Origin of the sequence: Paenibacillus germinis (assembly GCF_013141785.1) — a bacterium.
GTDB lineage: Bacteria > Bacillota > Bacilli > Paenibacillales > NBRC-103111 > Paenibacillus_E > Paenibacillus_E phytorum.
Genome location: NZ_WHOC01000007.1, coordinates 1 through 57671, shown reverse-complemented (window position 1 = coordinate 57671; position 57671 = coordinate 1). Strand labels below are relative to the sequence as shown.

The 57671-nt window shown below is 45.7% G+C and carries 53 protein-coding genes (1 of these 53 running past the window's edge); 35 read left to right on the top strand and 18 right to left on the bottom strand.

The window, feature by feature from the left end; genetic code table 11:
* On the top strand, positions 1 to 1056 hold the 3' portion of the coding sequence (locus GC102_RS00885; RefSeq protein WP_171687820.1) for a putative glycoside hydrolase. It extends 936 nt beyond the left edge of the window; 1056 of the gene's 1992 nt are visible here — the last part of the coding sequence; its start codon lies beyond the left edge, outside the window; the stop codon is at positions 1054 to 1056.
* Here GC102_RS00885 and GC102_RS40855 read toward each other — a convergent pair.
* The gene (locus GC102_RS40855; protein ID WP_446686375.1) at positions 1053 to 1703 is read right to left on the bottom strand and encodes a transmembrane-type terpene cyclase; all 651 of its coding nucleotides are present in this window, start codon (positions 1701 to 1703) and stop codon (positions 1053 to 1055) included. The two genes, GC102_RS00885 and GC102_RS40855, sit on opposite strands and share 4 nt — an antisense overlap.
* A gap of 301 nt (positions 1704 to 2004) precedes the next feature.
* Between GC102_RS40855 and GC102_RS00880 the strand changes: the two genes are divergently transcribed.
* From GC102_RS00880 to GC102_RS00870, 3 genes are all read left to right on the top strand, one after another.
* On the top strand, positions 2005 to 2184 hold the full coding sequence (locus GC102_RS00880) for a hypothetical protein (protein ID WP_171639967.1): 180 nt from the start codon (positions 2005 to 2007) through the stop codon (positions 2182 to 2184).
* Positions 2185 to 2322: 138 nt separating this feature from the next.
* Positions 2323 to 3258 (top strand): DMT family transporter, encoded by a 936-nt coding sequence (locus GC102_RS00875; protein ID WP_171687819.1) that lies wholly within the window; start codon positions 2323 to 2325, stop codon positions 3256 to 3258.
* Between the two features lie 119 nt (positions 3259 to 3377).
* Positions 3378 to 3914: a DUF3231 family protein gene (locus GC102_RS00870; RefSeq protein ID WP_171687818.1), complete on the top strand. Its 537-nt coding sequence runs from the start codon at positions 3378 to 3380 to the stop codon at positions 3912 to 3914.
* 111 nt (positions 3915 to 4025) lie between these two features.
* Here the strand turns inward: GC102_RS00870 and GC102_RS00865 are convergent, their stop codons facing one another.
* Positions 4026 to 4784 (bottom strand): hypothetical protein, encoded by a 759-nt coding sequence (locus GC102_RS00865; RefSeq protein WP_171687817.1) that lies wholly within the window; start codon positions 4782 to 4784, stop codon positions 4026 to 4028.
* Between the two features lie 141 nt (positions 4785 to 4925).
* Between GC102_RS00865 and GC102_RS00860 the strand changes: the two genes are divergently transcribed.
* On the top strand, positions 4926 to 5600 hold the full coding sequence (locus tag GC102_RS00860) for a response regulator transcription factor (protein WP_171687816.1): 675 nt from the start codon (positions 4926 to 4928) through the stop codon (positions 5598 to 5600).
* Complete coding sequence (locus GC102_RS00855) at positions 5590 to 6978, top strand: sensor histidine kinase (protein ID WP_171687815.1); 1389 nt, start codon at positions 5590 to 5592, stop codon at positions 6976 to 6978. Before GC102_RS00860 ends, GC102_RS00855 begins: the two co-directional genes overlap by 11 nt.
* 571 nt (positions 6979 to 7549) lie before the next feature.
* Here GC102_RS00855 and GC102_RS00850 read toward each other — a convergent pair.
* Positions 7550 to 8356 carry a hypothetical protein gene (locus tag GC102_RS00850; protein WP_171687814.1) on the bottom strand — a complete coding sequence of 269 codons (807 nt, stop codon included), beginning with the start codon at positions 8354 to 8356 and terminating at the stop codon, positions 7550 to 7552.
* 247 nt (positions 8357 to 8603) lie between these two features.
* Between GC102_RS00850 and GC102_RS00845 the strand changes: the two genes are divergently transcribed.
* The 3 genes from GC102_RS00845 to GC102_RS00835 all read left to right on the top strand — a co-directional run bounded on the left by GC102_RS00845 (position 8604) and on the right by GC102_RS00835 (position 10100).
* A complete protein-coding gene (locus tag GC102_RS00845; RefSeq protein ID WP_057302645.1) occupies positions 8604 to 9359 on the top strand; it encodes a GTP pyrophosphokinase in 756 nt (251 codons plus the stop codon).
* 76 nt (positions 9360 to 9435) lie between these two features.
* Positions 9436 to 9663 carry a hypothetical protein gene (locus GC102_RS00840; protein ID WP_060646304.1) on the top strand — a complete coding sequence of 76 codons (228 nt, stop codon included), beginning with the start codon at positions 9436 to 9438 and terminating at the stop codon, positions 9661 to 9663.
* Positions 9660 to 10100, top strand: a complete 441-nt coding sequence (locus GC102_RS00835) for a DUF6526 family protein (RefSeq protein ID WP_171687813.1) — start codon at positions 9660 to 9662, stop codon at positions 10098 to 10100. The genes GC102_RS00840 and GC102_RS00835 overlap by 4 nt, the downstream gene beginning before the upstream one ends.
* A 129-nt stretch (positions 10101 to 10229) precedes the next feature.
* Here the strand turns inward: GC102_RS00835 and GC102_RS00830 are convergent, their stop codons facing one another.
* Both GC102_RS00830 and GC102_RS00825 read right to left on the bottom strand, forming a co-directional pair.
* On the bottom strand, positions 10230 to 11159 hold the full coding sequence (locus tag GC102_RS00830; RefSeq protein WP_171687812.1) for a DNA-binding domain-containing protein: 930 nt from the start codon (positions 11157 to 11159) through the stop codon (positions 10230 to 10232).
* 4 nt (positions 11160 to 11163) lie between these two features.
* The gene (locus tag GC102_RS00825) at positions 11164 to 12435 is read right to left on the bottom strand and encodes a sensor histidine kinase (RefSeq protein WP_281367610.1); all 1272 of its coding nucleotides are present in this window, start codon (positions 12433 to 12435) and stop codon (positions 11164 to 11166) included.
* A 233-nt stretch (positions 12436 to 12668) separates the two neighbouring features.
* On the opposite strand from GC102_RS00825, the gene GC102_RS00820 reads away from it, so the two are divergent.
* The 9 genes from GC102_RS00820 (at position 12669) to GC102_RS00780 (ending at position 27856) form a co-directional block, all read left to right on the top strand.
* Positions 12669 to 13934, top strand: coding sequence for a cation:dicarboxylate symporter family transporter (locus tag GC102_RS00820; RefSeq protein ID WP_171687811.1), 1266 nt, complete (start codon positions 12669 to 12671; stop codon positions 13932 to 13934).
* 25 nt (positions 13935 to 13959) lie between these two features.
* A complete protein-coding gene (gene aspA, locus GC102_RS00815) occupies positions 13960 to 15387 on the top strand; it encodes an aspartate ammonia-lyase (RefSeq protein WP_171687810.1) in 1428 nt (475 codons plus the stop codon).
* A gap of 54 nt (positions 15388 to 15441) precedes the next feature.
* Positions 15442 to 16869 carry an NAD-dependent malic enzyme gene (locus tag GC102_RS00810; RefSeq protein ID WP_171687809.1) on the top strand — a complete coding sequence of 476 codons (1428 nt, stop codon included), beginning with the start codon at positions 15442 to 15444 and terminating at the stop codon, positions 16867 to 16869.
* A 240-nt stretch (positions 16870 to 17109) separates the two neighbouring features.
* Positions 17110 to 20667: an Npt1/Npt2 family nucleotide transporter gene (locus GC102_RS00805; protein WP_171687808.1), complete on the top strand. Its 3558-nt coding sequence runs from the start codon at positions 17110 to 17112 to the stop codon at positions 20665 to 20667.
* Between the two features lie 249 nt (positions 20668 to 20916).
* Complete coding sequence (locus GC102_RS00800; protein ID WP_171687807.1) at positions 20917 to 21951, top strand: alpha/beta hydrolase family protein; 1035 nt, start codon at positions 20917 to 20919, stop codon at positions 21949 to 21951.
* A gap of 18 nt (positions 21952 to 21969) precedes the next feature.
* Complete coding sequence (locus GC102_RS00795; protein WP_216627901.1) at positions 21970 to 22944, top strand: ABC transporter permease; 975 nt, start codon at positions 21970 to 21972, stop codon at positions 22942 to 22944.
* Between the two features lie 18 nt (positions 22945 to 22962).
* Positions 22963 to 23838 (top strand): carbohydrate ABC transporter permease, encoded by an 876-nt coding sequence (locus GC102_RS00790; RefSeq protein ID WP_171687806.1) that lies wholly within the window; start codon positions 22963 to 22965, stop codon positions 23836 to 23838.
* Between the two features lie 102 nt (positions 23839 to 23940).
* Positions 23941 to 25476 (top strand): extracellular solute-binding protein, encoded by a 1536-nt coding sequence (locus tag GC102_RS00785; protein WP_171687805.1) that lies wholly within the window; start codon positions 23941 to 23943, stop codon positions 25474 to 25476.
* A 115-nt stretch (positions 25477 to 25591) separates the two neighbouring features.
* Positions 25592 to 27856, top strand: a complete 2265-nt coding sequence (locus GC102_RS00780; RefSeq protein WP_171687804.1) for a helix-turn-helix domain-containing protein — start codon at positions 25592 to 25594, stop codon at positions 27854 to 27856.
* A gap of 408 nt (positions 27857 to 28264) precedes the next feature.
* Here GC102_RS00780 and GC102_RS00775 read toward each other — a convergent pair whose 3' ends face one another.
* The 7 genes from GC102_RS00775 to GC102_RS00745 form a co-directional block, all read right to left on the bottom strand.
* A complete protein-coding gene (locus GC102_RS00775) occupies positions 28265 to 29224 on the bottom strand; it encodes a FecCD family ABC transporter permease (protein WP_376769340.1) in 960 nt (319 codons plus the stop codon).
* A 41-nt stretch (positions 29225 to 29265) separates the two neighbouring features.
* Positions 29266 to 30285, bottom strand: coding sequence for a FecCD family ABC transporter permease (locus GC102_RS00770; RefSeq protein WP_171687803.1), 1020 nt, complete (start codon positions 30283 to 30285; stop codon positions 29266 to 29268).
* Between the two features lie 4 nt (positions 30286 to 30289).
* Positions 30290 to 31261: an ABC transporter substrate-binding protein gene (locus tag GC102_RS00765; protein ID WP_171687802.1), complete on the bottom strand. Its 972-nt coding sequence runs from the start codon at positions 31259 to 31261 to the stop codon at positions 30290 to 30292.
* Between the two features lie 103 nt (positions 31262 to 31364).
* Complete coding sequence (locus GC102_RS00760; protein WP_171687801.1) at positions 31365 to 32168, bottom strand: helix-turn-helix domain-containing protein; 804 nt, start codon at positions 32166 to 32168, stop codon at positions 31365 to 31367.
* Between the two features lie 154 nt (positions 32169 to 32322).
* Positions 32323 to 32700, bottom strand: a complete 378-nt coding sequence (locus GC102_RS00755) for a hypothetical protein (RefSeq protein WP_171639949.1) — start codon at positions 32698 to 32700, stop codon at positions 32323 to 32325.
* 41 nt (positions 32701 to 32741) lie between these two features.
* The gene (locus GC102_RS00750) at positions 32742 to 33101 is read right to left on the bottom strand and encodes a hypothetical protein (RefSeq protein ID WP_171639947.1); all 360 of its coding nucleotides are present in this window, start codon (positions 33099 to 33101) and stop codon (positions 32742 to 32744) included.
* 166 nt (positions 33102 to 33267) lie between these two features.
* The gene (locus GC102_RS00745) at positions 33268 to 33474 is read right to left on the bottom strand and encodes a DUF1761 domain-containing protein (protein ID WP_281367612.1); all 207 of its coding nucleotides are present in this window, start codon (positions 33472 to 33474) and stop codon (positions 33268 to 33270) included.
* A 232-nt stretch (positions 33475 to 33706) separates the two neighbouring features.
* On the opposite strand from GC102_RS00745, the gene GC102_RS00740 reads away from it, so the two are divergent.
* From GC102_RS00740 to lepB, 4 genes are all read left to right on the top strand, one after another.
* Entirely contained in the window at positions 33707 to 34165 is a 459-nt protein-coding gene (locus GC102_RS00740) for a hypothetical protein (protein WP_171687799.1), read from the top strand.
* A 75-nt stretch (positions 34166 to 34240) separates the two neighbouring features.
* The gene (locus GC102_RS00735; RefSeq protein WP_171687798.1) at positions 34241 to 35014 is read left to right on the top strand and encodes a hypothetical protein; all 774 of its coding nucleotides are present in this window, start codon (positions 34241 to 34243) and stop codon (positions 35012 to 35014) included.
* A gap of 76 nt (positions 35015 to 35090) precedes the next feature.
* Positions 35091 to 35768, top strand: coding sequence for a hypothetical protein (locus tag GC102_RS00730; protein WP_171687797.1), 678 nt, complete (start codon positions 35091 to 35093; stop codon positions 35766 to 35768).
* A gap of 35 nt (positions 35769 to 35803) precedes the next feature.
* Positions 35804 to 36361 carry a signal peptidase I gene (lepB, locus tag GC102_RS00725; protein WP_171687796.1) on the top strand — a complete coding sequence of 186 codons (558 nt, stop codon included), beginning with the start codon at positions 35804 to 35806 and terminating at the stop codon, positions 36359 to 36361.
* Between the two features lie 44 nt (positions 36362 to 36405).
* On the opposite strand, the gene GC102_RS00720 is transcribed toward lepB, so the two are convergent.
* A complete protein-coding gene (locus GC102_RS00720) occupies positions 36406 to 37041 on the bottom strand; it encodes a response regulator (protein WP_216627907.1) in 636 nt (211 codons plus the stop codon).
* Between the two features lie 163 nt (positions 37042 to 37204).
* Here GC102_RS00720 and GC102_RS00715 point away from each other — a divergent pair, with 163 nt between their 5' ends.
* The 4 genes from GC102_RS00715 (at position 37205) to pdaA (ending at position 41161) form a co-directional block, all read left to right on the top strand.
* Positions 37205 to 38755, top strand: coding sequence for a sensor histidine kinase (locus tag GC102_RS00715; RefSeq protein ID WP_171687795.1), 1551 nt, complete (start codon positions 37205 to 37207; stop codon positions 38753 to 38755).
* Complete coding sequence (locus GC102_RS00710; protein ID WP_171687794.1) at positions 38748 to 39176, top strand: response regulator; 429 nt, start codon at positions 38748 to 38750, stop codon at positions 39174 to 39176. The genes GC102_RS00715 and GC102_RS00710 overlap by 8 nt, the downstream gene beginning before the upstream one ends.
* Positions 39173 to 40294, top strand: coding sequence for an HD-GYP domain-containing protein (locus GC102_RS00705; protein WP_171687793.1), 1122 nt, complete (start codon positions 39173 to 39175; stop codon positions 40292 to 40294). Before GC102_RS00710 ends, GC102_RS00705 begins: the two co-directional genes overlap by 4 nt.
* 132 nt (positions 40295 to 40426) lie before the next feature.
* Positions 40427 to 41161 carry a delta-lactam-biosynthetic de-N-acetylase gene (gene pdaA / locus GC102_RS00700; protein ID WP_376769339.1) on the top strand — a complete coding sequence of 245 codons (735 nt, stop codon included), beginning with the start codon at positions 40427 to 40429 and terminating at the stop codon, positions 41159 to 41161.
* Positions 41162 to 41209: 48 nt separating this feature from the next.
* Here pdaA and GC102_RS00695 read toward each other — a convergent pair whose 3' ends face one another.
* The gene (locus GC102_RS00695) at positions 41210 to 42127 is read right to left on the bottom strand and encodes a peptidyl-prolyl cis-trans isomerase (protein WP_171687792.1); all 918 of its coding nucleotides are present in this window, start codon (positions 42125 to 42127) and stop codon (positions 41210 to 41212) included.
* 288 nt (positions 42128 to 42415) lie between these two features.
* Between GC102_RS00695 and trxB the strand changes: the two genes are divergently transcribed.
* The 3 genes from trxB (at position 42416) to tpx (ending at position 44282) form a co-directional block, all read left to right on the top strand.
* Positions 42416 to 43345 (top strand): thioredoxin-disulfide reductase, encoded by a 930-nt coding sequence (gene trxB / locus GC102_RS00690; protein ID WP_171687791.1) that lies wholly within the window; start codon positions 42416 to 42418, stop codon positions 43343 to 43345.
* Between the two features lie 38 nt (positions 43346 to 43383).
* Positions 43384 to 43695, top strand: a complete 312-nt coding sequence (gene trxA, locus GC102_RS00685) for a thioredoxin (RefSeq protein WP_171687790.1) — start codon at positions 43384 to 43386, stop codon at positions 43693 to 43695.
* A 62-nt stretch (positions 43696 to 43757) separates the two neighbouring features.
* On the top strand, positions 43758 to 44282 hold the full coding sequence (tpx, locus tag GC102_RS00680) for a thiol peroxidase (RefSeq protein ID WP_171687789.1): 525 nt from the start codon (positions 43758 to 43760) through the stop codon (positions 44280 to 44282).
* Between the two features lie 562 nt (positions 44283 to 44844).
* Here tpx and GC102_RS00675 read toward each other — a convergent pair.
* On the bottom strand, positions 44845 to 47163 hold the full coding sequence (locus tag GC102_RS00675) for a UvrD-helicase domain-containing protein (RefSeq protein WP_246320675.1): 2319 nt from the start codon (positions 47161 to 47163) through the stop codon (positions 44845 to 44847).
* Between the two features lie 78 nt (positions 47164 to 47241).
* Between GC102_RS00675 and GC102_RS00670 the strand changes: the two genes are divergently transcribed.
* Positions 47242 to 48105, top strand: coding sequence for a YihY/virulence factor BrkB family protein (locus tag GC102_RS00670; protein ID WP_171687787.1), 864 nt, complete (start codon positions 47242 to 47244; stop codon positions 48103 to 48105).
* Between the two features lie 26 nt (positions 48106 to 48131).
* Here the strand turns inward: GC102_RS00670 and uvsE are convergent, their stop codons facing one another.
* Both uvsE and pyk read right to left on the bottom strand, forming a co-directional pair.
* On the bottom strand, positions 48132 to 49079 hold the full coding sequence (uvsE, locus tag GC102_RS00665; protein WP_171687786.1) for a UV DNA damage repair endonuclease UvsE: 948 nt from the start codon (positions 49077 to 49079) through the stop codon (positions 48132 to 48134).
* 517 nt (positions 49080 to 49596) lie between these two features.
* A complete protein-coding gene (gene pyk, locus GC102_RS00660) occupies positions 49597 to 51009 on the bottom strand; it encodes a pyruvate kinase (protein ID WP_171687785.1) in 1413 nt (470 codons plus the stop codon).
* Between the two features lie 123 nt (positions 51010 to 51132).
* Between pyk and GC102_RS00655 the strand changes: the two genes are divergently transcribed.
* On the top strand, positions 51133 to 51915 hold the full coding sequence (locus GC102_RS00655; protein WP_171687784.1) for an AraC family transcriptional regulator: 783 nt from the start codon (positions 51133 to 51135) through the stop codon (positions 51913 to 51915).
* Positions 51916 to 51922: 7 nt separating this feature from the next.
* Here GC102_RS00655 and GC102_RS00650 read toward each other — a convergent pair whose 3' ends face one another.
* Entirely contained in the window at positions 51923 to 52654 is a 732-nt protein-coding gene (locus GC102_RS00650; RefSeq protein ID WP_171687783.1) for a DUF3105 domain-containing protein, read from the bottom strand.
* 188 nt (positions 52655 to 52842) lie between these two features.
* Between GC102_RS00650 and GC102_RS40245 the strand changes: the two genes are divergently transcribed.
* The 4 genes from GC102_RS40245 (at position 52843) to GC102_RS00630 (ending at position 57414) form a co-directional block, all read left to right on the top strand.
* Positions 52843 to 54288: a methyl-accepting chemotaxis protein gene (locus GC102_RS40245; RefSeq protein ID WP_171687782.1), complete on the top strand. Its 1446-nt coding sequence runs from the start codon at positions 52843 to 52845 to the stop codon at positions 54286 to 54288.
* A 264-nt stretch (positions 54289 to 54552) separates the two neighbouring features.
* Positions 54553 to 55149 carry an ECF transporter S component gene (locus tag GC102_RS00640; RefSeq protein ID WP_171687781.1) on the top strand — a complete coding sequence of 199 codons (597 nt, stop codon included), beginning with the start codon at positions 54553 to 54555 and terminating at the stop codon, positions 55147 to 55149.
* 4 nt (positions 55150 to 55153) lie between these two features.
* The gene (locus GC102_RS00635) at positions 55154 to 56629 is read left to right on the top strand and encodes an ABC transporter ATP-binding protein (RefSeq protein WP_171687780.1); all 1476 of its coding nucleotides are present in this window, start codon (positions 55154 to 55156) and stop codon (positions 56627 to 56629) included.
* Complete coding sequence (locus GC102_RS00630; protein WP_171687779.1) at positions 56620 to 57414, top strand: energy-coupling factor transporter transmembrane component T family protein; 795 nt, start codon at positions 56620 to 56622, stop codon at positions 57412 to 57414. Before GC102_RS00635 ends, GC102_RS00630 begins: the two co-directional genes overlap by 10 nt.
* Positions 57415 to 57671 lie beyond the last annotated feature (257 nt).

Here is a 57671-nt window from a genome sequence, read left to right as displayed (position 1 = left end):
TGGTTTAAAGCGTTACTCGACATGAAACTTCAAACGGATAAGGTATCGGGAATTAAAGAGCTTTTGACCCGCGATTCCAGTCAAGGTTATGGTTGTGACGGGTTGTTTTTGGACACCTTGGATACTGCGGCACCAAATTCTTTTACCGATGCATCCAGTTCCAATCAAGGTCAATTTGAGTGGGTTCAGCCTGGGATGAAGCAATTAATTGCGAACATTCGACAAGCGTATCCGGATCGGTTTCTGCTCGCGAACCGTGGGCTTTTTTTCTACAATCCTGACTTGACAGCCTATGCGTTCACTTTACGAGGATTAGTTGATTTTGCTTTATTTGAAAGTTATCGGCTGGATAGCAGCTCGGCTCAGTGGTTTAACGAAGCTACATTCAATGATAATAAGTATAATTATGTACAAAAGCTTTTAGCTGAATCGGATCGTGGTAACGGATTTCGTGTTCTCAGCCTTGGTTATGCGGAAGGGCCGAACGGTGATTTGATGAAGAAAGCGCTAAATGGGGAACAGAATGAAGCATCAAAAATGTTACTTGCTGATGTACAAGAAGCTAATGACTTAGGAATGGTTCACTATATATCCAATGCTCAGGTTGCAGCTATAGATACTTATGTCATTGATCATCGGGATGCTGCGTCTAAACCGCCAATTTGGGGAAATACGATGACGCCTCCTTTCGGTAAACCTTACACGGAGCCGAGAGTAGGGATTCAGAATATAGATATCCGAGGAAAAAATGTCTTTGTTCAGTGGGATGTGGCACATTCTCAGGCTCGTCCCATTTCGTACACGCTTTATGTGAAAGAGGGTCAAGACTTTGATTTTAAACAGGACATGAAGAATCAAGAGGCACAGGCCATTCCACTGAATTTGGGCATTCCTTTAGACTATGCGGGACGAGGAGATCGGACCAAACGCTACCCCTACGAGGATAAGGTGGAAGGGCTGGCATCCGGGAAAACCTATTATTTTCTCATTAGGGCTCGCAATGCAGCTGATCAATTTGACAACAACGAAAAATCAATGAAGATTATAGCCCCTTAATAGAAAGAACGGTGAGTTATTGTGGATCTATGAATGATCTTTACTGACTTGCTATAAACTAACAAGATGTAAACGACGTCTAGAATAAATATAAGAATGTACATCATAGTTAACAAGATTGAATGCGGGTTTAGGGAATAGCACCAAATAGATGCACACAGGGTACCCACCATTTTAGAGTAGGCGATGTAGATGGATTGGCCGTGCAAATCTTGTTTCAGCAGCATTTTTATAAAAAGTAAGGACATCATTAGATTGATTCCAAATGCGGAGTACTTGCCCTCAGGATCATGAAATTCGACAGCCATTCCGTAGTGAAGCAGCAGCGCAATGACTAGTAAGGAGAGAATTATAGGTTTTGTAGGCCATTTTGGAGATAGGCTTTTAGAAAAATAGAAAAATTGAAACAAGATGATACAGTCTAATAAAAACCATAGTAGAGTTACGATTTGCTGGAGTGGGTGGAAAGGCATGACGAGGGAAAACAGAAATTCCCAAGTAATATTGGCACATAGGGCGACTATTGGCATTCCGCAGGTTCGATCACGGAACCCTTTATAAATGATCCATATATAAGCGATTGTCCAAAAAAAGACGATGCCAAACTGTAGAATAAGTTCTATTTGTGGTGGTAAAAGGTGCTCCATACGTAGTAAATCGCATCCTTCCAGGGAATTCTCTTTGATAAATATGATTCATTTAGCTGGTCTATGCACAGATATGTAAATCTAAAAAGCAGCTCGGCCACCAAGTGGTTGGAGCTGTTTTTTGCATAATTGGGAGGATAGGGCAGGATGTTTTCGAATACATAGATTTGGTTAGGTCTAATCCATTCTTAGGGCGGAATACTTGGCTTTAGGTATCCATAGACGGTTTTTCACCCAAATTGCTATTTGTTATACTTAATAGGACCGATGCGAAATGAAAATAAGCAAGGAGTTGGCGGGAGTGAATCATACAGAGATGTTAGGACGCAGGAGCGAAATTTTGAAACGTATCATTGGAAATCTGATTATTAAAGATAATCAGTTCGGTTTGAGTGAACAAGAAAATAATTGTTATAAAGATATGGTTAAAAAGTTTCATAGAAGCAACTATGAGTTGCACGCTAGCAGGAAACAAGTATAGTTACTATAGGATCTATTAGAATGGAAGCAAAGAGTGTAGTAAGATGATAAGTACTAGAAGACACCGTCTTAGGTGTCTTTTTGTGGTGTAATAAGATTATATTAGTTAATAATCGATAGAGAGTAGGCGTGCATCAACTTGGTAAAGTCAGAGAAAACCATTTATTTCATCCTAGCTTTGGTGGTCATCTCATGGGGTCTAAATATTGTAATGGTTAAATACCTTACACAGTTTATCTCGCCCATGCTTGTAGCCGCAATTAGGATACCGCTCGCTGGAATTGTGTTGCTTCCGTTTGCATTTAAAAAGTATGGATTCTATAAACCCAATGCAAAGCAGTGGGGGCTTCTTTTTCTCATAGGGCTAACATCTATCTTCTTTCATCAGCTGTTTTTAGCATACGGGGTTGTTACAACTACAGCTACAAATGCATCGCTGATATTAGGATTAAATCCGTTATCTACCGCTCTGCTCGCATCCATTTTCATTGGGGAAAAATTCAGTATGAGATTAGGCGTCGGTATTCTGTTTGGATTCTCGGGGGTCGTTTTGGTCGTAACTTCCAAATCGGCAGATAGTTCGGTTGGTTTATCTGGATGGGGAGATGTCATCATGCTTCTATCCATGTTGGCTTATGTTGTTGGTGCATTGTTCATCAAGAAGTTGTCGGCAACGTCCATGCCAACTTTAGTTGTCACTACTTATTCCACGCTAATTGGGGGAGTCATGTTAAATCTGGGTACAGTGACTTTCTTTGGGCCTTCGTCGTATGCTCAGATTCATTTGCCAGCCATGGCTTGGGCAGTTATGTTCATGTCAGCTTGGGTAGCATCTTCACTGGGTACATTAGGGTGGAATCATGGTATTAAATTTCTAGGTGCCAACAAAACAGCTATGTTTCTAAACGGGCTGCCTTTTGCCAGTATGGTTGGGGGAATTATTTTTTTGGATGAAAAAATTGGTTGGATTCACGTTGTGGCCTTTATTCTTACCACGGTTGGTATTGTGATAGGGACTTTAAAGAAAAGAGACAGCAGGCTTTCCTCTGTAGGTGGAAAATCTGTTGAAATCTAGACCCAAGCGAAAGCGGGGGGGATTATATCTTCCTAATAAGACACTATCCATTCCTATGAATTGGATAGTGTTTTTTTATCAAAGATGGGAACGCTAACTAGCAAAAAGGAGCTGGGAACATGAATATCATGGAAGTACTCAATGATGCGATTAAGCCGTTTCTCGATGGTGAAAAGCCGCCTTTAAACGTCGGAGAAGTCATGAATCTATGGTTTTATTTGACTGCAACGGAACAAACCATGCGCGGCGAACAGGTATCTTATAATATTGTAGAGGACCTGGAACTTAAGGAGAAGCTGAAAGAAGTCATTAACGATGTTCATGGTCCCATATTTGCAGAGTTAATTGAGTTTTTAAAAGCAGAAGGCGTCCCGCTGCCCGAGGCATCGCCGGATAAACCGATTGGCGATTTTCGGAATATTCCGGAGGGATCCAAACTGTCTGATGAGGAAATAGCGAGTCTTCTCAGCTTCAATATTGTACTGGGTATAAATTATGCTTGCCGGGGCATGACAGAGGCAGTACGGCCGGATGTAGCGGCAATGTTCGCCAAATTTCAGATGAAGAAGTTTACATACGCGATAACGTTAAAAGATTTATTAATGAGAAAAGGGTGGTTAAAAGCACCCCCGTATTTCAAGCCAGAAGTCTTGTAAAATAGTTTAGGAAGCGTTAAACAGTACTTTGCTAGTATAAGCATAAAAAGCACCTGAGAGGGTGCTTTTTTGATTTGTACCGGTGTTAAAGCAAGGAAAGTTTATGCATAGTTAGTTGATAGTGATAGCAGAAATACTTCCATTTGTTTTAAAGTCGTTCGTGTAGGCTAACGTAGCTGTCGCAGTGAATGTACCGTTTGGCCCCGTTACGGTTATCGTTGGATTGGAAGAGTACCCTGCTCCTGGATTTGTAATGGTTACACCAGTCACAATACCATTCGTAACTATTGCGGTTGCTGTAGCTTGCGTTTTTTGCCATGTATCACTTTTTCTCCCGTTATAACGGTAATAGTTGGACACCTCATCTAAGCGTTCATTCGTGATTCCATAGGGAGCTAGAACTTTAAGGAGAGCAGCTTTGTTTTTCTGTGCTTGTTCGGAGCTTGGGCCACTATCCAGTCCTGCAGGAGTTACGCCGCGAAATGCTTCTCTAAAAACCTCAGTGGGTACCCCAAGGGCTGCGGCAATAAGTACGACAGGTCTGCCATGGTCTTGCGGATCTGTGATAAAACCACCCGATATCACGACTGAATTAGCTGCTTGACCAGGATTGCTGCCATTCGTTGTGCCCGCAGATGGAGTTGGGCTTGTTGTTGGAGCTAGAACGGGATCGGGCTTACAATTCTGTCCTCCTTTGTTGCCTGCTTCTCTTGCCGGTGCATCCTTAACCGCTTTATTATTTGCTGCTGTCCCATTGGTCGCAGGAGGTGCTGCTAACACTGTGTTATTATTGCTCAATGCTATACCTCCACTTACTACAACTACAGCCACTAGCGTACTGGTGGTGATCATTTTCATTTTTAAGTTCATCGTCATTCTTCCCTTCTTTTTATTAGATTGTGTGTTTCTTGAAACCTATGTTACTTGGACTTGGTGAAAGTATGGTGAAAGCACGAAAGCTTTCGGTTATACTTTTATGAAGATGGTAAAGTCGGGAAATGGGGCAAGAAAATGAAGATTCTATTGGCGGAAGATGATATCCGTCTGGGTGAACTGACCGCGCATATGTTGAGAAAGAAGTCGGGTTGCACCGTCGATTGGGTAAAGACGGGCAACGACGCGTTCGACTATGCGACGGCTTCTAGCTACGATGTTGTCGTGCTCGATTGGATGATGCCGGATGGGGATGGCCTCGAAACGTGTGCCAAACTTCGTAAAAGGGGCTATCTCGGTGCGATTCTGATGCTGACTGCGAAAGATGCTTTGCGGGATCGTGTGGAAGGTCTCGATGCGGGAGCCGACGATTATTTGGTCAAGCCGTTCGAGATGGATGAACTGCTGGCACGTTTGCGAGCATTGATGCGCAGAAACTTCGTTCCCATTCAGGAGGATGTCATCCGTATTCGTGATCTAGAGCTTCAGCGGATGAGTCAAATCGTCATTCAAGGCGACCAAGAAATCCAATTATCCCCGCGCGAATTTCAAATTCTAGACCTGCTGCTGCAGAACAAAGGACGTACACTGACCCGCGAGGTCATCCTGGACAAAGTATGGGGCCTTGATGCCGAAGTGAATCTGAAGACGATCGACGCTACTGTGAAATTAATTCGAAAGAAGCTCGAGCCCTCCTACTCACGGGAGCTCATTCAGAGCGTGAGAGGCGTGGGTTATAAAATTGAAGCATAAATGGGACTCTTTAAAAAATCGGCTATCCGAAGGTGATCTGTTCGATCGAACGCGCAATAAGTTGACGCTGCAATACAGTGGTGTACTTATTGCTTTTCTAAGTTTGTTCGTCATCATTGTTTATGTCCTACTCTATCTATTCATTTGGAACGATCAACGAACGGGTCTGAACGAGCTTGCTGACAGTGAAATTCGCACCTTGCAAAAATGGGCCGACCAAGACAGCGATCCGAATAGGCGTCCTCCGCGCTCTATAGAAGATGCTTTCTCAATCAGTACGGACCAATCGTTCTACTATTTGATTGCTGAAAATGGGAACATACAGTTAGGGGACGAGATTCAGCCGGAACTGCGTAATCAGGTGATTGAGGCCATCGCGAAGGGACATTTCAAAGGGAAAGGAATCGAGAAAGTTACCTTGCAAACATTCGATAAGCCACCTACAGACGACTTAGGACGCCCCAAACAAGGAGAGAATGCTAAGTTTCTTGTTTCGGATCGTCAACTGCTATGGAATGGGACGCGGATAGGAACCTTATATGTAGGGAAGGAAGTCACGTTCCAGAACGATTTGTTCCGCTTGCTACTCATTCTGCTGATCGGGATGGCGCTGCTTTTCTTTGTTCTAGCCTTATTGTTCAGCCATCTGATGGCACGCAAAGCGATTATACCGATTGCCAAAGCGTATGCGAAACAACGTGAGTTCGTAGCGGATGCTTCCCATGAGCTGCGTACACCGCTGAGTGTCATGCTAACATCGATCGAAGCGCTTCAGCTTGAAGAAAGCATCGATAGCGACCCCTTCTCGAAGAACGTGCTTAAAGGTTTGAAAGAGGAGGTTAACTCCATAACGAAGCTGGCCGGCGAACTGCTGCACCTAGCCCGCTCTGATTCTGGCGAATTCGAACTGGATCGATCCATTTTTAATCTGAGTGAAGCAGCCGCTAGAGCGATAAGTAAGCTTCAGCCATTAGCACAAGCCAAGGACATTGACATTGAGCTGCAAGCTCCTCATGAGCTGACGGTGAATTGGGACACTGAGAAATTAACACAGCTGCTCATCCTGCTAATCGATAATGCAATTAAATATACGCCGGGCAAGGGTACCGTACATGTAACGCTTGCGGAAGGCAAGGAAAAAGCAGCTCGCAGTTTCACCATCGAAGTGAAGGATAATGGGATCGGCATTGCGGCCGAAGCACTTCCTCGCATCTTCGACCGTTTCTACCGCCAGGATAAGTCGCGAACGCGTCAAATCGGCGGACATGGTCTAGGGCTTGCGATCGCCAAGAACATCGTGGACGCCGGTCGGGGTACTATTCATGTGGAAAGCACGGTTGGAGAGGGCTGTACGTTCAAGGTTCGTATTCCTTTGTAGGTAACCAGAATCGTTCAAAATGATCAAATAGCGCACTCACGTTCCTCTCATTCGGTTTCTAGCGCAGATTTCCCAAAATAGCGAATCGACGTTCCGCAAGCTAGAGGTCGGGTGACTTTCCTTAGCAATCGACAGAAAACAAAAAAATGAGAGGGCAAGTATTACCTAGCCACCTCATTTTTATTGTTTTCTTTGCCACTAAGTGCATGTATTTACTTTTGGGACAAGCTTCATTAGTCAAAGGGTACTGAATGTCTTCTAATTATCTCAGCTACATTACCGAGAGAACTTCTTGGGTGGTCAATAGCGATTGTGTTCATTATCTATCTTTTAAACCTTTCAATGTTTCGTCGTACTCCTCCATGACTTGAGAGAGTATGTCAAGAAAATCGGGACTAATCCCTGTGGAGAGAGCAACTTTATTTACTTTCTTGATGACGATTCCTCCATTCTCTTGGTCTTCATACTAAGTATCGAATGTTATATTTATTATATACTACGGTCTTTCGAATCTCTATATACTGCAAGGCGCACTACAATGTTTTTATTGGCTTAATGTTGACCTCAGACCCTACGGGATTTGAGCCTTAATCGCTACCAGTGCCTCACTTATCTTCGTTTCAAGCTTAAAGATGCTTTCTTTTTCTGTATTCATTTGCCGGGATAGAGAAATCATGGAGGTGAGTGAGCTTTGAACAGCATTCGTATCTTCTTTTTTTGCTCCTTGTTTAAATGCGGTCCATATCGGGGAGAGGCTGTTTTGGATCGTTTTGATAGCACCTTGCTTAGCTTTGATTTGTACGTTTATGGGGTCAATTTCATTTAGGCTGCTGCGGATTTTTTTCGTCGCTTTGGATGCTTTATCTTTAGCAGCTTGGGAAGCTTTTACCTTGGCGCTGATGTCGAGGCGAGCTAGTTGTACGGGGATTTTCATAGCAGCAGCTTGGAATCTTAGCAGGGCGCTCAAGCTTTTGCTTTTCAGTGATCGAGCGGCTTCGATTTGTTTGTTTAGCGCGGCGTATTGAGATAATAAAGGTTGATGCCGAGCTCTCGTTCGCGTGATCTCCTCCTCCAATTTCGCCAATTTGGCGGAATCGATATCTTTGGCCTGTTTGCCCAGCTCAGCTGATGTATCCTTATTTCTGCTATGCAGCGTACTGATTTTGGCTTCCCAGTCCTGTTCTTGCTTCTGAAGGTTGAGGAATTCAGTGTATAACGAACTGATTCTATTAGCTTGGGTTTGAGTCGCGCCGGCAATCGTTTTGTCGAGAGAGGATTGAATCGTGGTTGTGATTTCGAATGAAGCGGCTGAAGCCAATTCTGCTGGAATGGCCGAGGCGAGGGCTAAAGCGGTGAGCAAAGCAGTGAAATTTTTCAATAGACAACCTCCTTCAAATGTGAAAATGGGATGTGAATACAACAAAAAAGCACCTGCAAGAAAGGCCATAGGCCTTATCTTACGGGTGCTTCCGTCGTAAGTATTCACTCGAATATGATAGGAGTACTATACCAAGACGTTACGGAAGATGTCAATAAGAACACCAAATTTGCGCCGAGTGATACATGTGAATTAAACTAGCTAGGACTGGTAAAATAACCACGACCAAAGGATGGAAACAACCATGATGAATCAACTTTCGATCAATGATTTAAAAAGATTCAAGAACGAACTGACACGATTTATGATGACGTATAAGTTCGCACTGGATGAGATAGAGACCAGAATTGAAATTCTTGTGCAGGAATTCGAAATGCTGCATGAATATAATCCGATTGAACATACTAAATCGCGTTTGAAGTCTCCGGAAAGTATCTTTCACAAGCTCAATAGAAAGGGAGGAGATCTCTCATTCTCAGGGATTAAGGAGAGTATTAAGGACATTGCAGGGATGCGGATTACGTGTTCGTTTGTCTCTGATATTTATGTCATAAGCCAGATGCTGAAGAGTCAAAGCGACCTTAAAGTACTGGATGAGAAGGATTATATTAAGAACCCGAAGCCTAATGGTTACCAAAGTCTTCATTTGATCATCGAAGTGCCTGTACATCTGTCGGATCGACTAGAAAGTGTATGCATCGAAGTTCAGATTCGAACGATTGCGATGGACTTTTGGGCAAGTTTGGAGCATAAAATCTATTATAAATTCAATCAAGGCAATCAAGCTGTACCCGCGCGGCTTCTGGATGAATTAAAACAAGCGGCTGCAGCCGCGTCAGCCTTGGATCTGCAAATGGAACGCTTGCATGCCGAAATTGAAGTTATTAAAGAAGAGCAATCAGAAACAATGGACGATAAGTTGAATCGAATTATCATTAACAACCAGCAATTTGCTCTGCCACAAGCGCTGTTGGAGCTTTTAAATGATGAGGACGTGAAGTAGTATCCGCTAATTGGATGATGCCTCTTTTAATTTCTGTGGTATAATCAAAGTAACGGAATTAGAAGGGTGCGAGTAAATGAATACTTTTGAAGACTGGAATCAAAAAGTGAAGTCAACGTTCAACGCTACAAGTAATGAAGAAGTACTAACCGTTATGGAAGCAGGAGAATCATTAGGTCTTTCTAAAGATCAGATGAAACTGTATGTGGACAAAAACAAGTTAACCAAAGTACCAATTATGAGAAGTGTTCATCGCTACCTGTTATTAAAAAGTGAGATCGATGAAATCGTGGAGAAACTATGAGTAACGGTCATCAAAACTATGCGAATCATCGTAGAATGCATCCGCTGTTTCACTTTGTTTACAGTGTGCTGGCGCTGGGTTTAGTGATCTTATCACTTATCCAGCTCGTTAGGTCAGTGCAATCCGGGGCAGACGTGCTGCCCGCGGTTATTTTTCTGCTCATTTCTATCATTTTAGTCATTGTATTCCTGCTTGTACGGTCCTATCCGTTAAAAGCGCAGGATCGCGCGATACGGGCAGAAGAGAATCTCAGGCACTATGTGTTGACCCAGAAGCTGCTGGATGCCAAGCTCACGATAGGGCAAATTGCGGCTCTACGTTTTGCTTCCGATGAGGAGTTTCCTACACTTTGTAAGAAGGCTGCCGCGGAGCAGTTGTCACCTGACGCTATTAAGAAGTCGATCAGGAGCTGGAGAAGCGACAACTACCGAGTATAGTGCGGCTCTTTTATGTTAGAAAAGTAGAAAATGGTGGTGCGAGGTTTATTCCTTGCTCTGCCATTTTTTTTTGCGATCGACGGCTGAATCCCTGATTGAATATTCCGGGTCAAATGATACGGAACTTACTCACAACTGGCTAATCAATTTTTTGGCTTCCAAATAGAGTACCTGAATAAACTTTTTTGTATTTTGTCGGATTATACTCTGAGACTCATCTTCTTTATTCTCCAGTTCCCTCATTCTTTTGCGGACATCGCTTAGGTCAAAAAATTTATTCGAGTATTCCTCAAACTTCGGATTCGAATAATCTAGCAATCCAAGGGAGGCAAGGTTTGTTAGCGCTTGGTTCACAGTCCGTCGTACCCGCTGCTCGGCTGCCTTGACTTCTTTTCTCAAATCGCTGTCAGAGGCTGAGGGGGCTAATTTTTTTTCTGCGACTTTTTGAAAAATTTCATGAAGCGGCGGAAAGTTAAGCTCCAAAGGTTGATTCATATCAGTACGATACAAATAATCAAGCATCTCCAATAAGTCCTTGCAGCCGGACTCGCCGATTAACCCAAGGTCGGATAAGACATAATTCCCGCTTGTTACTATCGTTTTTGCACTGGATGACGGATCTTTCTCCGTAAGGGCGCTGTTAATGCCAATGGCACTTAGTGATTTCTGAATGTTTCTTATGGATTGATGCAGCCTAAGCAGCTCAGAAACCTTACGAATAACAGCGATCAATTCCAATCGGTTGATCGGTTTCGTGATGTAATATTCAATTCCGCAGGAATAAGCCAACCCAATCATTTCCTTCGACTCTACTTGAGAAATCATGATGATTTTGCCTTCGAAGTTTCCGGAAATCTCACGAACGGTTTCTATGCCGTCACGATCAGGCATCAATAAATCGATAAGAACGATATCCACTTGCTTGAGGGCAAGTAGATCGCTGTCAATTTGCGCCCCATCTGGGGCCTCACCTACGATAGTTCCCAAATCCTCATCCTCGATAATATGCTCCAGCATGGAACGTACGGCCGGATCGTCATCGATAATAAAAAAACGCATAATGCTACTCCTCCTTTCCTATCTTGCTCACTGGCAATGTGATGATGAAATTAGCACCAATCCCGTCACTGCCGGCTTGAACCCGTATGGTTCCATGAAGCAGCTCGACTTCTTGTTTCACGTAAGCGAGTCCTATACCCGTGGAAGGGTTGCCGGATTCATCGTATTTCGTAGTAAACCCCGGCATGAAGATCCGATCCTGATACTTAGGCGCAATACCTGGACCGCTATCAACTACACGGATAACGATATCATCTCCGTTTCGTATTACGCTAATCCTGATATAGCCCGTTTCACGAATTGCTTCAACGGCATTAGTCACTAGGTTATTGAGTAAGGACAAGGTGGCATACACGTGACATAATGGACATTCGCCATCGATCTGTAGTGAGAATGCAATCTTCTTGCCGAGGGATCTGGCATATTTCTCATTAGAACGCAAGACGATTCCAGCCAATTCATCCATTGGTAAGTAGTCGCTATCATGTGAAATTAAACCGGACAACCCCGCATAAATCCGTTGATTATCTTTTTTGATTTCATGAACCTGACCGGCAATTCGGAGCGCTTTTTGCGACAGATCATCGAGTCCCTGTAGATTCAGATCCTTTAAAGACCGATACAGTTCATAGCTAACCCGCGTTATATATTCCGCATTGTGCAGCGTTTTTTTCAACTGAATAGATTCTTCATACAGCTCGGAGATAAGCATGATCATCTTCTCGTTTTCTTTGCGCTGCTGCTCTTCGGCTGCCCTCGAATGTCGCAACTTCACGATATTGAAAATACCTAGCACGAAAAAACTGCGAAAAAAAGCAATTAAGGCAATCTGATTCCAGGTGGTAAGAGAAGCCATCTCGGCGATGGAGGTATATCGAAACAGTAGTTCCGCCGACGTCGCGGCGATTTCAATCGAAACGCCGAGAAAGCCGGCGATAAGCGGCCTATTATGATGCCGGTTCATACGAACCGCCGTGAAGACGATTCCATAGGTCAGGTAGTAGAAGAATACCGGATAATGATGATGAAAGGAAGCGTACCAGTTCCAGTCCGAGTCAAGGAACGCCTGAAGCCCTGTGCGAAAGAGCGTAACCGATATCCCGACAAGAAGACCTGAGACAAGAGGGGAAGGAGTCCGCAACCACAACAGGAAAAGGAAGAAGGTGGGGGTGCCTAAACTAACCCGAAACTCATCTCGAAACGGATAGAAATTCAACTCGCCTGCGATCGGAACGGAAATGATCATGAGTATTAGCAGGAACCATTTTTCTTTCAAAGTGTCTTGTTTCCCTCCTTCTCACATGAAGTAAAAGTCATTCGACATAGTTTGCGTTATTCCTTCTATACCTATAGCTTGCTTTTACACACGTATAATTTTTTGAAAAAATAAAAAAGAGAAATTGTAGATTCGTCTAGCTTTCTGTAGATTACCCACTAAGATGAAATCAATTAAAGCGTTACCAAAAGCTTTCATGAAAAAGAAAGCGCTTAACAAAAGGGGGAATTATCATGAAAAAGTTCGGATTAGCATTTCAAATTCTGTTTGGTCTCATTTTGGGGATTATCGTAGGAGCTATATTTTTTGGAAACCCAACTGTTGAGAGCTACTTAAAGCCATTGGGCGATATTTTCATCCGTTTAATTAAAATGATCGTCGTTCCCATCGTCGTTTCTTCGCTCGTTGTCGGAGTAGCGGGCGTTGGAGATATAAAAAGGCTGGGCAAGCTTGGCGGAAAGACGATTCTTTATTTTGAAATCGTAACGACAATCGCCATTATTTTCGGATTAATCGTGGCCAATGTGTTGAAGCCTGGAGCGGGCGTCAATATGTCTGCGCTTGCCAAGACGGATATTAGCAAGTACGTCGATGCGACGGAGAAGATGACCAGTCACAGCTTCGTTGATACGTTCGTCAATATCGTTCCGAGAAACGTGTTTGAATCTCTTGTCGCGGGTGATATGCTCGCCATTATTTTCTTCTCGGTATTTCTAGGCTTGGGAATTGCCGCAGTCGGTGAGAAAGGGAAGCCGGTACTATCCTTCTTTCAGGGACTCTCAGAATCGATGTTTTGGGTGACCAACCAAATTATGAAATTTGCACCACTTGGTGTTTTCGGATTGATTGGCGTGACGGTATCCAAATTCGGGGTAGGCTCCTTGGTTCCACTGGGTAAGCTAGTGTTTGCTGTATACCTGGGGATGATTCTGTTTGTGTTCGTCGTATTCGGCTTGATCGCGAAGCTTTGCGGCACCAGTGTAATGACCATTATTCGCATTCTAAAAGACGAGCTGATCCTCGCTTTCTCTACAGCAAGCTCCGAGACGGCAATGCCTAAGATGATGGAGAAAATGGAGAAATTCGGTGTACCGAAGGCTATCACTTCTTTCGTCATTCCTACGGGCTATTCGTTCAACCTGGACGGCTCTACGCTGTATCAAGCCATTGCTGCTCTATTTATTGCTCAAATGTATGGCATTAACATGTCGATCAGCGCTCAGATCACCTTGGTGATTGCTCTGATGCTCACTTCCAAAGGGATTGCTGGTGTACCGGGTGCATCTTTTATCGTGCTGCTGGCTACGCTGGGATCGGTTGGGATTCCTCTCGAAGGACTTGCTTTTATCGCTGGAATTGACCGTATTCTGGATATGGCCCGTACGGCAGTCAATGTAATCGGCAATTCTATTGCCGCGGTTGTTATGGCGAAGTGGGAAGGGCAGTACGATAAGAAAAAAGGCAAGCAATATATAGAGTCTGTTAAGAAAGCTGCGTAATTGAAATCACTAGGGGGATAAGACAATGACAACAGCTCAGTTAAGGGTGGAAAAAGACTTTCTTGGTTCAAAAGAAGTGCCTATAGATGCTTATTACGGGATTCAAACATTGCGTGCAGTCGAAAACTTCCCGATAACAGGTTACCGTATTCATGAAGAATTAATTCGTGCGATGGCGACTGTGAAAAAAGCGGCAGCAGTAGCGAACATGGAGATCAGGCAGTTAAACCCTCGAATCGGGAATGCTGTCGTTCAAGCGGCACAGGAAATTATAGATGGTAAATGGCACGATCAATTCATCGTCGATCCGATACAAGGCGGAGCAGGTACGTCCATCAACATGAATGCCAACGAGGTCATCGCCAATCGGGCTATCGAGCTGCTCGGGGGTACTAAGGGAGATTATTTTGCGGTAAGTCCCAATACACATGTGAATATGGCTCAGTCAACCAATGATGCGTTTCCGACCGCGATTCATATTGCCACACTCTCTCAGATTGAGAAACTGCTTGCAACGATGGAAGAGCTGCTCGAGGCGTTTTGCATCAAAGCCGTCCAATTCGACGGTATTATCAAAATGGGCCGGACCCATCTGCAGGACGGCGTACCCATTCGACTGGGACAGGAGTTTGAGGCATACAGTCGAGTGCTGGCTCGCGATATTAAGCGGATTAAGCAAACACGTGATCATTTATACGAAGTCAACATGGGTGCAACAGCCGTTGGAACTGGCCTAAATGCAGATCCACGCTACATTAAGCGGGTTGTGGAAGTGCTCGCCGAGCTGAGTGGACTACCGCTTATCAATGCCGAGCATCTGGTGGATGCGACGCAGAATACGGATGCGTACACCGAAGTGTCGTCTGCATTGAAGGTGTGCATGATTAATATGTCCAAGATTGCCAACGACTTGCGATTGCTCGCTTCAGGACCTCGCGCCGGGCTCGGGGAGATTCAACTGCCTGCACGCCAACCGGGTTCTTCGATTATGCCAGGCAAGGTGAATCCCGTTATGGCGGAGGTCGTCAATCAAGTAGCATTCCAGGTCATCGGCAACGACCATACGATATGTTTGGCGTCCGAAGCGGGACAGCTTGAACTTAATGTGATGGAGCCTGTGCTGGTGTTCAATTTATTGCAATCGCTTAGCATGATGAATCAAGTATTCCAAGCTTTCCGCGTGCATTGTTTGGAAGGGATCGAAGCTAATGAGGAGCGCTGCAAACAATATGTGGAGCAAAGTGTAGGCGTGATTACGGCGCTTAATCCACATCTCGGCTACGAAGTAGTGGCGCGAATCGCGCGTGAAGCCATTTTAACAGGAAAGCCTGTTAGAGAGCTCTGTCTGATCTACAATGTTCTGACGGAAGAGGAGTTGCAGATTATTCTAGATCCGTATGAGATGACAAACCCGGGGATCGCGGGAGCTGGGCTGCTAGAAGGCAAGCAATAAAAGCTGGAAGGCAAGGCTTGGGCTAGAGCAAAATTAAAGGGAGTGAACAGGAACATGTCAGTTCCAAGCGGTGCAACAACTTATATGATTTTTCGGCTTCAAATAGATAAAGAGTTAACCTCGCTCGGCGATATCGCGGCTACCATAGAAAAGACGGGAGGAGATATTGTAGGCATAGACGTCATTTCTTCCGGTCGCACGAGTACTGTCCGCGATATTACTGTGAATGTTTTCGATCAAACACATAGCCAGCTTATCGGCGAGTCTCTTCAAAGTTTAAGCGGTGTAAAGGTGATTCACGTATCGGACCGGACCTTCCTTGTCCACTTAGGTGGGAAGATTGAGATAAATTCGAAAATTCCAGTCAAAAACCGTGACGATTTGTCCCGGGTGTACACCCCTGGGGTCGCTCAAATTTGTACCGCCATTGCGGAAGAGCCAAGCAAAGCCTATTTGCTGACGATCAAACGGAATATGATCGCGGTGGTATCCGACGGTACGGCTGTACTTGGGCTTGGCGACATCGGACCGTTGGCCGCGATGCCGGTGATGGAAGGCAAGGCGATGCTGTTCAAACAATTCGGGGGCGTGGATGCATTCCCAATCTGCCTTGACACGAAGGACCCGGACGAAATCGTCAGCATCATCAAAGCGATAGCTCCGGCGTTTGGAGGCATCAATCTAGAGGACATATCGTCGCCTCGCTGCTTTGAGATCGAAGAACGGCTGAAGCGTGAACTCGATATTCCCGTGTTTCATGATGACCAACACGGCACGGCTGTCGTGCTGCTGGCCGGTTTGTTGAATGCGTTGAAAATAACGGGCAAACAAATGTCGGACATTAAAGTTGTTGTTAACGGCATTGGGGCGGCAGGTATCGCTTGTTCTAAGATGCTGCTTGCTGCCGGAGTGCGTAACTTAATCGGGGTGGACCGCTATGGCGCCATTAACCGAAATACACAGTACGACAATGCGCATTGGACCGAGTTTGCCCAGATGACGAATCCGAACTTGGAAGCAGGAAGCTTGTCAGACGTTATCAAGCATGCGGATGTATTCATTGGCGTTTCCGCTCCGAACATTTTAACAGTAGATGCTGTCCGATCCATGGCGAAGGACCCCATTGTCTTCGCGATGGCGAACCCAACGCCGGAGATCGATCCTGAGCTTGCCAAGCCATATGTGAGAGTGATGGCTACAGGGAGATCTGATAAGCCGAATCAAATTAATAACGTTCTTTGCTTTCCCGGTATTTTCCGCGGTGCTTTGGATTGCAGGGCGAGTGAGATTAATGAGGAAATGAAGCTGGCAGCTGCTCAGGCCATTGCATCCGTAGTAACCGATGAAGAATTGAATGAGACTTACATTATCCCCAGCGTTTTTAACCAGAAAGTGGTGGAAAAGGTAAGGGAGGCTGTTGTTGAAGCTGCCTATCGTACAGGGGTGGCACGCAAGAGCATGAGGGATCCAAATAAGGAGTAGATTCATCTAATAGGGCTCAGTTCTTTGCCTTAAAGAGATGAACTGAAGGGAAATCGTCATAACATAGAACCGTTCCGTTGCTGGAGCGGTTTCTTTGCGTTTTAGCCAATTTAAGTTGGTTGCTTCGTAATATTGTGGCGGATTTTGTCTCTTTTTTTATTAAACTAGTTATTTAATCCTAGGACTTCTGGTACAATTTCATTAGGCGTCTAAAACGTCGATTCTAAAATGAGGTGTATCATGAGCCGTATGATGTTTAGCAAAACCTATCAGACCTTTTTGCATAAACTCGCTGAAGATAAGCAAGAATATGGGAAAGTTTTTCTCTTATTCGCTTATTTATTTTGTGTCGTTTCAGCCTCAACCATCGGGAGAACCGCGGCAGATACTCTGTTTTTAAGCCGATTTGATAATTCCTATTTGTCCCTGATGTACTTGCCGCAGGCCCTGGTCATGATCATGGCGGGAATCCTTTTTCAGCGATACTCACCGAAGGTTCGGTTGGAAAGCCTCATGAAGATCTTAATTCCGCTTATCTCCGTTCTGGTTCTAGTTTCTAGGTTTGGTGTGGGACTTGAGCTGCGTTGGGTGTTTCCTGTTATCTACATCGGCTATGACGTGTTTAATTTCTTGATGATTGTTTGTTTCTGGCAGTTCGCCACATCGGTGATGAATCAGAGGAAAGCGAAGCAGATGATTGGAATCGTAGGAAGCGGGGGGATTACGGGGGGGATTTTAAGCGGCTTTGGGCTAAAAGCACTCGTTCCGCTCGTAGGTACGGCGAATCTGATTTATTTTTATGCGGGTCTACAGTTGCTCGGCTTGGTGGCCGTTTATTTGATATTAAGTTTCGCTAAGGAATCGATAGAAGCCAAACCGGCACAGCCTAGGACAACAACGGCGAAGCAGGCCGTACAGCGGAAATCAGGTTTATTCGCGAACGTTCCTCATCTTAAATACGTCGCTATTTTATCCGCAGCACTCGTATTATCTCTCACATTAATCGATTATCAATTCAAGGTGATCCTGAGAGGGACTTTGCAGAATGAGGCCTTGGCTGGATTTATGGGCAGCTTCTACGGCTTCTCTGGGTTGATTGCATTGTTTGTTCAATTGTTTATATCCAGTCGCATTTTGACGCGATTCGGCGTGATGACCGCCTTGCTTGTCTTTCCGATTACGTTAATTGCCGGCAGCTTTGGCATTCTAGTACTGCCTATACTGGCTATGGCTGTCATCGTGAAGGGGAGCGATAAAGTTGTTGGAGATACGCTCTACTCGTCTGTGAGCCAATTAGTGATGTTTCCTGTTCCACCGGAATGGCGGGGCAGAGCGAAGAGCTTCCTAGATGGCATTGTGCGCAATGGGGCCAAAGGGTTGGCGGCCATCTGTTTACTTGTCGTAACGCGGCTGCTTGCTCCTGCACAATTGAGTTATATAGTGCTGGTTTTGCTAGTGATTGGGATCGTTGCGGGGGTAAAGGTCAAGAAAGCCTATTTGCATACCCTCTTGTCCAATCTCAAAACAGGGGGTGACGATCTTCAAAAGGTTGAGCTCAATCTAATGGATCCAGCCAGTCGGCAGATCCTGATTGATGCGCTGTCCAGCTCGGATAAGCAGCAAGCTCTGTATGCTTTCGGCCTTTTACGAGAGATGGACTCCTTCGACTTAACGCCTCATTTGGACGGACTGCTGCATCATTCAATTCCTGAAATGTGTATAGAAGCCTTGGCTTATGTGGAGCAAAAGGTGCCAGATGGCTTTGAACCTATCCTTCAATCCTTGGTGATGACGGAAAACAATCAGGTGAGAGCTAAAGCAATACTAGCGCTAGCAGCGTATGCCAAAGAGGAATATGTGGATGAAATAACGGTTCATCTAGAAGATCAGTCGGTGGAAGTACAAGCAGCTGCCATCGCTGGTTTGGTCAAATATTATAGTATTGAAGGTATGTTCCGAGCGGTCGGGAAACTGAAGCAAATGATGGAAAGCGGGCAGGAAGAAGAACGGATTGCGATGGCTGCCTTATTTGGACAAATTCGTGTGAAAAATTTCTATAAACCGCTGATTTCTCTCTTACAAGACAGCAGTCCATTGGTTCGAATTCGTGCTTTAGAATCTGCGGCTATTCTTCATGTACCTCCATTAATTGTACCCATTGTTGCGATGTTAAAAGACAGCCAAACCCGGCGCTACGCCAACCAGGCCCTTGCTGCTTATGATGAGCAAGATATTTTGCCACAGTTAGCACCTTATTTGAAACAGAGAGAAATTGGCTTATATTTACCAGCCGTATTCGAAAGAATCGCAACGCAGAGAGCCTTTGATATGCTGTTCGACTGCTACGAGGCTGCCAACTATGACATGCGTGATCGTATTGTGGAATCGCTGCTTCGTATGCATAAGAGACTGCCTTTTGTGGACAGCCATAAAGTAGAGACTTATATTCTCCACGAATTAAAGCTGCATGATCAGTTTGTTGAACATGGGGCGAGTATTGTTGGAATAGAGGGCTGCTCGGACATCGAGAATATTGTTAGGGAAATTCGAACAGCGATCAGTCGGCGCATTTTCCACTTGTTATCACTTATCTATGAAGAGAAAACGATGCAAGCTGTCTATATCGACTGGTCCGAAGGGGATTCCAGGCAGCAGGCTAATGCGGAAGAAGTTATCGATCAAACGCTGCGAGGAAGCCTACGCACGGAAATGACGACATTCATGTCAGGCTCAAGCGTGGTGGCTAGGAATTCAGCAACGGACATGCAACTGAGCGAACATTTGAATTGGTTATCCGCGCAAGGGGATGAGTGGCTCAAGCAAGCGATACAGCATCTCACCGTGAACAAGTTGGGAGCTTCGTCGAATGAGGATCTCTCTGAATTGATGCATCGGGTGCATTTGCTCCGTCATGTATCTCTGTTCCAAGGGATGACAAGCCGAGATTTATCTGTTATTGCACAGCGATTACATAAGCTGAGTGTTCAGAAGGAGGCAGTCATCATTCAGGAAGGGGATCTAGGAGATTCCCTGATGATTATGGATGGAGGCCGAGCCGGCGTATACCGAAGTGGGCAACTGCTAGGCGAACTGAAGCGGGGAGATTGCTTCGGTGAAATGGCGATTCTGACTCAGGGAGCCCGAACAGCGACCATTCGAGCCGAGGAGGATGTTCTTCTGTGGCGACTGGATTCAGCTGTTTTCTATGATATGATGTTCGATCAGACCAGCATAGCGGTTGAAATGATGAAGCTGCTATCCCGCAGGCTGCGATCCGAATTGGAGCGGGGACAGGCAGCGGATAAGTCTGAACTGGAGCAAAGTCGCGCAGAAGTCGCAGCCACCCTGCAATTGCCTGTAATCAAGACAGCAGAAGGCTTAACGAAGGACGAAGTTATTTTACGGCGGATCCTCGTGCTGCAAAAAATAGATTTGTTCGTGCATCTAGCTCCGGAGGATTTCATATGGCTCGCTCAAATGGTGGAAGAAGTCGCCTACGAACCTGGAGAAGTCATCTGCCGCGCAGGTGATTTCGGAGATACGATGTATAGCATTATTGAGGGAAGCATTCGTGTGCATAGAGGCAATGAAGAGTACGCGGTCCTACAGGAAGGTACGTTCTTCGGTGAGATGGCAATTATCGACAGCGGTCCTCGCTCGGCCGACTGCACAGCGAAGGAAGCTGCCGTCCTGCTGCAGCTTCATCGGGATCTGGTGCTAACCTTCTGTTTTCAAAATATTGATGTGCTGCGAAGTATGATGAGAGTTATTGCGGATCGGCTGCGTGGTATGGTTTAGGGGAGTAACACGCGAAGTAAAAGGGCAAAAGGATGCAAACCGTAAATTGGTTTAGCATCCTTTTTTGCTTTGTCTGCTAACCAGCTGCAGATAAGGCTTTTTTGTATACCTCGCTAATGATTATCAGCCACTCGCTGAAGATTATCAGGCTTAATTACTTGATCTCGCTCGCTAATGATTGTAGACGGCAATGAGCTGTGTTCGTTAAGCTCGGTGTAGTCAATCGATATGACAGGAGGCAAGTGTTGCATGACTTATGAGCAATATGAGGATAGGGTCAGATTGCAAAAGCAAAGCGGAGAGCAGCGGATCAATCGATATTCTCCCTATTGTGATCTGATTTATTATCCTTCTTCAATCCAACCGGAGCTTAGCCTGGCAATGAGGATTCTGAAACCGCAAAGGCCATCCCGTATATGTGTAACCACCCATGGTTGGCATATGAGTATCCCTTCCTTTACGTACATGGATACACCTCATCATGAGGGTGATTATTTAATGGTTGAGGTCGATATGCGCGGCAGAGCATTCTCTGACGGAGAACCGGACTGCAACGGCTGGGAGCTGCTGGATGTAATTGATGCTGTGAATTACGTCCGCAAGCATTATGCCGATTGCATTATTGATCCTGAGATTATTTATTTTGAAGGTGGAAGCGGTGGCGGTGGGAATGCGTATGCGATTATAGGTAAATTTCCTGATTTTTTTGCTGCTGCTACGGCAATGTGCGGGATTACCGATTATACGGTTTGGTATGAGCAGGATGAGATCGGTGAGTTCCGGGATGAATTAGATGTGTGGATCGGATTTCCACCGCATACGAACCCTATCGCCTATCAATCACGAAGCGGGCTGGCCTTGATTGGCAATGTGCTAACTCCCTTGTTTATTGCTCATGGCGAAACGGATGTTCGTGTCCCGGTAGAGCATGCACGGATGTACATGGAGAAGGCCAAGGAGCTTGGCCTTAGCGAACGAGTCCGCTATATGGAGCTGGAAGGCGTTGGAACGAGAGAGCACTGGGGGAATTCGACGGAAAAACAGATGCAGCTGATGAGAGAGCGCAGCGAATACAATCGCAATAAGCATCAAGTTCCTATAGAAATACCGAGCTCTGGCGTATTTACCGTCGCTGGTTATCTAATTACAAAGGAGTTTTCCGTTATTTTGGATTCATTGGATAAAGTAGCGATAGTGACCTACGATTTGAAGCAAAATGAATTCAAAGTGACGGGTGAACAGCTAGAGGGATATACGATTGTTCGCCATGAACCAAATCGATAAATAGATGGAGGGACATATATGGAAATGGGGGAAAGATCCTTCACAGCAGTGGGCGCAGGATTCGGTTCTCAGCCCCAGCGGAAAAACACCAGGCGGATCAGTAAGATTATCGCTCGCGACCGATGGTTATATTTTATGTTACTGCCGGGCGTTATTTATTTCATTTTATTTAAATATTTACCGATGTGGGGCGTATTGATCGCCTTTAAGAATTATCAGCCCTTTCTGGGCTTCTGGCACAGCGATTGGGTAGGGCTTAAGCATTTCACTCGGTTTTTCAGTGAGCCTACCTTCTGGATGCTGTTCAAAAATACGGTGATACTTGCGCTTTATAATCTGGTTTTCTTTTTCCCGCTGCCGATTGTGGTTGCCTTGATGCTTAATGAGGTTCGCAAGGAGTTTCTGAAACGATTTGTGCAAACGCTGGTTTATATCCCGCATTTTTTTTCATGGGTCGTCGTCGTAGGGATTTTCTACATTCTTTTTACCGTAGAGGGTGGGGTTGTTAACGAGCTTATTGTGAAGGTTGGAGGCGAACGAGTCAACTTTCTCATCAGCAGCGAGTGGTTCCGAACGATGATCATGACTGAGGTGGTGTGGAAAGAAACAGGTTGGGGCACTATTATTTTCCTTGCTGCTCTGGCGGGGGTAGACCCAGGCTTGTATGAAGCATCGAAAATCGATGGAGCGGGACGCTGGCGCCAGCTTTGGCACATTACACTGCCTGCAATCCGAAGCACGATCATTATTTTATTCATCCTGCGGCTAGGGCACTTTATGGATACAGGTTTCGAGCAGATCATTTTGATGCTTAACGCGATGAATCGGGAGGTAGGAGAGGTCTTCGACACCTATGTGTACTCTGCTGGTATTAACCAATCGCAATTCAGCTACAGTACAGCTGTCGGACTTTTCAAATCCGTAGTGGGCTTGGTGCTGGTGCTGGCTACGAACGCATTAGCCAAAAAGACAGGCGAAGAAGGGATTTATTAAGAGGAAAGGAGGATTTGGATGAAAAATCGATCATTCGGAGAACGGTTGTTTGATTCCGTTAATATTACATTGCTTTTTCTATTCGCAGCCTTAACGGTGCTTCCGTTCCTATACATGGTTCTCGGCTCGTTCGCATCGCCAGAGGAATTCGCCAAACAAGGCATGGTGATGATACCGACAAAGTTCTCATTGGACGCCTACACCTACATTTTTTCCACCAACACGATTGTTCGAAGTTTGCTGAACACCATTTATATTACGGTTGTAGGAACCTTAATCAATATTATTTTCACCGCTTTAATGGCCTATCCGTTGTCACGCAGAGAATTGCTGGGGCGCAGGTCAGTGATGCTGATGGTGATATTCTCGATGCTGTTTAGCGGTGGGATGATTCCTACATTCCTGGTCGTCAAGTCGCTAGGGCTAATGAACTCACTATGGTCCTTATTGATACCGGGGGCAATCAGCGCCTTCAATCTTATTATTTTGAAAAATTTCTTTCAGCAAATGCCGGAAGGGATTGAGGAATCAGCGAAAATCGATGGTTGTAACGATCTGGGCATTCTGATCAAAATTATATTGCCCTTATCGCTGCCTGCTATTGCGACCTTCTCCTTATTTTATGCGGTAGGCCATTGGAACTCGTTCTTTTCCGCTATTTTATATATCAACGATACGACCAAGTGGCCGATCCAGGTCATTCTCAGGCAAGTCGTCATTATGGCGGAAGGCGGAATCGGTGATTCCAGTCAGGTGAACGATTCCTTCACCATCCCACCGCAGTCGATCAAAATGGCCGTGATTACAGTATCTACGCTGCCGATTTTAATCGTGTATCCATTTTTACAGAAGCATTTTGCGAAAGGCGTACTTTTGGGTTCGGTTAAAGGATAACACGGAAGGCTCACTCTGTTTCAGCTTTGATGATACTTCAGAGTGACGCTGGCGGCGTAATCTTTTAATATAAAATGACAGGGAAAAAAAGGGAGGATCACAATGAGGGGATCTTACGGACAACAACGCAAGGGACTGAGGATCACAGGAGCATTGTTGCTTACAGCAAGTCTACTTGCAGCATGCAGTCAAGGTACGGAGAAGTCGGCAGACAGCACATCGAAAACCACACAGGAATTAGCTAAACCGAAGGAACCGCTTAAACTTTCCATGATGAACATGTACTATTCAGCCGAACCGCCAAAAGCAGACAATGAGGCCGTTAAAATCATTGAGGAGCATACAGGGACGAAGCTGGATATTACATGGGTACCCAATTCTGCCTACAATGATAAAATCAACGCGACGATTGCCGCAGGTGAGCTTCCACAGATCATGATGATTGCCAGCAATAAAGGCCAAGGAATTATTAATGCGGCCCGGTCTGGTATGTTCTGGGAGATCGGTCCGTATTTGAAGGACTATCCGAATCTAAGCAAGCTTAATCCGCTGGTGCTGAGCAATATTGCTGTGGATGGGAAGGTATACGGTATTTTCCGCAGCCGTCCTGTGGCGCGTGAAGGCATTATTTTACGAAAAGATTGGCTGAATGCTGTTGGGATGGCTGAGCCGAAGACGATTGATGAGTTCTATCAAGTGATTAAAGCTTTCAGTACCAAGGACCCTGATAAGAATGGCAAGGATGATACCTTCGGTATGTACGAGGGCCGGGGCATGAATGGGTTTCAGACGATTCTTGGCTGGTATGGAGGTCCAAATCTGTATGGAATCCAAGATAACAAGGTCGTTCCTGATTTCATGACCAAAGAATATGTGGATGCGCTCAAGATGTATAAAAGGCTGTATGATGAAAAGCTGATCAACCAGGATTTCGCAGTGGTGCCGGGAACAAAGCGTCAGGAAGCGATCAATCAAGGGAAAGCTGGTTTAATTATCAGCACGTTGGATGATGTCAATGCTGGGTTCAACGATTTGGCTAAAGCTAATCCGAATGCGGTGCTTGATGTAGTCAGCCGGATCAATGGGCCGAAGGGCGAACGATTAATGCTGTTTAATGGCGGTTATGTCGGTACGTATATGTTCCCGAAGACAAGTGTAAAGACTGAGGCTGACTTGAAACAAATCCTTGGCTTTATGGATAAATTAGCAGACAAAAAGCTGCAAAACCTGTTCGAATGGGGCATAGAAGGCAAACATTACAAGGTGGAAAATGGCAAGCCTGCACGTACAGACGGCAAGGCTTATGAAACCGACGTCAATTCGATCTATCAAATTCGCTTTGATGATGGCAGTTTGGTGGATGCCGGCGAGGATGCTCCTATCGTGCGCAAATACAAGCAAATGTTCAAGGACAATGCTTCGATTGCTGTAGCAAATCCGGCTGAATCGTTCCAATCGGCTACGCTCGCGGAAAAGGGCTCCGAGATTACGAAGATCATTCAGGATGCGAGAATTAAGTTCATTATGGGGACTATTGATGAGGCAGGCTGGAATCAAGCCTTGGAACAGTGGAAGAAAAGCGGTGGGGATAAAGTCATTGAAGAATACACCGCTCAATATCTGAAGCTGAAAAAATAAGCTATAGCTAGGCGCTAGACGTTAGCTCGACTACAATAGAGTCAGAGGAATTCACTTTTCGTTACCGGAAGTGAATTCCTCGCGTATTTCGCACCCTTTGGAGGTTAGCCCGATCATGAGAATTCGTCCACCCAAATTTTTATTAAGGTTGTTTCTGTTCAGCGTGCTTTTGGGGACTCTTCCCGTCTTGATATTGGGGGTTCTGTCTTACCAGAAATCCTCTGAAATCATTCAAGATAAGGTAGCCAAGGGAAATATGCTGAATCTGGAGCAAACCCAGATGAGGGTGGAGCAGATTCTGAAGACAGCGGACAAATCGGTAACCCAATTTATGAGCTCATCACTGGTGAACTCGGCTTTGAATATGTCTTTGACCCCGGATCAGTTTGATACGGTGAACAGCATGCTGCAGGGGCTTCACCAGCTTCAAAGCTTCGATCTGGGTATTCATGATATCCTGCTGGTCAGCTTGAATCGAGGCTGGGCGATTGATAATACAACGGAGGTGCATCGATTAGAAAGCTTCATTCAAGCCGATATGGTGAAAAATTACACCCAATCTGGTAAGACGAGCTTTTGGACACATGCCGGCTCTGCTAGTGAAGAGATACATATGGTCAAGAAGCTTCCGCTTCATTCCTCTACGCCTTCCGGTATAATTATCGTTAAATTCAAGAGCAAAGAGATTAATAAGCTGCTGGCTAATAACAGTGAGCTGGGCGACGTCATGATTCTGGATGAGAATGGTCTTGTATTGGCACATAGTGATGCGACGCAAATCGGGAAGGATTACAGCGGTAGAGGGGAATTACTATCTATTCGCAATAATACGGAAGCTGTTGGTACCTACACTTCTTCTCAGCATGGGGATATGGGAGTAACCTTCCGCAAATCGCCTTATAACGGTTGGATGTATATTTCAGTCTCCTCGGTGGACCTTATTACGAAGGATTCCAAGGCGATTGAATGGTATACCTATACCGCTTGCCTGCTGATTCTTGTTGTTACGATGCTGCTATCCTGGTTGGGATCCAGACGGATGTACAGTCCCATTCATTTGCTGTACCGATCGCTGCAAGCCGAGCCGGAGATTACGAAGCCTGCGGAGAGGGATGAGCTGAGCTTTATTGGCCGTCAGGTGAATGAAATGCTAGATACGAAGCATCGAATGATCGGCATTATTGAAGGACAGCGTCGACAGGTTGAAGAGCTGTTTATGATCAAGCTTTTTCAAGGGGAAGTACGAGTTCAGGAGATTCAGGAGAAGTTAACAGGCTTCGCGTATAAAAAGGATTGGAACCGGATCTACGTGATGGCTGTCCAGATCGATACGCTGAATGGCACGCGTTATGATGAAATGGATGAGGATCTGCTCCTGTTTGCGATCAATAATATTGTGGATGAGATTGTTCCTGTCTCAGAGCGACTTAAGCCTACGGTTATTCACCGAACTCAAGTCACCTTGCTTGAATGCAGAGGAGAACAGGAGGAAGCTTACAAGAAAAGAGTTAATGAATTAGCTGCGGAGATTAGGCAGAAGGTAGGTCAGTTTCTGGAGCTTGAAGTCAGTGTGGGCATAAGCCGGTTCTACAACACGGTTGAAGAAGCGAGAATGGCTTATCAGGATGCCACAGAGGCTTTGAAATATACGATCAGGACGGGGGCCGGTTCTGTTATTTATATTGAGGACGTTGAGCCGGAAGGGACCATTCTTTCCCTCTTTCAGGGGCGGATTGAACAGGAGCTGCTGGATGCGGTGAAGCTGGCTGATTTTGCTCAGGCCGATCAATTGCTGGAGAATTATTTACAGGAGATTTTTCAAGAGAAAGTTAATCATCGGGAGTATTTTGTCCCTTTGACTGCCTTTCTGCTCGAATTGGTTCGTATGGCGCAAAACCTGGGTGAACCTATCGCCTCCTTGTATGATGGAGAAAAGTCGTTGATCGATCAGCTCTATAGGATGAGAACCGTTAAGGAAATCGGTCAATGGTTTCGTGAGGCGTTAATTTATCCGATGATGGAGCTCTTCGAAAAGAAAAGAAAAACGCAATATATGCGGATCTCTGATCAGATGCTGGACATGATTCACCATGAGGTGGAGACGGATCTATCGCTGGATCTTTGCGCCACCAGGCTTGGCTACCATCCTGACTATATTCGGGGCGTTTTCCGTAGGGAAGCGGGTGTCAATTTCAGTGAATACTTATCCAACTTCCGCTTGCAGAAGGCTAAGGAGATGCTCGTAGATACCGAATTGAAAATTTCGGAGATCGCGGAAAGGCTGCGCTATAATAATTCACAAAATTTTATACGTTATTTTCGTAAGCAGGAAGGGATGACACCAGGACAATATCGTGAAAAACACCTATTAAGGGAGTGATCGAATTGTTAATGTTCAAAAGAATAGGCCTATCCATTAGACAGTCATAAAAGAGCCATTAAAGCGGCGATCGTTTCTCGTTGTTGAATCGGGGAGAGGTACACGAGTGCAAAAGTTGTATTTTCTACAACATTAGGCTAGCTAGTCTGCGTTTTTCCTGTGATTGTTGCAGAAAATACAACAATTTCTCCCCAAAGTAGCTCAATGGGGTGAAATGAGGTTAAATTGTTGCACAACATACAACATTGATCAGTACGGTAAGAAGAAACCAATGAAATTGTTGTATGTTGTACAACTTTAGCTCATGAACAAGCCTAATCAACTGACTTTATTCCCCTTAGATCCTAACAAAATCTGTGCCAAAAAAGGATGCAAACCGTGAAACGGTTTTGCATCCTTTTTCATGTATTACCCTCTACGTAGACGCTCCCTACGCAGCAAGTAGATAAAATAGGGCGCGCCGATGACGGCGGTCATGATGCCCACGGGTACTTCCCGCGGGAGAATAATGATGCGGCCGAGCAAGTCGCCCAGCAGCATCAAATCAGCGCCGATCAAGGCTGCTAACGGGATCAGCCATTGATGTCGAGCGCCGACGATGCTCCGCGCGATATGGGGCGCGATCAGGCCAATGAAGCCAATCGCGCCAACGGCCGACACGGAGATGCCGGCGAGGGTAACAGCTAGCATCAGCAGCCAGAAGCGCTGCTTCGCGATGTTCAGCCCGAGCGAGGTGGTGATATCGTCACCAAGCTGAAAAATATTCAGCTTCGCAGAGTTCGCCCACACGATCGGCAGAAGCCCGGCGGTCCACGGCAGCAGCGTGTACACATCGTTCCAGCTACGGCTCCATAGGCTGCCGGACAGCCAGAGCAGCGCCATGTTGATGTCGCTTGGGTGTCTGACAATCAAATACTGTGTGGCAGCTTGAAACACAGTCCCAATCGCAACGCCCACTAAGGCGAGGGAGGCGGGAGGGAGTGTTAATCGCCGACTTAACAGCAGTAGAAGAAGGAATGCTGAGAAGGCGCCGATAAACGCAGCAATGGGCAAGAAGTAACTTGGCGATTTGGGAAAGAGAAAGATAACAGCCGCAGCCATGAATCCGGCCCCTTTGGTAATCCCAATAACATCAGGGCTGGCAAGCGGATTTCTCACCAAGCTTTGGAGAATAACGCCGCCAACCGCCAAACCAAATCCTGCTAGAATTGCAACCAGGATGCGTGGTAATCGAACCTGATGTACGATGAAATAAGACGGACTCTTTTCATCCATTAATCCAGTCCATACATCTCCTAGCGGGATCCGTACAGCGCCCACAAGTGCATAGATGATAGCGAGCACAATCATAATTGCGGATGCTGCCATCAGGGAAAAAGCAGGTTTTCGCATTGTTCGTGCTATCTGTTTCACCGCACACCTCCTTGCTTGCGAGCCAAGTAGATGAAGTATGGCGCGCCAATCGCGGATGTCACAATGCCCACCGGTGATTCGAATGGAAAAGCAATAAAGCGGCTGAGGAAGTCGGCATATAGAAGTAAATTTCCCCCGAGTAGTGCTGTTAACGGGCCAAGGATCGTTAAGTTATTGCCGACCATAGCGCGAGCCATGTGCGGAACAAGGAGACAAACGAAACCAATCGGACCACATAAGGCTACTGCGGATCCGGCGAGTAAGATGACCAGCAGAATACTTATTCCACGCACGAGGTTAACACGTTGGCCTAAACCTGCCGCAATGTCGTCATCCATAAGCAGCAGTTTGAATGATGGGAGCATGAAGCTGAATAGCACCATGCCGCCTACAAAAAAAGGTAAAATAATGCGAACTTCCGTCCAAGCCGCTTGATTCAAGGAGCCAACAAGCCAGAAGATCATGCTGTCAGTGGCATGCTGATTCATGATAATGAAGCCTTCTGTGAGAGAAGACATGAGGAAGTGTATGGTTATCCCGGCTAGGGCTAAACGCACATATTGCTGACGACCCGTCCCCGCTAGTGACCAAATCAGCAGCGCGCTTAGGGCGGCCCCTACGAATGCGAAGCCAATTAGGCCTATATTGCCAAAGTGGGGTAAAGCGACAAGTCCCACCACCACGGCCAATGCCGCTCCAGCATTAATCCCGAAGATGTGTGGGGATGCTAGCGGATTCTTGGTTGTAAGTTGTGTAAGGAGCCCCGCTAAGGCCAACTGCATACCAACAATACATGCCATGATGGCACGTGGTAAACGTAGTGTTTGGATGTAGAGGTGAGCCTTATCACTGCCTTGGTAGGTCAAGGCTTCGAGCAAGGTTCGCCAGGAGACCTGAGCTTGGCCCCATTTCAAACTACAGATCACACCCATCATCATGATGAGAATAGAGGTAGAAAAAAGGAAGAGCAGAGGCCATTTACGGCTCTGCTTCTCATACATAGGCATAGGCTTCATTGGACTATTGCCCCAAATTCTTCGCGATATCCTCGAGAATTTTCTCGGATCCAAGGAATCCACGGGATAGGGACCAGTCGCGGCGTTCTACAGTGAATACTTTTTTGTTCGCTACAGCGTCAATTTTCTGCCACAGCGGGTTCGTTTCCCATTGTTTGATGATGGTTTCTTTTTCCGTAGGCAGCAAGAACAGGACTTGTGGATTGGCTTCTACCAACTGTTCTAATGTGATCTGCGGATAAGCGGCAGTGTTTTTAATAGGGTCCGTGTACCCTAGCATCGCTAAGAAGGAACCGCTATAAGCGTGATCCGAATGAGCGAAGAATCCTTTGGGATTCACAACTGCGGGAAGAACACGAAGATTCGTTGAGCCGAGTTTCTTTTTCAAAGTCTCAACCTTTGCTTGATGCTCCGCAAGACGTTTCTTGCCTTCTTCTTCTTTGCCAACGGCTTTAGCGATAATAGCAACATTCTTGAGCATTTGATTGTAATCAGCTTGGAAATCATCTAACACCAGAACCGGAGCAATTCCTTTGAGCTGGGGAATAGCATTCTTGTGCTTGTTCACGTCGACGATGATCAAATCGGGTTTAAGCGAACTAATCAGCTCAATGTTTGGTTCATAGCGGGATCCAACAGATTTGTATGTTTTCAACTGACTTTTTACCGAGTCCATAAATAGATCAGGGCTACCGTCGTCGGCAACACCAACAGGCTGTACGCCTAAAGTAACGAGGATATCGGTGAACCCAAATTCCATCGCAATAATGCGTTCAGGCTTCTTAGGTAGTTCAACTGTTCCTACGGCGTCTTGAACCGTAATTTTTCCGTCCACTTGAGCAGCAGGCTTCTGGCTAGCAGAGGTCGGTGTTGTTGCAGTTGATTCGGTATTCGTCGTTTTGCCGCAAGCTGCAAGGCTTATTGCAAATACGCTGATCAGTGCGATAAGACAAAGACGAGCGATATGGTTTTTCATTTTCGGTTTCCTCCATGACAATGATTATTATTCTCATTTGGAATCATACCGAATAATTCCACTTTAGGACATGTCTAATATGTATAATGAACATGTCCTATTATTAGATTTTATTTTGATTTGCAAGGAATATGGAAGGTGAATAACCTGTTTTTTTCTTGAAAACCTTACTGAAATGAAAATAATCAACAAATCCGACACGTCCCGCAACTTCTTTGGCAAGTAGATCGGTTTGGAGAAACATTTGTTTAGCTTTCTCAATACGCAGGGTGTACAAATAATTCATCATTGTAGAACCAGTGTGCTTTTTGAAAAGAACCGTAAAATAACCTACACTCATGCCTGCTCGTCTGGCCAACATAGGAAGTGAAAGCTCAACCATATAATGCTCATTCATATAGGAGAGAGTTTCTTCAATCGATTCGGCTGAAGATTTTTTCTCTTGAGTCAATTGGGATTCATATAAATAAATGAAGAGAATGCGTTCCAACATGATTCGCTTACGAAATATATGGGCAGCCTCTTCTTCAGCCGTGAGCGGATGAAGATCATGAGTTGTGCGGATAAGCTCATCCAGCATATAGTGAATTTTGATCTCGCTGAGTGTGGTGAGTGGGCCTTGTAACGTCCATGTGTTTTCGTCAGGGAGCATTCGGTAAGTGATGATAACGTACTCCACGGTTTTGGTTTTTGGAACTTGAATGGAATAGGCACCTTGATCCGGATGGCAGGCATAGGCTTGTGAACAAACCGTTGGTTCTTGATCATGGCCAAGTATCGTGATGTGTCCGCGACGTACGATAATAAGCTGATACTTATTGGCTGGGCATTCGGTCGTAAGAGAGGAACTATTCGTCTCGATCTGTTCAATGAGAGGGACAAGCGGAATAAGTTGATGAAAATTCATGATCAGGTCGTAGTCCTTTCCTAATAAGCTTCTCTTCATTTGATAGTGACATAGATGTGTGTTCACAACAAGTAAGTAACATAAAAAAACGCCCAAGCGGGCGTTTTTTAGTTGTCCCTGAAGGACGACGGAGTCGGTTACCCTTATTTTATCCTTACATGGCGTACACACTTTTGATGATGATTTCAGGTAATTCTGCACGTTGTGCTTCATATTGCTCAGGCGTAATGCTGCCGCTGGACAGCCGTAAGTTTAATTGTTCGGTTAACTCTGCTAATTGAAGCTCAATGACCTTCTGGACGTCAACCTTGTTGGCTTCGGCAATATCTGCTAGAGATAACCCATTATACTGGGCAATGTAAATGTCTTCCTCTGAGGATAGCCCCAGTACATGCAGCAGATCTTCTTTTATAGGAACAGTATTCTGTTTATTTGCAATTGGATTAGCTCTTAAAGGATCAATCCATGTGGTTCCCCCCAGGCTTAAGGTAAGGGCCATTGTACTGATCAGGAGCATTTGCTTCCGGTTCATTGTATCCTCTTTTCTACTGATTAAACATTTGGTCATCATACTTAACGCCGCACAAAGGTCATGTGCCAACTATCTGAACGACTCAAGGATCTCGAGTTCTTGGCTTTATTAACGGCACTTACGAGTAGGAATATAAGCAAATCCTCGCCAGTTGTATTATTAACTAACACTTTACGAGGCGTTAAATCACCTGCTCCCCCTCTGGCTATAAAGACGCCTGGCGAGGGTTCAGCCTCAATTTTGATAGCAAAGGCCTCGTTGTTAAACAAGAAGTTGATATCCCTCAAAATTAACTTTTGTTTACTTTTCACACGAATAAGTATTTGCTGCAGAAGTATTGTTTTTCCAGCGCCAACCGAGATTGGTGAGCTACCGCCAACGATTCCATTAAGTTGAAGCACTATCTCCACCCCCAAAGATCTTGTGCTCCAGTATATTCGAGTGAATGCCAAGTGGAGTGGGGGGATATACCTGAATAAACGATTTAGACGATTTTGAAACACGTTAGAGGCAATAAAAAAAGAGCGTCTCCTGCGGAGGCGCTCTTGTGAGTCTATCTCAATGACATTAGGACTGCCAGGCTCCAATGATAATGCCAGCAATCAAATAGGATACTAAGTGGTAGCCGATGGTGATGAAATACAACTGCAGCTTGCTATTCTCGAACAAATAATTCATCCCGATTTTCAGCGAAATGCTTAGGCCGATAAGTAAGCCAATCGTAAGCCCTGTTAACCAGGTTGTCTCACTGCCAAGCGTCAAGAGAAGTGCCAGGATAAAGGCGCCCCCATTATTAATGAATTAGGTGTATAGGAGCATTGTATCCTGTAGTTTTTTGGTTGTAAAAACTTATTTACTAAAAAAGGCATCTGGTACGAAAGTATACCATCAGACACTGCGAAAGTAGTAGGTATAAATTACTCTAAAGGACGAAGTCACGAATCGTATGGCGGGATACAATAGGTTTGTAAGCGAGATCAGAACAAGAAGGAGGCAGGGCAGCACGATGATTCGTTTGAAACGCAAAGTGATGATCGTTTCATTGGGCCTCTCAACTTTCCTCGTTATGGGTACGGCTTACGCCTACTCGGATGTAAGTAAGCCTCTGCAAAATTGGTACAAAGCAAGTTTCCAGCAGGGGACGAAAGAAATTAATTCTATGGTCCAACAAGGGTTGGACGAAGCTTCTCAATCCTTGAGCGTATCGGCGAATGAATCGACATCCAAGGCAAATGCCAACTTGAAGAAGATGGCAGATGACACTAGTCATAAGGCTATCGACAGCATAGAAGCGGCTCGCCAATCCTATGTTGGTCAAATCGAAAGCGCGTCAGAGCTTGCTAAGACTGGTGCAGCAGCAGATTTCGACAAGTACGTAAGTGCTTCGAAGAGTGCGAATGACCGTGAAATCGATCAATGGGCCAAGGAAACGATTCAAGGATTAACGTCGAAACTGGGCAACTAGTCAGTCATGGTGAGTTATGTGTTCACTTCAGGTGAGCGCAATGAAACAATATACTATTCTAAGGGAGATTGATGAATGATGAAAGCATTGAAAAGTAAATTAGCAATTGGTGTTATTGCAACAGGTTTAGTAGCAGGTATGGGTACAGCATTCGCAGCAACTGACGCTGGCGGTCAACTTCAAAGCTGGTACTCCTCAGCATCAGCCATCACAAAAGGTTTAATCGCTGGAGACGTTGCAAGCTATGTAGCTGCTAACAAAGAAAAAATGGTTACTGATTACAAAAATATCAATAATTCAGCAGTGAATGACGTAAAAACAGCAGGTACAACTGAAACGACTCGTGTACAAGATTCCATTAACGGTCAATTGAACACTTACACGACTGCTATCGACAGTAAAAACACAAGCATTAAAGGCAGCATGCCTGGTGAGTACGACCGTTTAGTAAATGGTACGAACGCTATTAACAACGGTGTAATTGATGGTATTGGTTTTGTAGCCAAATTAGACATTACGAAAGATGTTAATGACCAAGGAAGAACATCCGTAAACAACCTGACTACGGCTGTAGGTACGACACAAACTCAAGCAGCAACTGCTTTGACTACAAAAATCGAAGCTACAAAAACAGAACTTAACACTTTGCTTGCTGCTGAAAGAACAGCTGCATCCCAAGAAATTAAGGACAACTTGGCTGCTAAAATCGCAGCTAAATTAGCAGAACTTCAAACACTTGCTGATACTTTAGAAACAGCAAACAAAAAAGCAATTACGGATAAAGGTGCTTCCCTTGAAACTACTGGTTTAGCAGCATTGGAAACTATCGTAATCAACGGATTGAAATAATAACATAGGCGAACAGGCCCCGGTGACGGGGCCTCAAGCTTACATTTATTCACTAAGAGAAGAAGGAGGAATTAAAATGGTCACTAGAAATGAAAAGCAACGCAACCTGAAATCCAAACGGATTGTCGCAGCTGGAATTGTTTCTTTAACTGTTGTACTTACGGCGTCGGTCGGAATTTCCTATGCGGACATTGATATTGCGGGCTCCATGGCTTCTTGGTTCAATAAGAAAACAGAGCAAGTCATCCAAGGCTTGGATCAATCGATGAAGTCAGAGACTGAAACGCAGAAGGAACTTTTGAAGAAAGAATTGCAGCTTCGACTCGAAGCATCATCCAGAAGTTTGGAATCATTCACGGAGGAGCAGAAGCGAATTCGTCTTCAGGCTCTTGGACAGTATGCGCAATCTTTGCTCGCCAGTACGGATATCAAGACAGTACAAGATCGTCAGCAAATCTTGAATAAGCTCCAAGCGATTGTGGATAGTGCACAGGGGGCGATGGATACATTAGTGAACAGCTATGTTCCACCTGCACTCGTGTTCACACCTAGCCCGCCGGTTGTCTTAGTTCTGCCACCAGGGGCACCGGGACCACTGCCTGCACCAGCAGGACCTATTCAACCACCAGTTCCTGTACCGGTTCCTGTACCAGTACCTGTACCTGCGCCACAGCCGCCAACAGTAACGGATGATGTCTATGGACAGCAACCAAATCCAGCAACCGTGGTTCATGTCACGTACAACCAACAATAATTGAACAGACTTAAAAGATTGAGGTGAGAGCAGATATGAGGGAAGAAGTCTTAGAGCTTAGACAGCCCGTAATCAAGAAAAAAAGTGAAGTATGGGGCTGGATTCGATTCATTCTACTCCTGACACTGGCCTTTATTTTGATTAATAACATGATTGGGCTTACGAAAGTGTCGGGTAATTCCATGAATCCTTCGTTACAGAACGGCAATGTACTGCTGATGAATAAAATATCGTTGTTCTTTTCAACGCCCAAATATGGAGATGTCGTCGTCATTAAGGATGAGCGACTAGGTTTTAGCATTATTAAACGAGTTATCGCTGTTCAAGGGGATCGCGTACTCATTCGTGATGGAGTCATCTTCGTGAACGAAACTCCTCTGCCTGAGCTATATACAGCTGGGAAGTCGGAAGATATGGATGTACAGACAATTCCGAGTGGACACTTGTTCGTTGTCGGAGATAATCGGAATTTGGGTGAGAGCAAGGACAGTCGGGATCCTTCATTAGGTCCTGTTCATATTAAAGATGTGAAGGGTTATGCGGTCTTCTCGTTATTTCCTATGCATAGTATCGCGGAACCGCTTGACCTATAAGGCAAAAAGATCCGGCGGGTTTTCCCGACGGATCTTTCATTTTATTATCGCTGCATTTCAAACTGCACGAGCCCTTTGGATAGGGCATATAAGGCGGCTTGCGTACGATCAGCTAAAACTAATTTGGCTAGCACCTGACTTACATGCTTTTTCACCGTAAACTCTGTAATGTACAGGGCGCTGGCGATTTCCTTATTGGAAAGTCCTTTGCCAAGAGACATAAGGACTTCTAGCTCTTTGGGGGTTAGTTCAGAGAGCTCCTGCTCTTCGCTCTTGGATTTATCGCCCATCATAGATCCCATTAGGACAGGATCATAGTATTTACGACCACGAGCAACGCTTTCAACTGCATATAGCAAGTCTTCGGGAAATGCTTCTTTCAAACAGATGCCTTCAACCTGTAAAGATTGGGCTAATTGAAGCTCACTTCGAGTTACCGAAGAGGTTAAAATGATATATTTGCAAGTATGTCCCGATCGTCGAGCCTCTCGAATCAAGTCCAGTCCATTTTCGTTTCCCAAATTTAAATCAACGAGTACAAGATCAGGCTTTGTCTGCTCAAGGAGCCGTAGAGCCTCCTTCGCATTCGCGGCTTCCCCAACAACATTCATCGATTGACCGGATGATACAACCGTGCGAATTCCTTTGCGAACAAGCGGGTGATCATCAAGGATAATCATATTAATCAAGCGGGTTCCCTCCAAAAAGATCTCAGCTATGTTATACTAAAATAGTACCAAATACCTATTACTATGTACCCAAGTCTCATCAATTGGCTTCATTGTATAACAAAATATGCCAAAAGACCATTAAGAATTCATAAAGTTTAGGAGAAGTTAGGACATGTCCTTACATAACAGAACGGGCTTATATTTATTTTTTGGCTGCAGATGGGCGCTGCTGCTGTCTGGGCTCATCCTGTATTCAAAGGATGGCGGTGTAACGCCTGGACTGCTGTTGGCTGCGGTTCTTTTTCAGACGATATACAGCCTATTACAGTTAAATAAAATGCGTAGAAAAGTGGCGATCATGGCCGCTGTCACGGATGTATCCTTTGGGATTTATTTGCTTGGGCAGACGGGCGGTATTTCCAGTCCGTTTTTAATCTATAGTTTTACAGGTCTCTGGATGGTCAAACAATTCGTGAGCTGGAGACAGTACTATCCGATACTCCTGTTTTATGTAGCGGGTATCCCGATTCTGTTTGCTTTGACATCTGATGTTCTCATATATAGATATGTACTGGCTCATTTTGATTACGGCTTTATCGTATTCACCTTCTTTTGCGTAGTAAGTCTAGTGCATTATGCAGCGCAAAATGTACAGAAACAATTTCGCAAGCTAGTCACGATCTATTCTTCTCGTCACATGACCGTACAGCCAATGAAGCAAGGAACGATTTCCTATATAGAGGAACTGCTTCAGCGAGTTTTAGATGATCGGGAAGTTATCCTTTGCGTGGAAAGTGCCGGTCGTTACGAAAAGCTTCAAAGTTGGAAGCATACGTATTTTACGAATTATATGAAACAAAATTGGCCGCATAGCCAGAAGATTTACACCCAATTACCATCGCCTACAGGTGAAGTTGTGCCTTATTACGTCCAAGTCCTTCTGGACCGTAGCGGGAAAAAGTATGGATGGCTGCTTGTTAAAACAAGCAAAAAAGAATTGTCTATTTTACACAAAATATATATTCAATTTATCCTCATGAAGCTGGAAGCTTTCCATTTCGTCAATGAAGAATTGCTAGATGCTCAAGAAACGGCTGTCGCCCTTGAACGCGATGCGATTGCTCAAAATATTCACGATGGGATCGCTCAGGAGCTTTTCTTTATCTCTATTCAGCTCTTTCAATTGAAAAATGCGCTTCCCCCGGATGTTCGCGAGGAGACGCTTCCTTATGTGACGGAGATCGAGAAAAAAGTGAAAGAAAGCCATCGTGATATTCGTCAATTCATCATCGAGCTTAAGGATGAGAAGAGAAAATTCAATCTCCATAGTGCCATAGAGAAGCTGCTGCACCGTGTTACTGAACATACCGAGGTGGTTCCAATATTTGAGAACATTGGTTGGGTAGCGCATGAGCAGCTTGATATCGAAGAAGCGATTTATCACTTGGTAGAGGAAGCAGCCAACAACGTCATTAAACATGCCAAGGCCAAACATATCCATGTGAGGATTGAAGTCACGAGTGTACAATGGTCGATTACCATTAAGGATGATGGCATCGGAATGCAGATATCCGAGGTGTACGAGCAGGGGCGATTTGGGCTGAGAGGCATGGAGAATCGGATTAAAGTCTTGAATGGAGCCATTTCTTTTCAATCCGAAGCTGTCATGGGTACGACGGTTACAGCCTACATCCCACGTGAAAGGAGTATCGCCTATGTATAAAGTAGTCATTGCCGATGACCATTGTATCGTAAGAGAAGGTCTTCATATTTTGCTCAACAGCTGTGGGGGTTACGCGGTTACGGGTGAGGCGACGAACGGAAATGAAGCTATTTCGCAATCCTTAGCGTTAGTGCCCGATCTTCTTTTAACGGATCTGAAAATGCCTGGTACTTCTATTATTGAAGGGGCTAAGACCCTTAAGATTAGGTGTCCGCAAATGAAAATTATCATTTTAACGGCTGTTGATGAGAGTGAAGATATTTATCGGGCTTTCAAAGCGGGGATTGACGGTTACTTGATGAAAGATACGAGTCCTGAAGTGATTCTATCCACCATTGAGAATGTCATGAAAGGTGCCTCTATCTTCCAGTCGAAGGAGAACATAAGCGATCAACCAGATTCAAGAAGGAGTTCACTATGATGAATTTACAACGATTCGGCCAACTGCCGGTCCATCAACTATTGATGGCTATCATTGGTAGTATGTCCTCTATCTGTACACTGAGTGGCTTGTCATACTGGTTGGTTAACGGTAACTCCGAATCTAAGCTGTATATGATGACCTCGTTTACCGTTTCCCTTTTTGCCTGGGGGATGTATGCGATTCAGAAAAATATGCCGAAAGATAGTCCATATACGACTCTGATAACCCCATCATTACTATTCTTAGTGATTGTTATCATCACATTGTATAACCCTATGGCTCTGCATCAGATGTGGGTTGCCCTTATCTTTTTCCCTGTTATGCTCAGTTTATTGGTTGAATTTAGGGTGTATGTAGTTGGTTCAATTATTTTTTCGCTGTATTTCTTATTCTTTCAAATTTTTGGTCCCACGTATGGGAATGACGACGGGTTCTCTCCCATTATTATGGCGACGACAAAAGGTGTATATGCATTAGGCTGCGTGATCTTAGGCGGAATTATTATTACAGCCTTTAATCAACATAAACGGCGCGTCGAGGCCGCCGCGTTTCAGCAGCAAAAACAGCAAGTGATTAACATCTTGCAATGCTTCATCCCCGTAGGAGAACGGAAAACACAAACGTCGCGTAAAGAAATCGGTGAAATGAGTATTCTGCTCAAATCACTCGTGAATGAGTATGGAAGCTTACGGGTGCAAGATTGGGAGATTGATCTGTTGTCACTCTTGCATTTTGTAAGCAGGGTCAAGCTGCCGGATTATATGTTTGAAAAAGAAGAGAAATTGACAGAGTTCGAATTCGAAGTGGTGCAGGAGCACTGCTTCATGGCGAAGGAATTATGCGAAGGTATCCCCGATTTTCAAGAGGTCGAGAAAGCTTTTCTTTATCATCATGAAAAAGTAGATGGCACCGGCTATCCATATCGCCTCGCGGGCGATCAGATACCGCTGCTTTCGCAGATGCTCGGCTTAGTGGAAGTGTTCCTCGCCATGACGACGCCGCGGTCATACCGACAAGCCACGTCCCCAAGAGAAGCGTACGCTGAAATTCAGAAGCTAGTCGGACATGCTTTTCGAGCTGACATTGTGGACGCATTTGGGAAAGTGATAGATTGAAAAAGAACACATAATCTCCGTCTAACATGTGGCATATTAGTAACAGTCTATGTAGACTGTACCAATCCACAGAAGGCAAGGAGTGAATGTTCAACCGTGAAATACATGCGAATTCTGACGATCGTACTCGCCATGCTGCTCGGGCAAGCAACGATGGCATCTGCCGATGGGTCTTATCATTTTGGATTTAAGAAAAGTACGAAAGGACAGCCCCCGTCGATTGATGAAGAAGGCTTCAAAGGCCTTTTGAAGCAGCGAGGGGCTATTTTCACAGGAGATCCAGCTTTAAAGGAATTGTACTTAACCTTCGATAATGGCTATGAGCAGGGCTATACCGGTAAGATCTTGGACGTGCTGAAGGAGAAGCAAGTACCCGCGATCTTCTTCGTTACGGGGCATTATATCAGGACGGAGCCTGAGTTGTTAAAGCGGATGGCACAGGAAGGTCACTTGATCGGCAACCATTCTTGGAGCCATCCGGATATGAGTCAAATATCGGCAGAACGCATTCAGAAAGAACTGAATCAAGTGAAAGATGAGGTCAGAACTCTTACTGGACAACAGGAGATGCGCTATCTGCGCGCGCCGCGGGGGATATTTAGTGGCCAATCGTTAGCCGTTAGTCAAGGGCTTGGCTATACGAACGTATTCTGGTCCGTCGCTTACCGCGATTGGGAGCCCAAGCATCAGAAGGGCTGGGAGTATGCGTACAAAAATGTGATGGCGCAGCTGCATCCAGGTGCCGTCATTTTGCTTCATTCGGTGTCCAAGGATAACACGGAGGCGTTGGCCAGAATCATTGACGATGCGAAGAGTCAGGGATACCAGTTCAAGAGTCTTGATGAGATGCAAAGTCGGACGCCATAAAAGCTAAGAAGGATGCCTCGGTATGGGCATCCTTCTTTTGTGTACATTTTAAGCATCTTTGCTCAAGTAGTTCTCAACAGTCGATTGCGATTTCTTCTCTTGCAGCCATGTAGAAGATAGGGTAGACAACTTTTGGTTGGTTAATGTTGTTTTAATATCCTCCTTTTTCTCTTCCATAGTAGGCGTGTAGGCTGCTTTATGGTCGGTTACTTTAATAATGTCGTATCCAGTACTTGTCTGAACGGCACTGCTTGTTTCACCTACAGCTAAGGCGAAGGCCGCGGTATCAAAGGTTTCCTCCATGTTACCGCTAGAGATGTAACCAAGAGCTCCGGCTGTATCTTTGGTTGCTGTGTCTAGGGATTTGTCTTTGGCAAGCGTGGCAAAGTCAGTACCTTTTTTCAACTCAGCTAGAATCGCATCCGCTTCTTCTTTGGTCGTGACCGAGATGTGTGAGGCCTGAATTTGCTCAGGGACCTTCAATGATTCGATATTTTCATCATAATATTGTTTGATTTCATCATCGGAAATCGTTACTTGAGGTTCTAGAATTTTTTTCAAGAGAACTTGAGTCTTCATATTTTTCTTTAAATCGTCTAAAGTCATGCCGTAAGAGGTGAGTGCTTGCTGAAACTCATCATTAGAAGAGTAGGAGCCTTGAATTAATGAGATTTCTTGCTGAATATCTTCATCTGTGATTTGAACGCCCGTCTTCTGTCCTTCTTGGTTAATAAGTTCCTCAGTGATTAAAGTATCTAGTGTCTGCTCGCCGCCACTGACTAGCATGGCTTCATAGAGCTGGTCTCTGCTGATATTGACGCCATTAACCTTAGCTACCGCTACGGCTGCTGATGTCGGGTCTGTTTTCTTAAGAGGAGGATAGACGATGAGATACGCGATAAGACTAAGTAGCAGGAGAGAAGATACCCATTTCCATGTACGATTTGCTGATATATGTTTATTCATTATGAATGCTCCCTTCGGTTTCGGTAATTTGAATGACTTGACTTGATGCCTATTATGCCGATTGAAACTGAAGCCCACTTGAAAGCTGACTGAAAGTTTGATGAATAGATAGGCTGAATCTTCCATTAACAAAGGGGATCATCCCTGAATTTATATTGTGTACAAATTAATTGTTGACAACGTTAAATGGAATTGGTATGATTCATCCATAAAGTTGTTTCAAATTAAATTGCTAACAAATAAAAAGAAAACATAATATGAACATGAAATATTAAAGGAGGCATTCCTATGCATCACAAAGCCATCATTATCGGAACTGGACCAGCGGGGTTAACCGCAGCGATTTACCTGGCAAGGGCGAACATGTCGCCTTTAGTCATAGAAGGCATACAGCCTGGGGGGCAGTTAACTACCACCACAGAAGTAGATAACTTCCCAGGATTCCCGGATGGCATCACCGGGCCGGAGCTGATGGACAATATGCGTAAACAGGCGTTGCGTTTCGGCGCTACGATTCAGTCGGGTCGGGTTACAGAAGTGGATATGTCTAAACGACCATTCACCTTGTTCTTAGAGGATGGAGGTCAATTGACGGCGGACTCGTTGATCATTTCCACAGGCGCAACCGCCAAGAAACTGGGTATCCCCGGTGAATCCGACAATATTGGTAAAGGCGTTAGCACCTGTGCAACTTGCGATGGATTTTTCTTTAGAAACAAGAAGATTATCGTGATTGGCGGCGGGGATACAGCGATGGAAGAGGCACAATTCTTGACTCGATTCGCTTCTGAAGTGCGCGTAGTGCACCGTCGTGACGATCTGAAAGCATCGAAAATCATGCAGGATCACGCCCACGGCAATCAAAAAGTTGCCTGGAGCCTCAATCGGACACCGCTTGAAGTCGTAGCTGGCCCTCTTGGAGTGACTGGACTTAAGGTGCTCAATAACGTAACTGGCGAGGAAGAGCTGCTGGAGGCAGATGGTATTTTTCTAGCGATTGGGCATACTCCGAACACTAGCTTCCTAGGCGGACAGCTGCCTACAGATGAACTCGGATATTTGCAGGTTATTCCCGGAACGTCACAAACGACTGTACCTGGCGTATTCGCCTGTGGAGATGTGCAGGATCGCATTTATCGCCAAGCGATTACATCAGCAGGAAGCGGTTGTATGGCGGCACTTGATTGTGAACGATTTATTTCAGAACAGCATGCTTAATGCATGTTAGTATAAAAAAACTTTAGGAGGAATTAGCCATGTCAGTTAAACAAATTTCCGATGCCACTTTTAACAATGAAATTGAAGCGGGTAATGTACTCGTAGATTTTTGGGCCCCTTGGTGCGGACCTTGTAAAATAATCGCTCCTATCCTTGATGAACTATCTGCTGAGATCGGTGATGCAGCCAAAATTGTAAAAATCAACGTGGATGATAACCCAGAATCCGCTTCTAAATATAACGTTATGAGTATCCCTACACTGCTCGTATTCAAAGATGGTCAATTGGTTGATCAGCTGGTTGGGGTACAACCGAAAGAGAAGCTTAAAGCGGTTATTGAGAAAGCATAACAAACAACGAATCACAACGAATCTAATGTGTTAAAACATACAATCCTAGGAGGAATAAGAATATGACACAGTTACAAGAACGCACAGGGGTAGCAACAGTTGGAGGAAATCCAGTTACTTTACTAGGACCGGAGATTAAGGTTGGCGATCAAGCGCCAGATTTTAAGGTAAATAAAGATTTGATGACAGAGGTAAGCCTATCGGATTATGCAGGTAAAGTGAAGCTGATTTCGGTCGTCCCTTCCGTGGATACAGGCACATGTGATGCACAGACGCGTCGTTTCAATGTGGAAGCAGATAAGCTAGGAGATAACGTCGTCATTTTGACGATTTCAGTGGATCTTCCTTTTGCACTGAGTCGTTTCTGCGGGGCTGCAGGCATCGATAAAGTCGTAACCTTATCTGATTATAAAAGCCGCGCTTTCGGTCAAGCGTATGGTGTCTTGATTAAAGAGATTCAGCTCGATCAGCGTGCGATATTCATCTTGGATGAGAACAATACGGTTCGTTATGTGGAGTATTTAACGGAGATGAAGGAGCATCCGAATTATGATGCGGCTTTAGAGGCTTTGAAGGAACTTGTTTAAAAGAGTTATAAAAGAGAGCAGCATTCCCACTAGGGATTGCTGCTCTTATTAGGTTAGCGGGGGGAAGGTGAAGCTTATCCCTTATTTAGCATGTTTAGTTTTTGCTGAGCTGAGTGAGATTGTGGATATATGCCTAATCATCGGCTCTGTAAGTGACTAGGTTTTTCTGAGAAATAGGAAGGCAAGTTGTACAACGTACAACAATTTCCTTGATTTCTTATGGGCAAGCTAAGGATTGTTGTATGTTGTACAATAATTTAGCCGCTTTTCATGCTATAGAGCTACTTTTGGCTGGAATTGTTGTATTTTTTGCAACAATCGCGTGTAAAACGTGGATTAGCTTGCTTAAAGTTGTACAACGTACAACTTTACACGGATGCACAAACGAATGTTTCAATATATTCGTTTTGGGAGTACTTGATTTGCATCTATTTTACGAACATTCTTGCTCAAGGCGGCGGAAGGCGTTTTTTTGTTTCGCATGTGATCCCGGCTGAAAGTTGGAGCCTTGATGTGGAAATCATCCATCGAAAAGCTTAAGTGGACATGTAAGCATGCTCGGCTAACGAGCGAGCGAAACCATGTGGCTGCCCTTGACCATCGCTGCGCTGCACAAGGGGCATGCCTTCGCCGCAAGCTTCGCTTCCTGCGGCGAAGAGATGCGCGACCAGGCCTTGCAGCCGGCCTGCTCGCAGATCCACGCCGCGACCCGCTCATTCGCGGCGGCGGGTTTCCCAGCAGCGGTCGGGCGCCGCGCCGCTGCTGCACCAACACCAACAGCCGCCGCAGGCTTGCGGCTGTCCACCGTGTCCGCGCCAGGGAACGCGGACAGCAGGAAGCGGGAAGGCTCCGCCTTCTTCCCGCGATAAAACGCCGGCGAGCTGATCAGCAGCTCAGCCTTGGCGCGCGTGACGGCGACGTAGGCCAGTCGCCGTTCTTCCTCCAGCGCGGCGGTTCCCTTGTCGCGCCCTGTAACCCCAGCCATCTTCACATCGTCCAGATGGCTGGCATCAAGTGCCGAGCTATGCGGCATATTGCCCTCAATCGCACAGAGCAAGTACACGATCGGGAACTCCAGTCCCTTCGATTTATGAATCGTCATGAGCGAAATTTTATTCGCGAATTGTTCTTTTTGGAGCCGGCTCATTTCGGTGCGTTTTTCCGCGACCTCATGGATAAAATAAAGAAACTGCTCCACCGTATCGAATCGCTTGGCCGAAGATTCCAGCTCGTCCAGCGTTTCCTTCAGCATTTCTCTGTGACTCGTCAGCTTGCTGCGCTTGTTCGTCTCTAGGAAAGCATCATAGAAATCCTTGCGAATCGCCTGAACGGCAGCGAGCGGCTTCATTTCAGCAAGCGATTTAATGAGCCGGATGCGACTTTTGAGCTTTTCTTTCTGAAAATCTTTCAGCTGAGGCAGACCGAGCAGGTGGATGAGCGGCCACTTTTTCGCCTGAATCGCTTCCTGATCTTGAATAATCCGCATGCCTTGGTCTCGTCCTATATATAATGAAGGTAGGACACCTTCTATGGCTTCGAAATTTCGCCGCTCATGGGCAAGCCTTAAGTGATCAATAATCGGCTTCACCATCCACTGATCGTAGAAGGAGTCATTGCTACCGTAATCCACAAAAGGCAAATTATGAAGAATCAACTGCTCGATAATCGCCCGACTGTTGCTGGCTGTCCGATACAAAATAGCGAAATCGCCATATTGGCTGCCACCCTCGGCTACTTTAATCCGAAGATCGTTAATTAACCAATCGGCCTCGTCGTCACTATTCGTGGGTTTCACATATTGCGGCTTCCGATCACTTTCCTTCGTGGCGAGGAGGGTCTTCGACTTCCGCTGGACATTGTGTGTGATGATGGCATTCCCCAGACCGACGATGCTTGAAGTAGAACGGTAATTAATATCAAGAGTGACCGTCTTGGCAGCAGGATACTTCTCATGAAACTGTAGAATAAATTCATTTCGCGCGCCATTGAACGAATAAATCGTCTGGTCATCGTCACCAACGACCATCAAATTCTCGTGGTCCTTTGCAATCATTTGAATGATTTCGTATTGCACGGTATTCGTATCCTGGAACTCATCGACGCTAATATAAGTGAATTTTCGCTGCAGCGAGCGCAGGACATCGGTGTTCTGCTGCAATAAGTGGTACGCTTTGATCAAAATATCATCAAAATCAATCTTCTGCTGTTCCATTTTCCACTGCTCATACTGCATGAAAATTTTCTTCACTTCTTTATCTTCTTCCGTTCCTTCAGGCAGGTCTTCGACCTCGATCAGCTGCATTTTATATGAGGAAAGCAAGGAAATGAGCACTTCGGGTTGGTATGTATCCTGCAGCCCCATGCCCAGCATGATGCGTTTGAAGACAATTTGCTGATAGCGGCCATCACTCAGAATCTCTTGTTGTAGCCCGTTCATTCGCAGTAATCTGAGGCAAAAAGCGTGAAATGTCCGCACTTGCATCGTATTGGTCATACTATGATCAAGACCCGGCATGGACGTGAGGCGTTCCCGCATCTCTTCGGCGGCCTTTTTCGAAAAAGTAATCAACAACATATTCGACGGATGAACCCGGTGGACACGCAGTAAATAAGCCACTCGGCACACCAGAACAGTTGTCTTGCCGGAACCGGCTCCCGCCAGGGTAAGTAAGGGACCTTTGAAATGGCGCACAGCCTGAACCTGCGCTTCATTCAACAGAATCTGATGGTTTTCCAAGTCGCGGAAAAAGTAAGCGTCACGATCGCTATCTGACACAAAATCGGAACTATTCGTTAAAAGCGCCATACGCGCATGCGGGATAGGTCGCTCTGTGGTTTGATTCGTACCTAATGGTGTAGGGTAAATAGAAAGAGAAGTCAAAATCATCACCTATTTCATAGCAATACTGGACTACCTATTCTATCACATTTATAGACCGATGAAAGGACCTATATACATATGGGGATATCTTACTTAAAATTGCTTTGGAATCAGTTCGAAAAGCATGATGCCACGGGGCTTGCAGCCCAATGCGCTTACTATTTTTTGCTATCGCTGTTCCCATTTCTTCTATTTATTCTAAGTCTATTGGGGTATTTGCCGTTCTCCTCGGATGATGTCATGGGGCTCATTAAAGAATATATTCCGGGGGCAGTCGCCGGGTGGATCGATGAAACGCTTAGCAATCTGCTTGATGTGAAAAGAGGAGGCGCACTTTCCTTCGGGATCATATTGGCCTTGGTGAGTGCCAGCGCAGCGATGAATGCGATCGTCATTGCCGTTAATAAAGCGTACGGGCTGCCTGAGCGCAAAAGCTTCATACACTCGCGTTTTCTCGCTGTGATGCTGACGCTGGGCATGCTCATAGTCATCGCTTCAGCGCTGCTGCTCAGCGTGTTTGGTCATTGGATCGGGGATTGGACGCTTGCCAACATTTCTATTTCATCCAAGCAAGTGGATCTGTGGAACAACCTACGCTGGATTGTAAACTTTGTGATCGTGTTTGTCGTCTTCATCGGGATTTACTACATAGCCCCCAATACGTGCTTGACCTGCAAAAGCGTCCTTCCTGGAGCGATATTCGCGGCAGTTGGGTGGCAATTAACATCCTTGGGCTTCTCCTTCTATGTTAATAACTTTACCAACTACAGCGCGACTTATGGCAGTGTCGGGGGGATCATCGTGCTCATGACGTGGTTCTATATTTCGGCGCTCATCATTATCATCGGCGGTGAAATTAATGCGATAAAGCATGTGAAGAGCCAGATTCATACGGTACCATTGGAAAAAAAGGATTCGACTGCGAATAAAAACCGCTTCTGATTGTTGGTCTGAAACGGTTTTTTGTTCTACCACGTCAAAACGCCGCCATCCACACGTTTCACGCCGCGAATTTTTCCAAGCTGCTCCGCAAGTCGGAACAAGGCTAGATCTTTCATTTTGGCTTCGATCATGACGTCGATGCGAGGGAGGCCAACCTCCTTGCAGCTTTTCAGAAAAGGGATGAGCTGATCGGGCTCAATGTAGTCGGAATGAGATCGGAACTCTTTCTCATCCTTTGGCGAGGAGACGTGAATTTTCATCGGAATGTCGCCCCAGGTCTTAGCAATTTCCGGCAGTAGTTCGATGGGAGAAGCTGTGGATGGGTTGCACCAATCATGGTGCAAATCCAGCATGCAGGGGCGCTGCAGCCTTTTGCTCACGGCCAGTGTTTCCTCCAGCGTGTAAGTTTTGTCGTCATTCTCAAATGTAAGACGCCGCATGATATGCTCGGGCACCTCAGGTATCTTAACAAATAGCCGCTCCGTGGCGGCTGCTTTATCTCCGTACATACCGCCAACGTGGATATTGATGATGGCTGACTCATCAAGTCCCATCCCATCCAAAATCGCAGCGTGATAGTGCAAGTCCCTTATAGCGGCCTTCACAACCGAGTCACTCCCGTTTAGCAGCGTAAATTGATTAGGATGCATACTTAGGCGGATTCCCTGACTGTTGGCGAAATCGCCGAGCTTTCGCAGTTCATCTCTATATTCGGTGGCCACATCAATCTGCACATCCGGATGGGTGGCTAGTGGAATGAGCGACGATGATAGACGAAATAAACGAATACCATGAGCGGCATTATAGTACAGAATTCGCTGAGTTGCCTCGAGATTTTTGCGTCCGATCTCGATGACTCGCTGCATGGCCTCCTCCCGCGGATGCTGAGAGAAGAGCTTATATGTAAAAGTGGAGCTAGGGGTGTTATTAAAAATCGCCATTGCTATAGATACGAATCCGAGTCGGATAATCATGAGGCCTCCGTTATTCCATCATTATTTAGCTTGATTAGTCTGCCCCAAAAGGGAGTAATATCGAGCGTGAAGGGGAGGTCAGAGGGTAATAAGATTAAGAACCAACAAGGCTGCGGCTGAGTTCTTCACTGGAACGCGCCAAGTGGAGTTTGTTTAAACTAATTTGCTGCAAAACCTACATCAAATTTCACTGTAGCTGGACTTATCGGGTGGATTACCTGCATTTCCTGCATCAAATTTTCCGCTTAACGAGGGTTTTCAGCCTTTTGGGCGAAATTAGCTGCACATTTTGCAGGTAATTCCATCCGAAAGGGGATAAACCCATAATTTTGATGTACGAAATGCAGGTAGTGTCACCTTAGCGCTCCCCATGATGGTCTAGGCAACCTTCGTCTCGTACACAATTTCAAGTTAAACACAAATTCCCAAGCCACCCAACAAAAAAAGACACCCAAAGGGGTGTCTTTTACAGAAAATATTTGTCTGGGAAGGGTACAGCAGACGGTTATTTTAATGACTAAACCCGCTCAACCTTCAACAGGTTAGTCGTGCCTGATTTCCCAACTGGGATACCAGCGGAGACAACAGTGATGTCGCCCTTCTTCACGTAGCCGAGCGTCTCAGCTTGCCCGATGGCAGAGCGAATCATCGCGTCAGTAGAGTCGCAGAATTCGCCAAGAATCGGGATAACGCCCTGCACCATGCTCAGGTAGTTGATCGCATATTCATTGGACGTCACTGCGATAATCGGCGCTTCCGGACGGTACTTCGCGATCATCCGAGCAGTGAAGCCGCTCTCCGTTGGCGTCAAGATGGCTGCAGCGTGCAGCTTGTTTGCGGATGATACAACCGCTTGGCAGAGTACCTCAGTCACTTCGTTATTCGACTGAAGCTGTGCGTCGATCAAGGAGCTGCGCTCCATAGTTTGCTCTACGCGCTCGGCGATCGTCGCCATCATCGTCACGGACTCGATGGGATACTTGCCTGCGGCTGTCTCGCCGGAAAGCATGACAACGTCGCTGCCGTCAAGCACCGCATTCGCCACGTCACTTACTTCTGCGCGTGTTGGACGAGGGTTGCGCTGCATGGAATCCAACATTTGCGTCGCCGTAATAACAGGCTTGCCAGCTAAATTACAAGCGCGAATCATATCTTTCTGCGCAATCGGAACTTCCTCCGTCGGAATCTCAACGCCGAGATCACCCCGCGCAACCATGATGCCGTCAGAAGCTTCAAGGATCGAAGCGAAATTCGTCATGCCTTCTTCGTTCTCAATCTTCGAAATAATCGGCGTAAACGCTGCACCATGCTGTTCCAAAATCCCGCGAACTTCTCTAACATCGTTTCCGTTACGTACGAAAGACATCGCGATGATAGAAATATTCTCTTCAACTCCGAACTTAATATGCATCACATCGCGCTCGGTAACACCGGGTAGGGAAGTACGCACGCCCGGCAGATTAACACCTTTACGCTGCTTCAAGACACTTTGATTCAAGACGCTGCAAGTAACTTCTGTACCGTCAATCATTTCTACACGAAGCTCGATAGAGCCGTCATCAATAAGAATAAGATTTCCCGGCTTAACATCCTGCGGAAGGCCAGGGTAATTCACAGAAACACGTTTGGAATCGCCGATAATTTGCTCAGTCGTAAGCACAATGTGATCACCGCTTTGCAAATCGTAGGAAGCATCCTTCAATTGACCGATGCGGATTTCCGGACCTTTAATATCCATCAGAATAGGGATGATGACACCAAGCTCAGCAGCTGCTTGACGTACGCGCTGAATGCGTCCCCGATGCTCATCTAAATCGCCATGAGCCATATTCAATCTGGCGACGCTCATGCCCGCGCGAATTAATTCTTTAAGAGTAGGGACGGAATCACAAGCGGGTCCCATGGTACAAATGATTTTTGTTTTACGCATGGTGTTTAGGACTTCCTTTCGATAGTAACGAATGAATTTTGGCTTCATTATATGCCTAAATGAGCCGAAGTTCTATGAACTATAGTATGATGTATGTACTATAGTATGCAGGAAGGTGCCATTATGCAGGTGATAACCTTTACGTACGACAAAAGCAGCAATTGGTATAAGGAAGAGTTGGAGGGATGTCCCAATTGGATGCTCGTTCTCGTTACCTATGGCCGATGTGTGTATTGGATCAATGAGAAGAAGCAGGTAGTTGAGAAAGGGCAATGGCTGCTCATACCGAGCAAAACACCCTTTTATGGAAGGAGTGTGCCGACCCAGATCCATGAAAAGTACGTCGTTCAATTCACTGCTAAGGAAGCAGCAGAACTGTTTCCACTCCTCCAGCTGCCGCATTACACTAGCCGAGTAACGGGCAAATATGAGTTAATTGTAGATCGTTTACGCCTTATCCATCAGCAGTGGCAAGACAAGCAATCCTATTACCAAACACTGTGTGAAGCGCTGCTCAAAGAATTGTTTGTCTATCTCCATAGAGAGTGGGACCAAGATACTACAACGACCGCTACTGCACAGCTAGTGGAGCAGATGAAAAGCTACATTCAGAACCATTACCGCGAGCACGTGACCAAAGACGAGCTTGCCGCGTGCATAAGCCGATCCCCGAATTATGCTGCCGCACTTTTTCGCAAAGTGACAGGTCAAACGATCAGCGAATTCGTCCATGCTACAAGGATCAAAACGGGCATCTACATGCTTAGACATTCTGCGCTGTCAGTGACCGAGATTTCCGAGTTCATCGGGTACAATGACCCGTCTTATTTTTACCGTGTATTCAGGCGTCTAACCGGCTTGGTACCAACGGATTTAGTATCCGACCGTGAAACGATTCGCAAGTAGTATTAACTTACATCGTACCGCCGCCGCGGCGTACTTCGGAAGGGATCTGTTCAGGTCCTTTATCAATGTTTTGGTAGATGAACGTTCCCACACTTGCTTCGTCAAACTTTGTAAGCTGCATCGTTTTCGTCCATGCGGTTACAACGACCTCCTGATCGCTAGGTACATCTGGATTGGGTACAGCTAGTACACCGGCTCCAGCTTTTTTAAAATGCGTCAAATAGTCGAGTCGATCTAGCAATTCTTTAGGAGCATCAGGGTGGTAATGAATAATGATATCGCCGTGCTCTAAATTATGAACAAGCATTTCATAGGAAGGTCTTTCCTTATAAAAGCCGAACTTTAAGTCATGTGGACTGTGTGTACCGGAGGTCGGGATTTTCATTTCATAGGATAGTGTACCCTCTGCATGCCCTCGTCCATAATCTTTATCTGTCACGACTTGGATAGGAGCATTTAAATTCAATTTTTCTACACTGTATTTGCTGGAATTTTGCTGAATTAGCGAGGTTCCCACACAGCATATCGCGGTAATAACGAGAGTGTGAGAGAGAAGCAACAAGGTCTTTTGCTTTTTTTGCAAAGCCTGTTTCTCCGTCTTTTTCAATCGACTTGTGTTCTGCTTGTGGGCTTTCGCGGCCAACATATAGCCAATAATCGACAAAACAAAAATAGCCAATCCTATGTAGAGCAAAATAGCCATAAAATCAGGTCCGTGCTGCATGGTTGAATGATCCATTATAAATAATCTCCTTTTAGAATTAATTTTAAAATATCACACTACATATTGTAGTTATACTGTTGGCTAGAAGTCAATTTCTGCGTAAAGATTTGCTCGTTATCATTTGAAATAGAGGATTTTTCAGCCAATTGTTGAATGATGTAATAAAATGTCATTTCATGTAGAAAAAAAGGAGAGAAGTTCCAGTGTCAGAACAACGATTAGAATTACACAGAAGAAATGGATTAATGGTCAAGCTTTTATGGGGATGCTTGGTACTTGGAATCGCCGCAGCCTATCACTCGCCGAAAATGATCATGACTTTGCTCTCCTACGGAGCACCGATTGCTCTCTTATGTACTATCTTAACTTGGAAAAAAATCTGGGTCCCTTACACGATGTATGTTATTGCTGTAGGTTTTAACATCATTTCTTATTTTTTTATGGCCCATGTCCCCGCCCTGTCCAGTATTCTAATTTTGTTTCTCGGTTTGACCCTCGTTTCTTTGTATATGAACTTCCGACCGCTTTTGCTTAATGCCGTGATTGGACTTATTAATTTGAACTATTTTTGCTCCACATTACCCGGGGATTTCAGCCTAGTAACCATTAACGCTTTCTACTTGTTGACCATTTTAACATTGGTAGGGCAAGGCCAAATTGGAACTAGAATGCTTGCTAATGTAGTGAAAAGCGTGAAAGAGTCTGAGGTGTCGCGTGTGAAGTCAGAAGAAATTCTGACAGGCGTCCGTACAACAACAGAAGTGCTTGGAACATCCAGCAATACGCTTCAAGAAAATGCGTCCGTTACGGGCAGAATTACCGAAGAAGTCGTGGCTGCTTTTCAAGAAATCTCGATTGGCATTGAGTCGCAAGCAACCAGCATCACGGATATTACAACCGCTATTCAGGAAGTAAATGAGACGGTTGAGATGACCTCTTCCGCATCGAACACGATGAGCAGCAGGTCCCGAGATACGGCCCGGATGACGAATGAAGGCAAGATTCAGATGGAAGATTTGTCGCTCAAAATCAATGATATTACCGTTATCGTGACCGAAACTTCAGAAATTATGAATGCGGTCAATGAAGAAAATGTGAAAATCGGAAATATCGTTACAACGATTGCCGAAATAGCGAATCAAACGAACCTCTTGTCGTTAAATGCTTCCATTGAGGCTGCCCGCGCAGGTGAGCATGGCAAAGGCTTCTCCGTTGTTGCGAACGAAATTCGTAAGCTGGCGCAGAATGCACATGTGGCATCCACAGATATCTCGGAAATTCTGGGCTCTATTCAAAATAAAGTGGAGACAGCTGTGGAGAAGGTTGCCGTCGGTATTACCGCCGTAGAATCAGGTAAGAAATCAGCGGAGAGCGTCGATCAGTTGTTCGAAGTCATCAACAATAACACGACTGAAGTCATGGAACAAGCGGAAAACCTCCAGCGCATGAATGCTCAATTGCTAACTTCGTCGCAAAGAGTTGCTGAGGAAATGACTTCCGTTGCAGCGATTACTGAGCAATCCGCAGCTTCCGTGCAAGAGGTGCTTGCTAGCGCTGAAGTACAGCAAAGGCGTGTTGAAGATATCGTAGACAGCATTCGCCAGCTGAACGGATTAACGAATGATTTGCAGCATTTGATTGAAAAATAGAGCGAATTTCTCAAAAAAGCATTGCCAAAAAGTTGGCAATCCGCTACAGTTAAGCCAAATGAATAGCAACACGGGTGCTTGATGAAGTCAGGCTGAGATAGTGGCCCCATGCCACTGACCGTTAATCTGATCTGGGTAATGCCAGCGTAGAGAATGAAGTGCCTTTTTGCACTAATTTTATGCCTGCCGCTACCCGGTGGGCTTTTTTTCGTGTTCGTCTATCTCATTTATACATCTATATATGAAAAGGAGTCGAATAAACAGATGGCACAAAAAGAAACAGCAGCAAAGGGTTTGAGATTGACTGATATTTTGATCACCATTGTGATCGCAGCGGTGTTTGGTGTGATTTATCGCGTATGGGGGCCAATGTACGATATTTTGAAACCATTCGGTCTTCACGCGGAGCAGTTGAGCTATGGCATGTGGTTTATGGCAGCGACCTTCGCATTTCTGGTTATTCGCAAACCTGGCGTTGCCTTATTGGCTGAAGTAGCGGCTGCGACGATTGAGGCGCTTTTTGGTGGCTCTTGGGGTGTTTCAACGTTGGTATATGGATTGCTGCAGGGGCTTGGTGCCGAACTCGTTTTTGCCCTTTTCCTTTACCGCCGTGCAAATGTTGGTATGACCATCCTAGCGTCCTTCGCATCTGCAGCGTTATCGTTGCTTGTGGATAATTACTATGGCTATATTGATCAACTCACGTTCTGGAATTACTGTCTGTTTATTGGACTTCGACTGTTAGGCAGCGCTTTGATCGCCGGCGTATTCGCTTACTACCTAGCAGGTGCATTGGCTCGTACTGGTGTGCTCAGTCTAGTTCGTCCTGTTTCGAAGAAAGATTACGACGTATTGGGGTAACGTGATGAGCGAAGGAATGAGCGTTACGAATTTAAGGTTAAAATATCCCGGAGAAGATGCCCCCCTGTTATTTCAGGGGGTTTCCTTTTCAATTGAACCTGGAGAGAAGGTACTGCTTCTAGGGCCGAGCGGCTGCGGAAAATCAACTCTGCTTCAAGTGCTGAGCGGTATTGTGCCTGACATTGTAGAGATTCCGCTCAAGGCAGATGGCATTCACATTCCAAGCCGCTCAGGCTATGTCTTTCAAGATCCGGAGACACAGTTCTGCATGCCGTATGTGGATGAGGAAATTGCTTTCGTCTTGGAAAATTTACAAGTCCCACGTGAGAAGATGCCTGCTCGTATCGCATATTATCTGGAGCTGGTGGGGCTTCAACTAGAAGACACCCATACCTTGATTGGGAATCTGTCGCAAGGAATGAAACAGCGGCTTGCTATTGCGAGTGTGCTTGCCCTAGAGCCGGAAGTGCTGTTCCTTGACGAGCCTACGGCGCTTTTGGATGAAGAAGGCACTGAGCAGGTATGGGAAACGATTCGAAGGATTAGTGCTGAGAAGACACTGGTTATCGTGGAGCATAAAATAAGCGGCATCCTAGGATTCATCGACCGCTTGATCGTCATGTCACCAGATGGAGGACTGCTAGCAGATGGTCCACCTCAAGAGGTGTTCGAGGCGTACAAACAGCAGATGATCGACTACGGGATCTGGTACCCTGGGGTTTGGGACGATAATGGAATGGATTTAAAAACATCTTCCGTCCTTCAGACTGCGGCGCCGGTCATGACCCTACGCGATTTTGTAGGGTTACGCGGAGGGCAGATCAAGACCTCTGTGGATAACTTGAGCGTCTATCCTGGCGACTGGATTACCGTTGTCGGCGCCAACGGCGCTGGCAAAAGCTCGCTGCTGCTAGCGATCATGCGGCTCATCCCAACCCACGGCAGCTGCTGGATTGAGGGGGTGAAGGGCAGCAAAGTCGAGCACCTTGCAGAGCAAGTCGGCTTTGTGTTCCAAAACCCCGAATTCCAATTCGTCACGAATTCGGTGGAGGAAGAGCTGGCCTACTCCTTGCCGGAAGCGGAGCAGGGGCGGGATGTGCAGCCGGCGGCTATAGAGCGGCTGCTTAGGGAATACGACCTGCTCGCGCTGCGCAAGAGGCATCCATTCCAGCTGTCGATGGGCCAGAAGCGGCGCTTAAGCGTGGCGTCCGCGATGGTGCGCGGCCCACGCATTCTGCTGCTCGATGAGCCCACCTTCGGGCTCGATGCGCGCGGCACGCTGCGCATCTTGCAGCAGCTGGAGCGGCTGCGGGCGAGCGGAACTGTGATCGTGATGGTCACGCACGATCCGGAGATTGTGAAACGCTGCGCCACACGCGTTTGGCAGGTTGAAGATGGGCATGTGAAGGAGTTGCCGGCTGAGAAGCTGCCGGCCTCAGTTGCACATGCTCCGGAAGGAGCTGCGATGCTATGCAAATAACATTCGCGTATCGTGAAACCTGGCTGCACCGGGTGAATCCGGGTGTGAAGCTTATCCTGTCCATCTTGTTGTTTGTTGTTGTCGTGTTCACGCATAATCTGAATGCCATGATGTATTTGACCTTGGGAGCACTGGTACCGCTCTTCTTGTTCTCAGGCCATCCAATGAAGCGGCTGTTGTTGTATGCTTCACCGTTCCTGCTGATCTTCCTATCCTCTTCCACGGGGATGATGATGTTCGGCAGCGGAGATACGCTTTGGTACCAGTTGGGCTTCATCCGAATCACCGAAGAAAGCTTCTATCGCGGGATCCATCTGGGCTTTCGGGGCCTTCAGGTTGCTGCGGTCGGGCTGCTGTTCAGCTTGACCACACGGCCGGTCGCGCTGTTCTATGCCATGATGCAGCAGTGGAAAGTCGCGCCGAAATACGCATACAGCTTCCTCGCCGCGCTGCGCATGCTGCCGCTTATGCTTGAAGAATTTCAAACCCTTCGCTTTGCGCTGAAGGTGCGGGGCAAAAAGAAGCGTAATCCAATCACCGGATGGTATACGACGCTGCGCATGTATGCCATTCCGCTGCTTGCCCAGAGCATACGCCGCGCTCACCGGACGGCTGTGGCCATGGAAGCGAAGCGTTTTTCCGCGCAAAAAAAACGGACTTATTATTATGTATCATCCTATTCGGTGTTAGATGTTTACTATATCTTTTATTGGATTTTGCTCGTCATTCTAGCTAATTGGCTGGGGAAAGTATGGCCGTTGTTGAACGCAGCGGACGTCCGATAAGAATTATGAAGAGCAATCAAAACCAAAGAACAACTTGGTTTCGATTGCTCTTTGTTTACAGATAAGAATTTATATGTTTTGGGGTAAGCGAAGCTAACTCCATATTTATTTGAGTTGGGAGAAAGGTCGAAATACCTGAACTTGAGGGATTTGATTGGATTATATCCAATGATGTCTCATGACATCGGCGGTTGGGGTTAGTTCCATTGGATTTATACAGTGGAATATGTGGAAATAGCTCAGAAGAGCTGGTTTTT

Bases quoted from the DNA above. Each gene is read 5' to 3' on its own strand.
- GC102_RS40855 (WP_446686375.1), bottom strand. From the start codon at position 1,703: ATGGAGCACCTTTTACCACCACAAATAGAACTTATTCTACAGTTTGGC.
- GC102_RS00870 (WP_171687818.1), top strand. From the start codon at position 3,378: ATGAATATCATGGAAGTACTCAATGATGCGATTAAGCCGTTTCTCGAT.
- GC102_RS00865 (WP_171687817.1), bottom strand. From the start codon at position 4,784: ATGAACTTAAAAATGAAAATGATCACCACCAGTACGCTAGTGGCTGTA.
- GC102_RS00860 (WP_171687816.1), top strand. From the start codon at position 4,926: ATGAAGATTCTATTGGCGGAAGATGATATCCGTCTGGGTGAACTGACC.
- GC102_RS00845 (WP_057302645.1), top strand. From the start codon at position 8,604: ATGAATCAACTTTCGATCAATGATTTAAAAAGATTCAAGAACGAACTG.
- GC102_RS00840 (WP_060646304.1), top strand. From the start codon at position 9,436: ATGAATACTTTTGAAGACTGGAATCAAAAAGTGAAGTCAACGTTCAAC.
- GC102_RS00835 (WP_171687813.1), top strand. From the start codon at position 9,660: ATGAGTAACGGTCATCAAAACTATGCGAATCATCGTAGAATGCATCCG.
- GC102_RS00830 (WP_171687812.1), bottom strand. From the start codon at position 11,159: ATGCGTTTTTTTATTATCGATGACGATCCGGCCGTACGTTCCATGCTG.
- GC102_RS00820 (WP_171687811.1), top strand. From the start codon at position 12,669: ATGAAAAAGTTCGGATTAGCATTTCAAATTCTGTTTGGTCTCATTTTG.
- aspA (WP_171687810.1), top strand. From the start codon at position 13,960: ATGACAACAGCTCAGTTAAGGGTGGAAAAAGACTTTCTTGGTTCAAAA.
- GC102_RS00810 (WP_171687809.1), top strand. From the start codon at position 15,442: ATGTCAGTTCCAAGCGGTGCAACAACTTATATGATTTTTCGGCTTCAA.
- GC102_RS00805 (WP_171687808.1), top strand. From the start codon at position 17,110: ATGAGCCGTATGATGTTTAGCAAAACCTATCAGACCTTTTTGCATAAA.
- GC102_RS00800 (WP_171687807.1), top strand. From the start codon at position 20,917: ATGACTTATGAGCAATATGAGGATAGGGTCAGATTGCAAAAGCAAAGC.
- GC102_RS00795 (WP_216627901.1), top strand. From the start codon at position 21,970: ATGGAAATGGGGGAAAGATCCTTCACAGCAGTGGGCGCAGGATTCGGT.
- GC102_RS00790 (WP_171687806.1), top strand. From the start codon at position 22,963: ATGAAAAATCGATCATTCGGAGAACGGTTGTTTGATTCCGTTAATATT.
- GC102_RS00785 (WP_171687805.1), top strand. From the start codon at position 23,941: ATGAGGGGATCTTACGGACAACAACGCAAGGGACTGAGGATCACAGGA.
- GC102_RS00780 (WP_171687804.1), top strand. From the start codon at position 25,592: ATGAGAATTCGTCCACCCAAATTTTTATTAAGGTTGTTTCTGTTCAGC.
- GC102_RS00775 (WP_376769340.1), bottom strand. From the start codon at position 29,224: ATGGCAGCATCCGCAATTATGATTGTGCTCGCTATCATCTATGCACTT.
- GC102_RS00770 (WP_171687803.1), bottom strand. From the start codon at position 30,285: ATGAAGCCTATGCCTATGTATGAGAAGCAGAGCCGTAAATGGCCTCTG.
- GC102_RS00765 (WP_171687802.1), bottom strand. From the start codon at position 31,261: ATGAAAAACCATATCGCTCGTCTTTGTCTTATCGCACTGATCAGCGTA.
- GC102_RS00760 (WP_171687801.1), bottom strand. From the start codon at position 32,168: ATGAATTTTCATCAACTTATTCCGCTTGTCCCTCTCATTGAACAGATC.
- GC102_RS00755 (WP_171639949.1), bottom strand. From the start codon at position 32,700: ATGAACCGGAAGCAAATGCTCCTGATCAGTACAATGGCCCTTACCTTA.
- GC102_RS00740 (WP_171687799.1), top strand. From the start codon at position 33,707: ATGATTCGTTTGAAACGCAAAGTGATGATCGTTTCATTGGGCCTCTCA.
- GC102_RS00735 (WP_171687798.1), top strand. From the start codon at position 34,241: ATGATGAAAGCATTGAAAAGTAAATTAGCAATTGGTGTTATTGCAACA.
- GC102_RS00730 (WP_171687797.1), top strand. From the start codon at position 35,091: ATGGTCACTAGAAATGAAAAGCAACGCAACCTGAAATCCAAACGGATT.
- lepB (WP_171687796.1), top strand. From the start codon at position 35,804: ATGAGGGAAGAAGTCTTAGAGCTTAGACAGCCCGTAATCAAGAAAAAA.
- GC102_RS00720 (WP_216627907.1), bottom strand. From the start codon at position 37,041: ATGATTATCCTTGATGATCACCCGCTTGTTCGCAAAGGAATTCGCACG.
- GC102_RS00715 (WP_171687795.1), top strand. From the start codon at position 37,205: ATGTCCTTACATAACAGAACGGGCTTATATTTATTTTTTGGCTGCAGA.
- GC102_RS00710 (WP_171687794.1), top strand. From the start codon at position 38,748: ATGTATAAAGTAGTCATTGCCGATGACCATTGTATCGTAAGAGAAGGT.
- GC102_RS00705 (WP_171687793.1), top strand. From the start codon at position 39,173: ATGATGAATTTACAACGATTCGGCCAACTGCCGGTCCATCAACTATTG.
- pdaA (WP_376769339.1), top strand. From the start codon at position 40,427: ATGCTGCTCGGGCAAGCAACGATGGCATCTGCCGATGGGTCTTATCAT.
- GC102_RS00695 (WP_171687792.1), bottom strand. From the start codon at position 42,127: ATGAATAAACATATATCAGCAAATCGTACATGGAAATGGGTATCTTCT.
- trxB (WP_171687791.1), top strand. From the start codon at position 42,416: ATGCATCACAAAGCCATCATTATCGGAACTGGACCAGCGGGGTTAACC.
- trxA (WP_171687790.1), top strand. From the start codon at position 43,384: ATGTCAGTTAAACAAATTTCCGATGCCACTTTTAACAATGAAATTGAA.
- tpx (WP_171687789.1), top strand. From the start codon at position 43,758: ATGACACAGTTACAAGAACGCACAGGGGTAGCAACAGTTGGAGGAAAT.
- GC102_RS00670 (WP_171687787.1), top strand. From the start codon at position 47,242: ATGGGGATATCTTACTTAAAATTGCTTTGGAATCAGTTCGAAAAGCAT.
- uvsE (WP_171687786.1), bottom strand. From the start codon at position 49,079: ATGATTATCCGACTCGGATTCGTATCTATAGCAATGGCGATTTTTAAT.
- pyk (WP_171687785.1), bottom strand. From the start codon at position 51,009: ATGCGTAAAACAAAAATCATTTGTACCATGGGACCCGCTTGTGATTCC.
- GC102_RS00655 (WP_171687784.1), top strand. From the start codon at position 51,133: ATGCAGGTGATAACCTTTACGTACGACAAAAGCAGCAATTGGTATAAG.
- GC102_RS00650 (WP_171687783.1), bottom strand. From the start codon at position 52,654: ATGGATCATTCAACCATGCAGCACGGACCTGATTTTATGGCTATTTTG.
- GC102_RS00640 (WP_171687781.1), top strand. From the start codon at position 54,553: ATGGCACAAAAAGAAACAGCAGCAAAGGGTTTGAGATTGACTGATATT.
- GC102_RS00635 (WP_171687780.1), top strand. From the start codon at position 55,154: ATGAGCGAAGGAATGAGCGTTACGAATTTAAGGTTAAAATATCCCGGA.
- GC102_RS00630 (WP_171687779.1), top strand. From the start codon at position 56,620: ATGCAAATAACATTCGCGTATCGTGAAACCTGGCTGCACCGGGTGAAT.